At 73.2% G+C, this 56,363-nt stretch carries 49 protein-coding genes and 2 tRNA genes (2 of these 51 cut by a window edge); 15 read left to right on the forward strand and 36 right to left on the reverse strand.

The genetic code is table 11. From position 1 onward, the window contains the following. The 7 genes from FZ103_RS17835 to FZ103_RS17865 all read right to left on the reverse strand — a co-directional run. Positions 1-2,303, reverse strand: partial view of a vitamin B12-dependent ribonucleotide reductase gene (locus FZ103_RS17835; RefSeq protein WP_156002633.1) — the 5' portion only. Its footprint begins 535 nt before the window's first position; the window shows 2,303 of its 2,838 coding nt (coding positions 1-2,303); the start codon lies at positions 2,301-2,303; its stop codon lies off the left edge, out of view. Positions 2,304-2,419: 116 nt separating this feature from the next. After that, on the reverse strand, positions 2,420-2,917 hold the full coding sequence (gene nrdR, locus FZ103_RS17840) for a transcriptional regulator NrdR (protein ID WP_186356470.1): 498 nt from the start codon (positions 2,915-2,917) through the stop codon (positions 2,420-2,422). A gap of 851 nt (positions 2,918-3,768) precedes the next feature. Beyond that, the gene (locus FZ103_RS17845) at positions 3,769-4,809 is read right to left on the reverse strand and encodes a zinc-dependent dehydrogenase (protein ID WP_156002639.1); all 1,041 of its coding nucleotides are present in this window, start codon (positions 4,807-4,809) and stop codon (positions 3,769-3,771) included. A gap of 50 nt (positions 4,810-4,859) precedes the next feature. Further along, the gene (locus FZ103_RS17850; protein ID WP_156002642.1) at positions 4,860-5,312 is read right to left on the reverse strand and encodes a PTS sugar transporter subunit IIA; all 453 of its coding nucleotides are present in this window, start codon (positions 5,310-5,312) and stop codon (positions 4,860-4,862) included. Then, on the reverse strand, positions 5,302-5,610 hold the full coding sequence (locus FZ103_RS17855; protein ID WP_186356471.1) for a PTS lactose transporter subunit IIB: 309 nt from the start codon (positions 5,608-5,610) through the stop codon (positions 5,302-5,304). Before FZ103_RS17855 ends, FZ103_RS17850 begins: the two co-directional genes overlap by 11 nt. Beyond that, positions 5,607-6,716: a PTS mannitol transporter subunit IICB gene (gene mtlA, locus FZ103_RS17860; protein WP_156002645.1), complete on the reverse strand. Its 1,110-nt coding sequence runs from the start codon at positions 6,714-6,716 to the stop codon at positions 5,607-5,609. Before mtlA ends, FZ103_RS17855 begins: the two co-directional genes overlap by 4 nt. 245 nt (positions 6,717-6,961) lie before the next feature. Further along, a complete protein-coding gene (locus FZ103_RS17865; protein ID WP_156002648.1) occupies positions 6,962-7,717 on the reverse strand; it encodes a DeoR/GlpR family DNA-binding transcription regulator in 756 nt (251 codons plus the stop codon). 383 nt (positions 7,718-8,100) lie between these two features. Between FZ103_RS17865 and pfkB the strand changes: the two genes are divergently transcribed. Beyond that, positions 8,101-9,042 (forward strand): 1-phosphofructokinase, encoded by a 942-nt coding sequence (gene pfkB, locus FZ103_RS17870; protein ID WP_156002651.1) that lies wholly within the window; start codon positions 8,101-8,103, stop codon positions 9,040-9,042. Between the two features lie 124 nt (positions 9,043-9,166). On the opposite strand, the gene FZ103_RS25190 is transcribed toward pfkB, so the two are convergent. Continuing rightward, on the reverse strand, positions 9,167-9,892 hold the full coding sequence (locus FZ103_RS25190) for a LysM peptidoglycan-binding domain-containing protein (RefSeq protein ID WP_156002654.1): 726 nt from the start codon (positions 9,890-9,892) through the stop codon (positions 9,167-9,169). A gap of 441 nt (positions 9,893-10,333) precedes the next feature. Between FZ103_RS25190 and lexA the strand changes: the two genes are divergently transcribed. Then, positions 10,334-10,951: a transcriptional repressor LexA gene (gene lexA, locus FZ103_RS17880; protein ID WP_394350115.1), complete on the forward strand. Its 618-nt coding sequence runs from the start codon at positions 10,334-10,336 to the stop codon at positions 10,949-10,951. Between the two features lie 274 nt (positions 10,952-11,225). After that, positions 11,226-12,302: an alpha/beta hydrolase gene (locus FZ103_RS17885; RefSeq protein WP_156002657.1), complete on the forward strand. Its 1,077-nt coding sequence runs from the start codon at positions 11,226-11,228 to the stop codon at positions 12,300-12,302. 38 nt (positions 12,303-12,340) lie between these two features. Here FZ103_RS17885 and FZ103_RS17890 read toward each other — a convergent pair whose 3' ends face one another. The 4 genes from FZ103_RS17890 to FZ103_RS17905 all read right to left on the reverse strand — a co-directional run bounded on the left by FZ103_RS17890 (position 12,341) and on the right by FZ103_RS17905 (position 17,452). After that, complete coding sequence (locus FZ103_RS17890; protein ID WP_156002660.1) at positions 12,341-13,393, reverse strand: hypothetical protein; 1,053 nt, start codon at positions 13,391-13,393, stop codon at positions 12,341-12,343. A 93-nt stretch (positions 13,394-13,486) separates the two neighbouring features. Further along, positions 13,487-14,143 (reverse strand): hypothetical protein, encoded by a 657-nt coding sequence (locus FZ103_RS17895; RefSeq protein ID WP_156002663.1) that lies wholly within the window; start codon positions 14,141-14,143, stop codon positions 13,487-13,489. A 3-nt stretch (positions 14,144-14,146) separates the two neighbouring features. Next, positions 14,147-16,642: a leucine--tRNA ligase gene (gene leuS, locus FZ103_RS17900; RefSeq protein WP_156002666.1), complete on the reverse strand. Its 2,496-nt coding sequence runs from the start codon at positions 16,640-16,642 to the stop codon at positions 14,147-14,149. Positions 16,643-16,873: 231 nt separating this feature from the next. Next, on the reverse strand, positions 16,874-17,452 hold the full coding sequence (locus tag FZ103_RS17905) for a hypothetical protein (protein ID WP_156002669.1): 579 nt from the start codon (positions 17,450-17,452) through the stop codon (positions 16,874-16,876). Positions 17,453-17,727: 275 nt separating this feature from the next. On the opposite strand from FZ103_RS17905, the gene FZ103_RS17910 reads away from it, so the two are divergent. Both FZ103_RS17910 and FZ103_RS17915 read left to right on the forward strand, forming a co-directional pair. Next, positions 17,728-18,150, forward strand: coding sequence for a DUF6406 domain-containing protein (locus tag FZ103_RS17910; protein WP_156002672.1), 423 nt, complete (start codon positions 17,728-17,730; stop codon positions 18,148-18,150). A 93-nt stretch (positions 18,151-18,243) separates the two neighbouring features. After that, a complete protein-coding gene (locus tag FZ103_RS17915) occupies positions 18,244-19,785 on the forward strand; it encodes a long-chain fatty acid--CoA ligase (RefSeq protein ID WP_156002675.1) in 1,542 nt (513 codons plus the stop codon). Between the two features lie 105 nt (positions 19,786-19,890). Here FZ103_RS17915 and FZ103_RS17920 read toward each other — a convergent pair whose 3' ends face one another. The 9 genes from FZ103_RS17920 to FZ103_RS26225 form a co-directional block, all read right to left on the reverse strand. Beyond that, on the reverse strand, positions 19,891-20,115 hold the full coding sequence (locus FZ103_RS17920; RefSeq protein WP_156002678.1) for a hypothetical protein: 225 nt from the start codon (positions 20,113-20,115) through the stop codon (positions 19,891-19,893). A gap of 66 nt (positions 20,116-20,181) precedes the next feature. Further along, on the reverse strand, positions 20,182-21,246 hold the full coding sequence (locus FZ103_RS17925; protein ID WP_156002681.1) for a glycoside hydrolase family 3 N-terminal domain-containing protein: 1,065 nt from the start codon (positions 21,244-21,246) through the stop codon (positions 20,182-20,184). After that, positions 21,243-21,983, reverse strand: coding sequence for a carbohydrate ABC transporter permease (locus FZ103_RS17930; RefSeq protein ID WP_156002971.1), 741 nt, complete (start codon positions 21,981-21,983; stop codon positions 21,243-21,245). The genes FZ103_RS17925 and FZ103_RS17930 overlap by 4 nt, the downstream gene beginning before the upstream one ends. 95 nt (positions 21,984-22,078) lie before the next feature. Continuing rightward, complete coding sequence (locus FZ103_RS17935) at positions 22,079-22,993, reverse strand: carbohydrate ABC transporter permease (protein ID WP_255430128.1); 915 nt, start codon at positions 22,991-22,993, stop codon at positions 22,079-22,081. A gap of 117 nt (positions 22,994-23,110) precedes the next feature. Continuing rightward, a complete protein-coding gene (locus tag FZ103_RS17940) occupies positions 23,111-24,403 on the reverse strand; it encodes a sugar ABC transporter substrate-binding protein (protein ID WP_156002684.1) in 1,293 nt (430 codons plus the stop codon). A 210-nt stretch (positions 24,404-24,613) separates the two neighbouring features. Next, entirely contained in the window at positions 24,614-25,882 is a 1,269-nt protein-coding gene (locus FZ103_RS17945) for a cytochrome P450 (protein ID WP_156002687.1), read from the reverse strand. A 236-nt stretch (positions 25,883-26,118) separates the two neighbouring features. Further along, positions 26,119-29,742 (reverse strand): hypothetical protein, encoded by a 3,624-nt coding sequence (locus FZ103_RS17950; RefSeq protein ID WP_156002690.1) that lies wholly within the window; start codon positions 29,740-29,742, stop codon positions 26,119-26,121. Next, positions 29,732-30,631 (reverse strand): DUF4132 domain-containing protein, encoded by a 900-nt coding sequence (locus FZ103_RS17955; RefSeq protein ID WP_156002693.1) that lies wholly within the window; start codon positions 30,629-30,631, stop codon positions 29,732-29,734. Before FZ103_RS17955 ends, FZ103_RS17950 begins: the two co-directional genes overlap by 11 nt. A gap of 184 nt (positions 30,632-30,815) precedes the next feature. After that, complete coding sequence (locus tag FZ103_RS26225; protein ID WP_394350116.1) at positions 30,816-31,052, reverse strand: Scr1 family TA system antitoxin-like transcriptional regulator; 237 nt, start codon at positions 31,050-31,052, stop codon at positions 30,816-30,818. Between the two features lie 161 nt (positions 31,053-31,213). Between FZ103_RS26225 and FZ103_RS17960 the strand changes: the two genes are divergently transcribed. Continuing rightward, positions 31,214-31,492, forward strand: coding sequence for a hypothetical protein (locus tag FZ103_RS17960; protein WP_156002696.1), 279 nt, complete (start codon positions 31,214-31,216; stop codon positions 31,490-31,492). A 210-nt stretch (positions 31,493-31,702) separates the two neighbouring features. Here FZ103_RS17960 and FZ103_RS17965 read toward each other — a convergent pair whose 3' ends face one another. From FZ103_RS17965 to FZ103_RS17975, 3 genes are all read right to left on the reverse strand, one after another. Beyond that, on the reverse strand, positions 31,703-32,152 hold the full coding sequence (locus FZ103_RS17965; RefSeq protein WP_156002699.1) for a hypothetical protein: 450 nt from the start codon (positions 32,150-32,152) through the stop codon (positions 31,703-31,705). Positions 32,153-32,282: 130 nt separating this feature from the next. Next, entirely contained in the window at positions 32,283-33,542 is a 1,260-nt protein-coding gene (locus FZ103_RS17970) for a cyclopropane-fatty-acyl-phospholipid synthase family protein (protein WP_156002701.1), read from the reverse strand. Between the two features lie 52 nt (positions 33,543-33,594). Next, the gene (locus FZ103_RS17975) at positions 33,595-35,019 is read right to left on the reverse strand and encodes an FAD-binding oxidoreductase (protein WP_343233584.1); all 1,425 of its coding nucleotides are present in this window, start codon (positions 35,017-35,019) and stop codon (positions 33,595-33,597) included. A 330-nt stretch (positions 35,020-35,349) separates the two neighbouring features. On the opposite strand from FZ103_RS17975, the gene FZ103_RS17980 reads away from it, so the two are divergent. After that, positions 35,350-36,147, forward strand: coding sequence for an aspartate/glutamate racemase family protein (locus tag FZ103_RS17980; RefSeq protein ID WP_343233585.1), 798 nt, complete (start codon positions 35,350-35,352; stop codon positions 36,145-36,147). 117 nt (positions 36,148-36,264) lie between these two features. Here FZ103_RS17980 and FZ103_RS17985 read toward each other — a convergent pair whose 3' ends face one another. Continuing rightward, positions 36,265-37,797 (reverse strand): hypothetical protein, encoded by a 1,533-nt coding sequence (locus FZ103_RS17985; RefSeq protein WP_186356473.1) that lies wholly within the window; start codon positions 37,795-37,797, stop codon positions 36,265-36,267. A gap of 233 nt (positions 37,798-38,030) precedes the next feature. Between FZ103_RS17985 and FZ103_RS17990 the strand changes: the two genes are divergently transcribed. The 3 genes from FZ103_RS17990 to FZ103_RS18000 all read left to right on the forward strand — a co-directional run bounded on the left by FZ103_RS17990 (position 38,031) and on the right by FZ103_RS18000 (position 40,485). Further along, positions 38,031-38,378, forward strand: a complete 348-nt coding sequence (locus tag FZ103_RS17990; protein WP_156002707.1) for a hypothetical protein — start codon at positions 38,031-38,033, stop codon at positions 38,376-38,378. Positions 38,379-38,489: 111 nt separating this feature from the next. Next, on the forward strand, positions 38,490-39,812 hold the full coding sequence (locus FZ103_RS17995; RefSeq protein ID WP_255430094.1) for an AI-2E family transporter: 1,323 nt from the start codon (positions 38,490-38,492) through the stop codon (positions 39,810-39,812). Between the two features lie 148 nt (positions 39,813-39,960). Next, complete coding sequence (locus FZ103_RS18000; protein ID WP_156002710.1) at positions 39,961-40,485, forward strand: DUF6315 family protein; 525 nt, start codon at positions 39,961-39,963, stop codon at positions 40,483-40,485. A 34-nt stretch (positions 40,486-40,519) separates the two neighbouring features. On the opposite strand, the gene FZ103_RS18005 is transcribed toward FZ103_RS18000, so the two are convergent. The 3 genes from FZ103_RS18005 to FZ103_RS18015 all read right to left on the reverse strand — a co-directional run bounded on the left by FZ103_RS18005 (position 40,520) and on the right by FZ103_RS18015 (position 45,490). Further along, entirely contained in the window at positions 40,520-42,598 is a 2,079-nt protein-coding gene (locus FZ103_RS18005; protein WP_343233586.1) for an ATP-dependent DNA helicase, read from the reverse strand. 63 nt (positions 42,599-42,661) lie between these two features. Further along, on the reverse strand, positions 42,662-43,453 hold the full coding sequence (locus FZ103_RS18010; protein ID WP_156002713.1) for a DUF427 domain-containing protein: 792 nt from the start codon (positions 43,451-43,453) through the stop codon (positions 42,662-42,664). 618 nt (positions 43,454-44,071) lie between these two features. Then, positions 44,072-45,490: a hypothetical protein gene (locus FZ103_RS18015; RefSeq protein ID WP_156002716.1), complete on the reverse strand. Its 1,419-nt coding sequence runs from the start codon at positions 45,488-45,490 to the stop codon at positions 44,072-44,074. Positions 45,491-45,899: 409 nt separating this feature from the next. On the opposite strand from FZ103_RS18015, the gene FZ103_RS18020 reads away from it, so the two are divergent. After that, positions 45,900-46,508 (forward strand): RNA polymerase sigma factor, encoded by a 609-nt coding sequence (locus tag FZ103_RS18020; RefSeq protein ID WP_156002719.1) that lies wholly within the window; start codon positions 45,900-45,902, stop codon positions 46,506-46,508. After that, the gene (locus FZ103_RS18025) at positions 46,505-47,431 is read left to right on the forward strand and encodes a hypothetical protein (RefSeq protein ID WP_156002722.1); all 927 of its coding nucleotides are present in this window, start codon (positions 46,505-46,507) and stop codon (positions 47,429-47,431) included. The genes FZ103_RS18020 and FZ103_RS18025 overlap by 4 nt, the downstream gene beginning before the upstream one ends. 100 nt (positions 47,432-47,531) lie before the next feature. On the opposite strand, the gene FZ103_RS18030 is transcribed toward FZ103_RS18025, so the two are convergent. The 4 genes from FZ103_RS18030 to FZ103_RS18045 all read right to left on the reverse strand — a co-directional run bounded on the left by FZ103_RS18030 (position 47,532) and on the right by FZ103_RS18045 (position 51,388). Next, complete coding sequence (locus tag FZ103_RS18030) at positions 47,532-48,143, reverse strand: DUF998 domain-containing protein (RefSeq protein WP_156002724.1); 612 nt, start codon at positions 48,141-48,143, stop codon at positions 47,532-47,534. A gap of 406 nt (positions 48,144-48,549) precedes the next feature. Beyond that, positions 48,550-48,622 (reverse strand) — tRNA-Ala (locus tag FZ103_RS18035). Between the two features lie 152 nt (positions 48,623-48,774). Beyond that, on the reverse strand, positions 48,775-50,316 hold the full coding sequence (locus FZ103_RS18040) for a family 43 glycosylhydrolase (RefSeq protein WP_156002727.1): 1,542 nt from the start codon (positions 50,314-50,316) through the stop codon (positions 48,775-48,777). A 226-nt stretch (positions 50,317-50,542) separates the two neighbouring features. Further along, positions 50,543-51,388: a Sir2 family NAD-dependent protein deacetylase gene (locus tag FZ103_RS18045; RefSeq protein ID WP_394350117.1), complete on the reverse strand. Its 846-nt coding sequence runs from the start codon at positions 51,386-51,388 to the stop codon at positions 50,543-50,545. Positions 51,389-51,950: 562 nt separating this feature from the next. On the opposite strand from FZ103_RS18045, the gene FZ103_RS18050 reads away from it, so the two are divergent. Next, positions 51,951-53,489: an MDR family MFS transporter gene (locus tag FZ103_RS18050; protein WP_156002730.1), complete on the forward strand. Its 1,539-nt coding sequence runs from the start codon at positions 51,951-51,953 to the stop codon at positions 53,487-53,489. A gap of 39 nt (positions 53,490-53,528) precedes the next feature. On the opposite strand, the gene FZ103_RS18055 is transcribed toward FZ103_RS18050, so the two are convergent. Next, positions 53,529-54,380 carry a LysR family transcriptional regulator gene (locus FZ103_RS18055; RefSeq protein ID WP_156002733.1) on the reverse strand — a complete coding sequence of 284 codons (852 nt, stop codon included), beginning with the start codon at positions 54,378-54,380 and terminating at the stop codon, positions 53,529-53,531. 69 nt (positions 54,381-54,449) lie between these two features. Between FZ103_RS18055 and FZ103_RS18060 the strand changes: the two genes are divergently transcribed. Continuing rightward, positions 54,450-55,346, forward strand: coding sequence for a DMT family transporter (locus tag FZ103_RS18060; protein ID WP_255430095.1), 897 nt, complete (start codon positions 54,450-54,452; stop codon positions 55,344-55,346). Here the strand turns inward: FZ103_RS18060 and FZ103_RS26230 are convergent. Continuing rightward, positions 55,315-55,710 carry a hypothetical protein gene (locus FZ103_RS26230; RefSeq protein ID WP_394350118.1) on the reverse strand — a complete coding sequence of 132 codons (396 nt, stop codon included), beginning with the start codon at positions 55,708-55,710 and terminating at the stop codon, positions 55,315-55,317. The two genes, FZ103_RS18060 and FZ103_RS26230, sit on opposite strands and share 32 nt — an antisense overlap. A gap of 48 nt (positions 55,711-55,758) precedes the next feature. Beyond that, positions 55,759-55,831, reverse strand: a tRNA-Ala gene (locus tag FZ103_RS18065). A 127-nt stretch (positions 55,832-55,958) separates the two neighbouring features. Here FZ103_RS18065 and FZ103_RS18070 point away from each other — a divergent pair. Beyond that, a complete protein-coding gene (locus FZ103_RS18070; protein ID WP_156002975.1) occupies positions 55,959-56,252 on the forward strand; it encodes a co-chaperone GroES in 294 nt (97 codons plus the stop codon). Positions 56,253-56,362: 110 nt separating this feature from the next. Here FZ103_RS18070 and FZ103_RS18075 read toward each other — a convergent pair whose 3' ends face one another. Then, on the reverse strand, position 56,363 holds a 1-nt sliver of the coding sequence (locus FZ103_RS18075) for a putative quinol monooxygenase (protein ID WP_156002739.1). The gene runs 332 nt beyond the window's last position; only 1 of the gene's 333 nt is visible here; its start codon lies off the right edge, out of view; its stop codon straddles the right edge of the window (only 1 of its three bases is visible, at position 56,363).

Consider the following 56,363-nt stretch of genomic DNA (forward strand, 5'->3'; position numbering starts at 1 on the left):
CCCTGCTTGCCGAGCTTCATGAAGACCTCGCCGAGGCCGTCGTCGGGGTAGGACCCCGCCGTGATGTAGCCCTCGGCGCCGCCGACCGAGAACGACACCGTCTGGCTCGGCCGCTTCTTGGGCAGCCGCCGCCGCACCGGGCGGTTGACCTCGATGACCTCGGGCTCGGGCTTGTCCTGCTCCTTGCTCTCGGTGGAGGCCGTGGACAGCGGCTGGCCGACCTTGCAGTTGTCGCGGTAGACCGCCAGCGCCTTGAGCCCCAGCTTCCAGCCCTGGAAGTAGATGTGCTCGAAGTCCTCGACGGTGGCCTCCTCGGGCACATTCACCGTCTTGGAGATCGCGCCGGAGAGGAACGGCTGCACCGCCGCCATCATCTCCACATGGCCCATGGGCTTGATGTAGCGCTTGCCCATGGCGCAGTCGAAGACCTCGTAGTGCTCGGGACGCAGCCCGGGGGCGTCGACGACGTGGCCGTGGTCGGCGATGTACTCCACGATCGCCTCGACCTGCTCCTCCTGGTAGCCCAGGTTGCGCAGCGCCCGCGGAATCGCCTGGTTGACGATCTGCATCGACCCGCCGCCGACGAGCTTCTTGTACTTCACCAGGGAGAAGTCGGGTTCAATGCCCGTTGTGTCGCAATCAAGCATAAATCCGATGGTTCCAGTGGGCGCGAGCAGGCTCGCCTGGGCGTTGCGCCAGCCGTTCTTCTCGCCGACCTTGAGGCACTGCTGCCAGGCCGCGGTGGCCGCGGTGGAGATGACGCGGTCCATCTCGCCGACGGTGCGCAGGTCGTCGTTGGCGGCGGCGTGCTTGCGCATGACCCGCTTGTGGCCCTCGGCGTTCTTGGCGTAGCCGTCGTAGGGGCCCACGACGCCGGCCAGTTCGGCGCTGCGCTTGTAGGCGGTACCGGTCATCAACGAGGTGATGGCGGCGGCCACGGCGCGCCCGCCGTCGGAGTCGTAGGCGTGGCCGGTGGCCATCAGCAGCGCGCCGAGGTTGGCGTAGCCGATGCCCAGCTGCCGGAAGGCCCGCGTGGTCTCGCCGATCTTCTCGGTCGGGAAGTCGGCGAAGGTGATGGAGATGTCCATCGCCGTGATGACCAACTCGGTCAGCTTGACGAAGTTGTCGATGTCGAAGGTGTCGTCGTCGCGCAGGAACTTCAGCAGGTTGATCGAGGCGAGGTTGCAGGACGAGTTGTCCAGGTGGACATATTCGGAACAAGGGTTACTTGCACTAATACGTCCGCTTTCGGGTGTCGTGTGCCAGTCGTTGATCGTGTCGTCGTACTGCAGCCCGGGGTCGGCGCACTCCCAGGCCGCGCGGGCCATCTTGGCGAACAGCTCCTTGGCGTCGACGGTGGCCACGACCTCGCCGGTGGTGCGCGAGGTCAGGCCGAAGTCGGAGCCGGACTCCACGGCGCGCATGAAGGCGTCGGAGACCCGCACGGAGTTGTTGGCGTTCTGGTACTGGACGCTGAACATGTCGGCGCCGCCCAGGTCGACGTCGAACCCGGCGTCGCGCAGGGCGCGGATCTTGTGCTCCTCGCGCGCCTTGGTCTCGACGAACTCCTCGATGTCGGGGTGGGCGACGTCGAGCACCACCATCTTGGCGGCGCGGCGGGTGGCGCCGCCGGACTTGATGGTCCCGGCCGAGGCGTCGGCGCCGCGCATGAACGACACCGGCCCGGAGGCGGTGCCGCCGGAGGAGAGCAGCTCCTTGCTGGAGCGGATCCGCGAGAGGTTCACCCCCGCGCCGGAGCCGCCCTTGAAGATGATCCCCTCCTCCTTGTACCAGTCGAGGATCGACTCCATGGTGTCGTCCACAGAAAGGATGAAACACGCGGAAACCTGCTGAGACGAGGCGGTTCCGACGTTGAACCAGACCGGGGAGTTGAAGCTGAAGTACTGGTTGATCAGGGCGTGCTTGAGTTCGTGGTCGAAGACCTCGGCGTCGTCGTCGGTGGCGAAGTAGCCGTGGGCCTTGCCGGTCTCGGTGTAGGTGCCGGCGACCCGGTCGACGAGCTGCTTGAGGCTCCACTCGCGCTCGGGGGTGCCCAGCGCGCCGCGGAAGTACTTGCTCGCGACGATCTGGGTGGCGTTCATCGACCAGGACGCGGGGAACTCCACGCCGCGCTGCTCGAAGTTGACCGAGCCGTCGCGCCAGTTGGTCATCACGACGTCGCGCCGCTCCCACTCGACCGCGTCGTAGGGGTGCACGCCGGGCGTGGTGAAGATGCGCTCGATCTTCATGCCCTTGCGGCGGTCCTTCCCCTTGCGTGCCGCCCCGCTAGCGGTCTCAGTCATCTCGCTCCCCCTGCTCCTCGTCGCGTACCCGGATCGGGCACCGCATCCACCCGGCTGGTGCGGTGCGTGGTGCTCGCCCGGCCGCCGCTGCGGCCGGCCGCCTGGTCGGTGTGTACTCAGTCGTCGCCGTCGTCCCCGGCCGACCGCGCCGGCTGCGGCTCCTCGTGCTCGTGCCCCGCGCGCAGCAGGGCGATCTCCTTCTCGAAGTCCGCCAGCGACTCGAAGCCGCGGTAGACCGAGGCGAAGTGCAGGTAGGCCACCTCGTCGAGCTCGCGCAGCGGTCCGAGGATCGCCAATCCGATCTCGTGGGCGGGGACCTCGGCCATGCCGCGCGACCGGATCTCCTCCTCGACGCGCTGGCCCAGCTGGGCGAGCGCGTCCTCGGTGACCGGCCGCCCCTGGCAGGCCCGCCGCACGCCCGCGACGATCTTGGTCCGCGAGAACGGCTCGGTCACGCCCGAGCGCTTGGCCACCATCAGCAGGACCGTCTCCTGCGTGGTGAAGCGGCGCTCGCACTGCGGGCAGGAGCGGCGCCGCCGGATGGCCGCGCCCTCCTCGGCGGAGCGGCTGTCGATCACCCGGGTGTCCGGATGACGGCAGAACGGACAGTGCACGCCGATCCGCCTCCCCCCGTTTGTCGGCATTGCTCGCGCCTGTCGCCGGGATCGCCCGCACGGCAGGCGATCCGCGAAGATCAGGTACCTACTAAAGCACAATTTCTAGGCTGCGTGTTCCACGGCGAGCACTAGATGTTGTGGTCAACTTATGACTGCGGCAGCCGCTACGCAAGTCCTTTGGACAGGTGCCGCACGAGCCTCGCAGGTCACCGCGCCGAAACCACTCGAGGTGGCCGGGCGTGCCCTCAACGTGCCCGCATACGCGGCCTGTCTGCGTGTGCCCATGGCCACAGCCGCGATGCCGGGGCGCGCCGGACGCGGCAGGGCCGCCGGAAGGCCGAACGGCGGTGTCGGGGCACAGGCGGCTGCTGCGGGCGCTCCGCACGGAGGCACGGACGCACCGGGGGCCTGGCCGCGGGGCGCCGCGGTCAGCCGCCGAGGACGGCGGCGGGACGGTGGTTCCGCCGTCCGGCGCGGCGGCGGCCGGGGACACCTTACTCGCCTCGCGGCGCCCGTTTGCCACCCACACGCCGCAGGCGCGACTCGGTGCGTCCCGCGGGCGCGGCGGGCGGTTTGCCCCGCGCGGCGACCGCGGCGGGGCACCGGGTCCCGAGTGGGAAATCTCCGTGCGGAGGGGCCGGGGTGCGCTCGATCCGGTCGGGTCGGACCTGTTCGGGTGCGCGGGTTCCGGTCGGGTGTTGCGGACCGCCTTTTCGCCGTCGCCGGGCGAGCCGCGGCGGTTCGGCCACCCCCTGGGGCGGTCTCGGGCGGGCGCGCTCCGCGGCCTCCCTCGCCCTGCCGTGCGGCGGGAGCCGCCCGGCGGGCGAAGGAGGCGGCGGGGCCGGGTATCAGGGCTCGATGGTGACCTTGATGGCACTGCCGGCGGCCACAGTCTCGATCGCCTTGGGCACTTCGGCCAGCGGCAGGCGCTCGGTGATGAGGTCGGCGACCGGCACCGCCCCCGAGGCGATCAGCTCCAGGGCGCGCCGGTTGTGGTCGGGGCTGGACCCGTTGGCGCCCACGATGGTGAGTTCGCGGTAGTGGACCTCGTTGGAGTCCAGCGCGATGACCGGGTCCGCCTTGGGCAGCCCGCCGAAGAAGCTGATGCGCCCGCCGCGGCCGACCATGCGTACCGCGTCCTGCTGCGCCCGGTTCGAGGCGGCGGCGGTGACGACCACGTCGGCGCCGCGCCCTCCGGTCAGGCGCAGCACCTCCTGGACCGCGTCGGTCTCGCCGGCCGCGATCGCCGCGTCGGGTCCGACCACCCGGGCGGACATGTCCAGCCGGCCGCGGTTCAGCTCCACAAGGAAGACGCGCTCCGCGCCGCGGGCGCGCGCCATGCGCACGTGCATGCACCCGATCGGGCCGGCCCCCACGATCACCGCGGTGTCGCCCGGCCCGACACCGGCGAGCTCCTGGCCGTTGAGCACGCAGGCCAGCGGCTCGGCGACCGAGGCCTCGGCGAACCCGACCCCGTCGGGGACGCGGTTCACCCCGCCGACCGCCGACACCTTCGCGGGGACGACGAGGTACTCGGCGAACCCGCCGTCGTAGTGGTAGCCCATCGACTCCTGGTGGGGGCAGACGGTCTGCCTGCCGCGCAGGCACAGCTCGCACCGACCGCAGGGGATGGCGGCGATGACCTGCACCCGTTCGCCCTCGGCCCGGCCCGCTGCGCCCGGTCCGCTCTCCACCACCTCGCCGGCGATCTCGTGGCCGATGACGCGCGGGGGCGCGATGTGGTGGTGGCCGTGGCGGTGGATCTTGACGTCGGTGCCGCAGGCGGAGCAGTTGCGGACCCGGATCTTCAGCTCCCCCGGTCCCGGCCGGGGCTCGGGCGCCTCTTCCAGGCGGATGTCGCCGGGCGCGTAGAAGCGGGCGACCAACATGTGCTGCCTTCTCTCTGCTCGTGAATCGCTCGGGGGGCGTGTGCGGGCGCTCAGGTGGCCTGTTCGGCCGCGCTGGAGCCGAGCAGCGCCACGACGGTGGCGGCGTCCGATGCGCCGCGCAGCCGCGCAGCCGCCCGTCCGTCGGACAGCACGCGCGCCAAGGCGGCCAGCACCCCGGTGTGCTCGGTGCCGCGGGCGGCGATGCCGATGGCCAGAACGGCCTCGCGGCCGCCCCAGTCGACACCGTCGGGGAACTGCACGAACGCCAGCGCCGTGCGTTTGACCAGCGCCCGCGCCGCGTCGGTGCCGTGCGGGATCGCCACGCCTTCACCGATGTAGGTGGACATGGAGCGCTCGCGCTCGTGCATGGCCGGCAGGTAGGCGGGCTCGACCGCGTCCAATTCCAGCAGCAGCCGCCCGCACTGGTCGACGGCATCGGCCCGGTCCGCGGCCGTGCGGCCCAGCCGCACCGCCTCCGGCCCGATGCGCAGCTCAGTCGCCAATGGCCTCGCCGTTCTTGACCGCCTGCTCGACCCGCGCGAACGCCGGGTCTCCGAGGAACATCTCGAACTCGACCACGACCGTGCCGGGCCGGGCGGCGCGGGCGCGGGAGGCCAGGACGGAGTGGCACAGCACCAGGTCGGCGTCTGCGGGGATGCGTCCCACGGCCGCGTGCACCACGGTCACTCCGTAGGGCTGGAGGGTGTTGGCCAGTTGGGAGGTCAGCAGGACGCTGCTGCCCATGCCCGCGTCGCAGGCGACGACGACCTTCTTGATGTTCGATCCGTTGATGCTGCTCACGACTGCGCCTCCGGGTTCTGGTACTGGGTCTTCTCCCTGGCCCGCTCGCCGCGGCCGAAGCCGAGCAGCAGGGAAGCCGTGATGAACGAGACGGCGGTGGCGGCGAGGACGCCGGCGAGCACCGACAGGTGCCCGCCGCGCGGTGTGACCGCCATCAGCGCGATGATGCTCCCCGGCGACGGCGTGGAGACCAGCCCCGCCCCGAGGACCATGAAGGTGGTGACGCCCGTGACGCCGCCGGCGATCGCGGCGATGATCAGCTTGGGTTGGGCGAGGATGTAGGGGAAGTAGATCTCGTGGATGCCGCCGAGGAACTGGATGACGATTGCGCCGGGAGCGGTGGCGCGGCTGACCTTGGGGCCGAAGAGCATGACGGCGAGCAGGACGCCGAGTCCGGGCCCGGGGTTGGTCTCGATGAGGAATTCGATGGCCTGGCCGGTCTCGGAGACGCGGGCCGCGCCCAGTGGGCCGAACACCCCGTGGTTGATGGCGTTGTTCAGGAAGAGCACTTTGGCGGGTTCCACGATGAGCGACACGAGCGGCAGCAGCGACCAGTCGATCAGCGTCTGCACACCGGCCCCCAGCACCCGGGTCAGCCCTTGCACGAGCGGCCCGACGGCGTAGAGGCCGAAGCCGGCCATGGTGCCGCCGAGGATGCCCGCGCTGAAGTTGTTGTAGAGCATCTCGAAGCCGGTCCGCACGCGGGGCAGCAGCGCTTGGTCGACCAGCTTCATCAGGTAGGCCGCGAGCGGACCGATGATCATGGCGCCGAGGAACATCGGGACCTCGGAGCCGACCACGACGCCCGTCGTGGCGATGGCGCCCACCACGGCGCCGCGCTGGTCGTAGACCAGCCGGCCGCCGGTGTAGCCGATCAGCAGCGGCAGCAGGGTGCCGAGCATGGGTTCGACGAGCCGGTGCATCGTCTCGTTGGGGAACCAGCCGTCGGGGATGAACAGGGCGGTGATGAGCCCCCAGGCGATGAACGCGCCGATGTTGGGCATCACCATGCCGGACAGGTGGCCGCCGAAGCGCTGGACCGCGGCCCGGCTCCGTTGGAGCCTCGTGGGATTCGCGGAGGTCGGCGGCGGGGTGGGTGTGGTCATGGGGGGTCACCTGCGTCTGCTGCGTCGCGGCCCCGTCTGCGAAGTGGGTCCGGGGCCGTTCGGGGCGGGGATCGGGACGGGGAACGGGCAGGTCGGAAGGCCGGGCTCGGAGGGCCCCGCGGAGCCGGCGGCCGGGCGCCGCGGCCGGGGCCGGTGTGCGGCGGCCGGAGCGGGGACGGGACCGCTTCGGCCGCCGCGTCGGGCGGGACCGGCGGCCGTTTGCGCCCGCCGGTCCCGCCGGCCCCTCACACCACGACGACCCGGGGGCCGAACGCGGCGAGCTCGCCGGCCAGGCCGTCGGCCAGGCCGCTGTCGGTGATGATGCAGTCCACCTCGTCCAGCGTGGAGAACCGGGCGAAGTGGTCGTTGCCGACCTTGGTGTGGTCGGCCAGCAGGACGACGCGCCGAGCGGAGCGGATCATCGCCCGCTTGACCATCGCCTCCGCGGTGTCGGGGGTGGTGAGTCCGTGTTCGGCGGAGACGCCGTTGGTGGCCATGAACGCGACGTCGACGAAGGTCTCCTCCAGGGCCTGCAGCGCCCAGCTTTCGACCGTGGCCTGCGTACGGGGGCGCAGGCGACCGCCCAGCAGCATCAGGTTGGTGTTGGCCCGCGGGGTGAGGGTCAGGGCGATGGAGACCGAGTTGGTGACCACGGTGAGACCGGAGGGAAGCTGCTCGGCGAGCCGGCCGGTGGTGGAGCCCGCGTCGAGGAGGATCGCCCCTTCGGCGGGCACCTCCTCCAGCGCGGCCTTGGCGATGCGCTCCTTCTCCGGGGTCATGACGAAGTCGCGCTGGGTCAGTGTCGGTTCGAATCCCAACCGCTCGACGGGGATCGCGCCCCCGTGGACGCGCCGAAGCACGCCGTGGCGCTCCAGTGCGGTGAGGTCGCGCCGCACCGTCTCGTAGGTGACGTCGAACTCGGATGCGAGGCGCGCGACATCGACCCGGCCGTCCCTGCGGGCGCGTTCCACGATGCTGCGTTGCCGCTCTTCCGCGTACATGTGAGATCACCTGCGTTTCGATGTGGCTTTAAGTGATGTTAGTGAGATGGCGTTAGGCATTCAAGGCTCGGCGCACATTGCGGGAGAACGCCCCGAATTGCGAACTTCCCGGTTGGCGGCGGTTCGGAGGGGCGGCGGTTGACGGCACCCGGCAAGCGGACATAATCAAAGAAAGAAACAACCAAACGGACCGTTGAACACCGGTCGGGCACACATGGCCGGGGTTCACGGGCCCGGTGGCGCGGCGACCGCACCGAAGCCGGTCCGGCCGCGCCCCGTGGGGTCGCCGCGGAGGACCGTCCGCACGCGGCCTCGCAAGCCCCGCCGCCAGCGGGCCCTCCTCCGCAACGGCCGCGACCGCCGCACCACGAAAGCCCGCCCGCATGATCCTCACCTGCACTCCCAACCCCAGCGTCGACCACACGCTGGAGGTCCCGGAGCTCCTCCGCGGCGACGTCGTGCGCATCCGCTCCGCCTCCACCGAGGCCGGCGGCAAGGGGGTCAACGTCTCCCGGGCGCTGCGCCGCAACGGCCGCCGCACCACGGCCGTGCTGCCCGTCGGCGGTGCGCCGGGGGCCGAACTGGCGGCCCTGCTGGGCGATCTTCCCCGCGTCCAGGTGCCCGTCGCCGCGCCGACCCGCTCCAACGTCACGCTGGCCGAGGCCGACGGCACCACGACGAAGCTGAACAGCCCCGGTCCGCGGCTGAGCCCGGCGGAGGTGGACGGACTGCTGGAGGCGGTGGAGGCCGAGCTGGCCCGCGCACCCGCCTGGCTGGTGGCGAGCGGCAGCCTGCCCAGCGGGGCGCCGACCGACCTCTACGCCCGCATCGCCAAGCTCGCGGCCGACCGCGGCGTTCCGGTCGCGCTGGACACATCGGGCGAACCGCTGGCCGCCGCGGCGCGGTCGGGGGCCTTCGCGCTGCTCAAACCCAACCGCGCGGAGCTGAGCGCGCTGCTGGGCCGCGAGCTCGCCACCGTGGGCGAGGTGGCCGGCGCCGCTCGCGAGGCGGCGGGCTGGGGCAACGGGGCCGTGCTGGTCACGCTGGGTTCACACGGCGCGCTGCTGGCCTGCGGCGGGCATACGTGGCTGGGCCAGGGGCCGCCGGTGGTCCCCCGCAGCACCGTGGGCGCCGGCGACTGCGCGCTGGCGGGCTACCTCGCGGCCGGCGGGCCGCCCGAGGCGCGCCTGCGCCGCGCGGTGGCCTGGGGTGCGGCGGCGGTCGCCCTGCCCGGCACCACGGTGCCGGGCCCCGAGGACGTGCGCCCCGCCGACGTCACCGTGATCGCCGACCCGCCGGAGTCCTGGGCCGTCGGGGGCGGCTGAGCCCGCCCGTCGCCCATCCGTCGGCGCCCCCGTTCAGGGGCGGCGGGCGCTCCGCGCGGCCGCCCCGGCGGAAGGGGCGCGGCGGGTGCCGGCGCCGGTCCGCGCCGAATGTCGTCGCGGTGATCTAGAAATCAGGCATGACGAGTTCTTGGCCGGGTTCCAGTTCGGACTCGCTCAGGCCGTTCACCCGCACGATCTCGTGCACCGTGCTGCGCGGGTCGTCGCCGGGGCGCACGCGCTGGGCGATGTCCCACAGGGTGTCGCCGTCCTGGACGACGACGGTGGCGGGGGCCTGCCCGCTCAGCGCGGTCTCGGTGGGCGCGCCCGAGGCCGAGGCGCCCGCTGTGGCCGCACCCGTGAAGAGCACCGCCAGCGCGGCGGTCGCCAGCACCGTGGCGGCCGAGACCACGACGATGCGCCCGCGGCGGGTGAGCCGGTGCTGCCACAGCTCCAGGGCGGGGTTGGCGCCGGGCGACGGAGCAGCGGGCCGGGGATCCGGGGCCGCCCGCTGGGGGCGCCGCGGCGCCGCAGGAGCGGCCGCGGCGGGTCGCCGGGCGGCGCGGGGCGCCGGGACCGGGGGCGTCTCGGCCGCCGGGGGCGCGCCGGCTTCGCCGCCCCATTCGGGGAGCTGCCGGGCCCAGTCGAACAGGGCGCCGTTGTGCGCACCCGGAACGGCGGAGGCCGCGGGGGCGTCGTCCCCGGGATCCTGCGCCGGAGCGTCCGGCCGGCCGGGGACGACCGACAGCCGGGCGCGCCGGGACTGCCGGTCGAGGGGGCCCTGGCCCGGTGTGTCGGGCCAGGGAAGGGGGGATTCGAATGCAGAGGCGGATTCAGACGCAGACAGAGTCATGGCCACACAGCCCTCACCTTCGTACGCCAGTTCGTTAGAACTAACGTTCGATTCCTACCGCATCCGCGCGTATTTTTCAGCACCATCTCGAACGTTTGTTTGATATTGCCGTGTGCACGCAGTAACGTTGGACATGTTTCGCTGCGGTATCGGCGGCGCCACTGTTGGTGGCCGCACGCGCGCTACCGCTGACGTGATCGATCGACTGGCCGGTCCCGCAATCCGGGGGATCCGCCTGACGCCCGCACCGATAGCCGCACCCAGAACTACCGACCGCCGAGGAGGCCGGCCGTGCCGGAGGAGAACCACGGAACCCAGGAACCTCACGCGGGCGGGGGGTCCGTCACCGCGCTCCGGTCCACTGCCGCCGCACCCGCCGCTGCTCAGGATTCCGCCGAGGGTGCCGAGGGTGCACCACAGCTCACTGCACGCCAGCAGAGCGTGCTGAACTGCATCCACCGCTACGTACGGCAGCGCGGATATCCACCGTCCATCCGGGAGATCGGCGACGCGGTGGGGCTGTCGAGCCCGTCCAGTGTGGCGCACCAGTTGAAGGTGTTGCAACGCAAGGGCTACCTCTACCGCGATCAGAACCGCCCACGCGCGGTCGAAATTCGCATTCCGGGCCAGCCGCCGGTGCGTTCGTGGGACCAGCTGGAGGAGACCCCCGAGCCCGACGAGTCCCGCGCGACCGCCGTTCCGGTGGTCGGCCGCATCGCGGCGGGCGGCCCGATCCTGGCCGAGGAGTCCATCGAGGACGTGCTCACCCTGCCCAAGCAACTCGTGGGCGAGGGGCGGCTGTTCATGCTCAACGTCGTCGGCGACTCCATGGTCGACGCCGCCATCACCGACGGTGACCTGGTCGTCGTCCGCCAGCAGCCCGAGGCCAACAACGGCGACATCGTCGCGGCGCTGATCGACGACGAGGCCACGGTCAAGACGTTCCGGCGCGACGCCGACCACGTGTGGCTGCTGCCGCGCAACGACGACTACGAGCCCATCCTCGGCGACGAGGCCACCATCCTGGGCAAGGTCGTCGCCGTGCTGCGGCGCGTCTGAGGGGCGCCCGCCGGATGTATAACGGCTTCGAATCGCTTTAGTACGGGCCCGTGATCTTCGCTGTAGATCACGGGCCCGCCGCTGTTTCGGAATCCAACGGTTATCTCTCCCTGGGGCGGCACCGCGCCACCGGCTGCGCGCAGGCGCAGGTCCGCTATCCGACAGCGGGTGCAGGCACCAGGGACCAAAGCCCTTGGCGGCCGCGGCGGCGCGGCCCCGCACCGCCGGCTCTCGTCCTTCCCGCCGCGCCCCGCGGGCGCACTACGGTAAGGGCATGCCCGTCCGTTCCGCTCTGCGCGCCGCCGCGCTGTGCACCCTCCTGGTCCCCCTCCTCGCCACCGGCTGCGCCGCCGAGGACCGCACCGCGACGCCCGAGCCTCCCGGCGCCGCTCCCCAGGAGCGCGACGTGACCTTCCGCAGCGGCCCCGACACCCTGCACGGCACGTTCGCGCTGCCGCCCGGCGGCGGCGACGGCCTGCCCGCCGCGCTGATCGTCTCCGGGAGCGGGCCCACCGACCGGGACGGAAACGCCCCGGGGCGGCCCGACGCCGATACCAACGCCAACTTCGCCCGGGTGCTGGCCGAGGCCGGAGTCGCCTCCCTGCGTTACGACAAGCTCGGCAGCGGCGAGACGGAGATGGCCTCGCGCGACCCCGACTCCCCTGTGGGCTACGACGTGTTCGCCCAGGAGGTCGCCGACGCCTACGCCTTCCTGGCCTCCCGGCCCCGGGTCGACCCTTCGCGGCTGATCGTGCTCGGCCACAGCGAAGGCGCGCTGTTCGCGCTGCGCGCCCACGAGATCGTCGCCGACCACGAGCCCCGGGCGCTGATCCTCGCCGCACCTCCCGGCCGGCGCTACCTCGACGTCCTCGACCGGCAGCTGACCGAGCAGGTCCGCAGGGCCGAGGCCGCCGGCGCGATGGGGTTCGCGCAGGCGGCGGAGACGCTCTCGGACGCCCGCTATGCCATCTCCCGGATCCGCGACGGCGGCGGGGTGGCCGACTTGGACCTGTCCCACGGCCTCAGCGGCGTGTTCGATCCGCGGTTCGTGCCGTTCCTGCGCAGGATCGACGCCATGGACCCCCTCGACCTGGCCCGGGAGGTCCCCGCCGGCACCAGCACCCTGGTGCTGTGGGGCACCGCGGATACCCAGGTTTCCCGCAGCGGCGTGGACCGCCTGATGAGGGGCCTGCCCGATGCCGAGCGCGCCGACATCGAGGACGCCGACCACGTGTTCCGGGTGTACGGCGACGCGCCCGGGGATGCGGTGCTCGATTCCCAGCGCCGCTTCTCCCCCGCCGTCACCCCCGCCGTCCACGGCTTCCTGGAGTCGGCCGTCGGGGTGTCCTAGCCGGCGTAAGAGGCGGGAGTGCGGCCGCCCAGGGACTCTCAGTAGTCGCCCTTCTCGATCTCGGCGGTGACGGCGCGGGCCAGGGATTCGGCGTTGGCCAGCGCGAGGTCGCCGGAGATGGAGTGGGTGGCCTGGTAGTCGACCGCCGCCGTGTGGCAGGCCATCGTGTACAGATTCGACATCCGCACGGCCACGCAGCCCCATTCGAAGCTCTGCACCGGCTCGGTCCAGGCTTTGGCCTCGTCTCCGAGGCCGGAGACGCTGTGGGCCGAGGCGTCCCGCGCCGCCGCCTCCAGTGCGGTGGAGGCGGCCTCGGCACCGGGCCTGCCCGTGTGGTCGGCGTAGCGCACGAGGACCAGGCGGGCGGCGGCGGGCACGGCGGGCGCGGTCTCGGGGGTGGCCCACCGGCACTCGTAGCCCTCGCGGCGCTCCGGGTCGAAGTCCTCGATGCGCCTGTTCAGCTCGGTCTGGCGGGCGGGGACCAACCCGTCGAGGACGTCGCCCGGCGCGACCGAGCAGTCGGGCGCGGACTCGTAGGCACCGCCCGCGGCGGTGCTGAGCGCGACGATGGCCCACACGCCCGCCCCTGCCAGCAGCAGCACGACGACGGCCAGGGCGGCGACCGCGGCGGTCGCGCAGCCGCGGCTCTGCGCCGGGGCGGCGGAGATCGGCTCGGGTTCGGGGGGCGGCGCGCCGGGAGATCCGGGCGGCGGCCCAGGAGGCGGGACGGGCGGAGGCGGAGCCTGGGGCGGGTGCGGCGGCCGACCGCCGGGTGGTTCAGGGCCGGCGCCGGGTGCCGCCCAGCCGGCGGCGCTCGGCGGCGCGGCGTGCCGCGTCCGGGCGTCGGCCGCATGCTGCGGCGGGTGCGGCCCGCCGGCGGGGCCGGTGCCCGGGCCGGCACTCGGCTGCGCGGGGTCGGCGGGCGGCTGGGGCGGCCGTGCCGCGTGTGCGGGCTCCCGGCCGCTCTGCGGCGCTTCGGCACCGGAGCCGTCGGCTCCCGGCCGGTGCCGGGGCTCGTGGCGCTCCGGCTCGCCGGGCGGGCCGCCGCCGGGCCCCTGCGGCCCGGAACCGTCGGGCGGTGGCTGGGACATGGTGCCTCCCTGTCCTGCTGCTCAGCGCGCGGGCCGCGCGTCGGTGCCGCCCCGGCGTGCGGGCGCCCGGTCTGCGCGCCGGGTGGCGCGTCGCTACAGCGCCGCCGCCACCTGTTCGGCGACGGCGACGGCGCCGTCGCGGGCGGCCTGGTAGTCCAGGTCGCCGCCCTGGTCGGAGTCGCCGCCGTAGAAGACCTGGATGAGCATGTTGTCGCGGCGGAAGACGACCTCGGCGGAGCTTCCGTCGGCGGTGCCCGGCCAGACCAGTGCACCCTCGCCCAGTTCGGGGACCGGGTCGGCCCCTTCGAGGTTGCCGATGGGGGCCAGCTGCTCCAGGCGGCGGGCGGCGGCGCGGGCTCCGCTGACTTCGCCGGACTTGTCGGTGAAGTGGGCGGTGAAGTCCACGTGCAGGGAGCGGGGCGGCCCTTCGGGCGAGCCGACCGAGGTCCACACGCAGGTGGCGGTGTCGGCGTTGGCCATGGGGCCCTGTTCGCTGGTCTCCAGTCGGGCTCCGGGCAGCAGTGCGCGGACGTCCTGGCGGGGTACCTCGGTACAGCCGGGTGCGGAGGCGTAGGTGTCGGCCTCGTCGGCGCCCACGGCGGGGGCGCCGCGCCCCAGCAGCAGGCCGGTGGTGACCGCGGCGGCCACCACCGCCGCCGTGCCCGCGGCCGCGGCGAGCCACAGGCGCGGCGAGGGGCCGTCCTGGTCGCCGCCGGGCGGGATGCCCAGGGCGCGCCCGATCCGGTCCATGGGTCAGGCCACCACGATGTTGACCAGCTTGGGCGCCCGGACCACGACCCTGCGGACCTCCTTGCCGCCGATGAAGTTCTGCACCTTCTCCGAGGCCAGGGCGAGCCGTTCCAGTTCGTCTGCCTCGATGTCGGGTGCCACCTCCAGCTTGTCACGGACCTTGCTGGAGACCTGGACGACACACGTGACCGACTCCTGGGTCAGCAGCTCCGGGAGGGGCGTGCGCCAGTTGCCGACGGCGACCGAACCGGTGTGGCCCAGGCGCTCCCAGCCCTCCTCGGCGGCGTAGGGGGCGAACAGCGACAGCGCGATCGCGATGACTTCGGCCGCTTCGCGCACGGCGGGGTCGTGTGCGCCGGGGCCGGAGTCGATGGCCTTGCGGGCGGCGGTGACCAGTTCCATCAGGCGCGCGACGGCGACGTTGAACCGGTGGGCGTCGACCGCGCCGGTGATCTTGTCCAGCGCCTGGTGGGTGGCCTTGCGCAGGGCGGTGTCGCCGCTGCTGGGGTCGGTTCCGGGCGCGGTGGCGGCGCCGGCCTCGGCCATGACCTTGAAGGCGCGGTTGAGGAACTTCAGCGACGCCGCCGGGGAGACGTCGGCCCAGTCGATGTCGTCTTCGGGCGGGCCGGAGAAGATGACGGTCAGCCGGACGGCGTCGACGCCGTACTTCTCGATCTCCTCGCCGAGGTCGACGCCGTTGCCCAGGGACTTGGACATGGCCTTGCCCTGGTTGATGACCTGGCCCTGGTTGAGCAGTCGGCGGAAGGGCTCGGTGAAGGAGACCAGGCCCATGTCGTAGAGGACCTTGGTGAAGAAGCGGCTGTAGAGCAGGTGGAGGATGGCGTGCTCGACACCGCCGACGTACTGGTCGATGGGGCCCCACTGGGCGACCTTGTCGACGTCGAAGGGGGTGTCGCCGGCGTGGGGGGAGCAGTAGCGCAGGTAATACCACGAGGAGTCGACGAAGGTGTCCATCGTGTCGGTGTCGCGCTGGGCCGGGCCGCCGCAGGCGGGGCAGTCGACGTTGACCCAGTCGGTGGCGGCGGCCAGCGGCGAGACGCCCTTGGGCGCCAGGTCGGCGCCCTTGAGGTTGTCGGGCAGCCGCACGGGCAGCTCGTCGTCGGGGACGGGGACCTCGCCGCAGTCGGGGCAGTGGACGATGGGGATGGGGGTGCCCCAGAAGCGCTGGCGGGACAGCAGCCAGTCGCGCAGCCGGTAGTTGACGGCCGCGGTGCCGGTGCCGCGTTCGGCGAGGATCTCGATGATGCGCTCGATGGCCTCGCTCTTGGACAGCCCGTCCAGCGGCCCGGAGTTGATCAGGCGGCCCTCTCCGGGGGTGGCGACTCCGGTCTGGGCGGGGTCGCCTTCGCCGGTCTCGACGACCTCGCGCACCGGCAGGTCGAACTTGCGGGCGAAGTCCAGGTCGCGCTGGTCGTGGGCGGGCACGGCCATGATGGCGCCGTGCCCGTAGTCGGCCAGGACGTAGTCGGCCGCCCAGACGGGGATGCGCTCGCCGTTGACGGGGTTGACCGCGTAGCGGCCCAGGAAGACGCCGGTCTTCTCGCGCTCGGTGGACTGGCGCTCGATGTCGGTGAGGCGCGAGACCTGCTCGCGGTAGGCGTCGAACTCGGCGCGGTGCTCGGGGGCGCAGAGTTCGTCGGCCAGCTCGGCGTCGGCGGCCACGACGAAGAAGGTGGCGCCGTAGAGGGTGTCGGGCCGGGTGGTGAAGACGGTGACGGGCTCGTCGCGGCCTTCGACGGTGAAGTCGACGTCGGCGCCGGTGGAGCGGCCGATCCAGTTGCGCTGCATCAGCAGGACGCGCTCGGGCCAGTTGCCTTCGAGCTGCTCCATGTCGTCGAGCAGGCGGTCGGCGTACTCGGTGATGCGGAAGTACCACTGGTTGAGGCTGCGGCGCACGACCTCGGTGCCGCAGCGTTCGCACCGGCCCTGCACGACCTGCTCGTTGGCCAGCACGGTCTGGTCCTTGGGGCACCAGTTGACCAGGCCCTCGTTGCGGTAGGCCAGGCCGCGCTCGAAGAAGCGCAGGAACAGCCACTGGTTCCAGCGGTAGTACTCGGGGTCGCTGGTGTGCAGGCGGCGGGTCCAGTCCAGGGAGACGCCGTAGCGCTTGAAGGACTCGGCCTGGGTCTCGATGTTGGCGTAGGTCCACTCGGCGGGGTGGGTGCCGTTCTTGATGGCGGCGTTCTCGGCGGGCAGGCCGAAGGAGTCCCAGCCGATGGGGTGCAGCACGTTCTCGCCGAGCTGGAAGCGGTAGCGCGCGACGACGTCGCCGATGGCGAAGGCTTCGGCGTGGCCCATGTGCAGGTCGCCGGAGGGGTAGGGGAACATGTCGAGGACGTAGGTGCGCGGACGGTCGTCGGCCGGGTCCTCGCTGGCCGTGAACGGGTTCTCCTTGGCCCATCGCGCCTGCCACTTGTCCTGGAGCGCGCGAGCGTCGTAGGCGTCGCTGGCCACCTGGTGTCCGTCTACCGCTGTCATCGCTGGATCGTCCTCTAACCGGTCGCACTTGAGGGCACGTGGCGGCTGGGAGGTCGCGGCCCCTTCGCCGCGCGCCCTCGGGGGTCGGCTCCACCGCGGCGGGCTGCCAGCCGGGTCTTTGCACCAAGGTTAGCGCGGTTCGGGGCGGTGGCTGGACGCGCGGCGGCGGGCCGCGGGGCCGTCGGGGGCCCTGCGGCCGGCGGCGCGGCGCGCGATCGGCGGCGGGGGCGGTCAGCCGCGGCGGCCCCTTCGCCGGTCGCGGCGGGGGCTGCGGAGGCCGCGACGGGTCGTCGTGCCCTCGGCGGGTTCGTCGGCGGGGGAGTCGCCGCGCTCGCGGGCGCTGGCGGCCTTGCGGTACTCCGCGGCGGCGCGCTCGTGCTCCTCGGCGGCGAGGCGGCGCTGGCGGACGGGATCGGGCTCGAGTTCGGCCTCTTCCTCGGGGACGGGGCGGTGGATCTCGGCCTCGCGCTCCATGACCGGGCGGCCGGTCATCTCCTCGTCGAGGAAGCGGCGGGTCTCGCGGTCGATGCTGGTGGTGATGGGGGTGGTCTCGTGCCGTTCGCCTTCGATGATGGTGGCGGCCTCGTGGTCGAGGCCGGTGTCCATTGCCCTGCGGTCGGCGGTCTCCTCGACCACGGTCTGCGGGGCGAACCGGCCGCGCTGCCACCAGGGGAAGCGGCGGCGCTGGGGGTCGGCGAGACCGGCGCGGAAGTAGGTGCGCGGTTGCTTGGTCCACTGGACCAGCCACCAGCTCACGAACACCGCGCAGGCCAGCACCAGGATCCCCAGACTCCAAATCCAGCCGGGCATTGCGGACTCCTCGGGGGTGTCTTTCGTGCGGCTCCTGTCCCTCTGCCCACTAACCGGGAACGCCGCCTTCGAACTGAGTCAGGCCCGCGAAGCGCCCCGCAGGCCCGCGGAATGCTCGCGGCCGCGGCGATGGGAGAATGGGACGAAGACGGCTTCTTCCCACCCCGCCTTTCCAGGCTGCGCTCGCGTCCGTGTCCGGCCGGCGGGGCGCCGTCTGCGGCGCCGGCGCGCCCTGTCCCCCGCTTCACCCCCCAGTCTGTGGAGATTCACCCGAGATGACCGTGTTCGACGCCGCCGGCCGTACCCGCCGGATCGTGATCGCCGCCGCGGTGGCGGCCGTCCTGCTGACCGGCGCCGCGGCCTGCAGCCAAAGCCGGCCCGCACCCGCTGCGAGCAGTTCGGCGCCGGTGCTGGGCGTGGACACCGACCGCGTCCAGCTGCTGGAGGGCACCCCGGCCTCGGTTGCGGGCGAGGACGCCGCGTCGCCGGTGGAGCTCCAGCTCACCGGGTATGAGGACGGCGCGGAGCCCGCGGTGGTCATCGCGGTGCGCCCGCGCGGCGGCCAGGCCGCGGAGTACACCCTCGCCCTCGGCGAGCACCTGGAGGCCGCCGGCTCGTCCTGGCGGGTGTCGGAGATCGGGATCAGCGGCTCGGAGTCCCAGCCGGCCAGCGTGACGCTGACCCGGGAATCGGAGTGAGGCGTAAGCCCACGTCAGCTACCTACCGGAGGGCCAACCAAGTTACTCTTCGGTAGAAGGTGACCGAAACCACGCCGCACAGCTGGAGACGCGATGCTCAACCTCGCCGCACTACTCGAAGACGGCGCCCGCACCACCCCCGAACGCGACTGCCTGGTGTTCGGCGACCTGCGGATCGACTACGCCACGGCGAACACGATCGCCAACCAGGTGGCCGAGATGCTGACCGCCCGCGGCATCAGGCGCGGCGACCGAGTGGCCCTGGCCAGTCCCAACACGCCCTACTTCCCATTCGTCTACTTCGGCGCGCTCAAGGCCGGCGCGGTCGTGGTCCCGCTCAACGTGCTGCTGACCTCCCGCGAGATCGCCTTCCATCTGGAGGACTCGGGCGCCAAGGCGCTGTTCGCCTTCACCGGCACCCCCGACCTCCCGCTGGGCGAGCGCGCCTTCGCCGCCTTCAAGGACACCGACTCCTGCGAGCTCTACATCGACCTGCCGGCCACCCCCGGCGCCGTGGAGTCCCAGATCGAGGGCGCGGAGACGCTGTGGGGCGCGCTGGCGGGCACCACCGGGAGCTTCTCCACGGTGCAGACCGACGCCGACGACACCGCGGTGCTCATCTACACCAGCGGCACCACCGGCTCGCCCAAGGGCGCCGAGCTGACGCACATGAATCTGCTGTTCAACGCCGTCGCCTCCGACGCGCTGTTCGACCGCTCCGAGCACGACGTCTACCTGACCGTGCTGCCGCTGTTCCACATCTTCGGCCAGACCACCATGATGAACTGCGGCCTCTACCGGCACGCCACGCTGGTGCTGCAGGCCCGCTTCGAGCCCGACGAGGCCCTGTCGCTGATGGAGAAGGAGCGCGTGACCGTCTTCGCGGGCGTGCCCACCATGTACTGGGGCCTGCTCGGCGCCAAGGGCGAGCACGACATGGCCGCCATCGCCGGCAACCTCACCACCGCCGTCTCCGGCGGCAGCGCGCTGCCGGGCGAGGTGGCCCGCAACATGAAGGACCGGTTCGGCGTGGAGATCCTCGAGGGCTACGGCCTCTCGGAGACCTCGCCGGTGGTGTCGTTCAACAACCCCAAGGTCAAGGCCAAGACCGGCTCGATCGGGCGGCCGATCTGGGGCGTGGAGATGAAGCTGGTCGACAGCGAGTTCGCCGACGTCGAGGGCGAGGGCCCCGGCGAGATCGCGGTGCGCGGCCACTGCGTGATGAAGGGCTACCACAACCGGCCCGACGCCAACGCCCAGGTGTTCAAGGACGGCTGGTTCCGCACCGGCGACATCGCCCGCCGCGACGACGAGGGGTTCTACTTCATCGTCGACCGCTCCAAGGACATGATCATCCGCGGCGGCTACAACGTCTACCCGCGGGAGCTGGAGGAGGTGCTGATGACCCACCCCGAGGTCAGCCTGGCCGCGGTCGTGGGTGTCGAGCACGAGACGCACGGCGAGGAGATCAAGGCGTTCATCATCCGCGAGGAGGGCTCGGCGCTGACCGGGGAGCAGCTGGTGGAGTGGTCCAAGGAGCGGTTGGCCGGCTACAAGTACCCGCGGCTGGTCGAGTTCCGCGACTCCCTGCCGATGACGGCGACCGGCAAGATCCTCAAGCGCGAGCTGCGCTGAGCGGTGCCCGGCGCGGCCCCGGCGCCGCGCCGGGCCGGCAGCGCTGCGCGGGGCAGCGGCCCGCCACCGCCGCCGGCGGGTGCGCGGCCGTGCCGCGCGGGCGGCTTACAGCGGCCGCCACTGCGCGCCGCAGACCACGCAGCGGAACTCGATCGGCTTTCCGCAGGTCTTGCAGTGCGGCCCCGGGCTGTACTCGCCGAGGTGGTCGGCGTGGCGATCGGCGAAGTAGCGCAGCTGCATGCAGGCGTTGCAGCGGATCTGCACGGTGGTGGGACTCCTGGGCCAGGGGGCCTCGGGTTCGATCGGATGCTCCGTCGACTCGGCGTCCATCTCGCCCCTTCGCGCTGTGTGGTGTGTGTCTCATCGCCGCCACCCTTGCGAAAGCGGGGGCGGCGGTCAAGGCGCGGGGGTGCGGGCGGCGAGCATGCGCTCGACCCGCTCGGCCGCCTGGGCCAGCCGGTCCGGCGGCACCCGCCCCTCGTCGACGGCGGCCAGGACCGCGTCGCGGGCGGCGCGGAACAGCGCCTCGTCGGCACCGCCCTCCGGCCGGGCCGGGGCGCCGATTCCGGCCGCGCCGGCCGGGTTGCCCAGGCACAGCAGGTCGGCCCCCGCGGCCAGGGCGGCCGCGGCGCCCCGAGCGACCCCCCGGGTCCGGTCGGCGGCGCCGGTGTAGGCGGCGAGGCCGCGCATGTCCAGCGCGTCGGTCACCGCCGCACCGGTGAACCTCAGCTCCGAGCGCAGCAGTTCATAGCAGCGGGCCGAGACGCTGGCCGGTGCCGTGTCCAGGGCGGGGACCGCGAGGTGCCCGGTCATCACCATGTCGGTGCCGGCCTGCACCGCCGCGGCGAAGGGCACCAGCTCGCGGCGGTGCAGGGTGGCGGTGTCGGCGCCGAGCACGGGCAGGTCCACGTGGGAGTCGGTGCGGGTGTCGCCGTGGCCGGGGAAGTGCTTGGCCGCGGAGGCCGTCCCCGCGGCGTGCAGGCCCTCGACGAAGGCCGCGGTGTGCGCGGCGACGACGGCGGGATCGGCTCCGAAGGAGCGGTCGCCGATCACCGGGTTGGCGGGGTCGGTGCCGATGTCGGCGACGGGGGCCAGGGCGGCCGTGATCCCGGCGGCCGCCAGCTCGCGCCCCATCGCCGCGGCGGTCTCGCGCGTGCGGTCGGCGCCGCCGCGCCCCAGCTCGCCGTGTCCCGGGAACGGGGATCCCCCGGCGGCGTGCAGCCGGGTGACGCGCCCGCCCTCCTCATCGGATGCCGTCAGCAGGTCGGGGCGCAGGGCGCGCAGCTCGGCGGAGAGCCGGGCGGGGTCATCGGCCAGGTTGTGCGCGAAGTAGGCGACGGCGCCCAGCCCCTCCTCGATCGCGCGGGCCAGCCACGCCGGTACCGAGGTGCCCGCGAAACCCGGCAGGAGCACGGTGTGGGCCATCCGGCGCAGGGCGGGGTCGGCGGCGGCGCCGCTCATTGCTTGACCGCTCCCTGGACGAGGCCGGAGACCAGGCCGCGCTGCACGAGCAGGAAGAACGCCATGACCGGGAGGGTGATCACGGTGGAGGCGGCCATGACCGAGCCCCAGTCGGTGGTGTACTGGCCGAAGAACTGCCGCAGCCCCACTGCCACCGTGTAGTTCTCCGACTGGTTCATGAAGGTCAGCGCCAGGATGAACTCGTTCCAGGCGGTGATGAAGGAGAACACCCCCGTGGCCACCAGGCCGGGCGCCACCAGGGGGAACAGCACCGACCAGAACATCCGGCCCCACGAGCAGCCGTCGATGTAGGCGGCCTCCTCCACCTCGGCGGGCACCGCCGCGGCGAATCCGCGCAGCATCCACACGGCGAAGGGCAGGGCCAGGGCGATGTAGACGACGGCCAGCCCGATCAGCGAGTTGAGCATATGCAGGTCGCGGACCTGCAAGAACAGCGGGATGACCAGCGCTTCCAGAGGCACCATCTGCACGATGAGCACCAGCACCAGCACGGTGGTGCGCAGCCGGAAGCGGAAGCGGGCCACCGCCACCGCCGCCAGGAGCGCCAGGACGCTGCTGGCGACCACCGTCAGCGCGGCGACGGCCAGGGAGTTGCCCAGGTAGCGCAGGAACCCCGCCTCGGCCAGCACGAAGCGGAAGTTCTCCAGCGTGACCGAGGCGGGCAGCAGCGCCTCGGTACCCGAGACCGAGCGCGCCGACAGTGCGGTGACGACCATGAAGTAGGCGGGGAACAGCGTGAACGCCAGCACCCCGGCCACCGCGAGCGGGCGGCCCAGGGCGCGGACGGCGGGCCGCCGCCGCGGTCGGGGGCTCACCGCAGCTCCTCGTCGCGGAAGAGGGTGCGCAGGTAGACGACGGTGATCGCCAGCAGCATCAGGGTGAGCAGCACGGCGATGGCCGAGCCCAGCCCGTAGTCCTGGTTGCTGAACGAGCGCACGTAGGACCACACGCCCAGGTTGAGTACGTCGCGGTTGCCGCCCGATCCGCCGGGCATCAGGTAGACCTGCGCGAACACCTTGAAGTCCCAGATGGTGGAGAGGATGGTGACCACGGCGAAGACCGGCCGGATGGTGGGCACGGTGACGTTGCAAAACCGCTGCCAGGCCCCGGCGCCGTCCAGCAGCGCGGCCTCGTGCAGCTCGCGCGGGATGGTGAGCAGCCCGGCCAGCACGGTCACCGCGACGAACGGGAACCCGTGGTGGATGACGTTGAGCGCGGCGATGGCGTAGAACGCCGTCCGCTCGGCGAACCAGTTGAACCCCTCGGGCCCCAGCAGCCCCGCCGACTGCAGCAGCCGGCGGACCAGCCCGTTGTCGACGTCGAAGATCCAGATCCACACGTAGGTGCCCGAGACCGCGGGCATGGCCCAGGCGACCATGATGCAGCCGAGCACCGCGGTGCGGGCGAGCCGGCCCAGGGGGTTCAGCAGCAGCGCCACCAGGGTGCCGAAGACGACTGTGCCGGCGACCGCGACGAGGGCGAAGACCGCGGTGTTGGGCAGCGCGACCGTCCACAGGTAGCGGTCGCCGAGCACGCGGGCGTAGTTGTCCAGCCCGACGAATTCGGTGCGCCCCGAGACGACGTTGTCCAGGCCGTAGTCCTGCACCGACAGCCACACCACCCGCCCCAGCGGGAACAGCAGCAGGGCGGCGATGACCGCCAGGGCGGGCGCGAGCAGCGTCCAGGGCAGCAGGCGGCGCCGGGTGTGCGCGCGCAGCCGGGGCAGGGCGCGGCGCCGCCCCGGGGCCGGGGTGTGCGTCCCTCTCGGCGCGGGCGCGCCGGCCCGGTCCTCGGCGGCGCCGGGCGCGCCGGCGGAGGTGGTCGAGAGGGAGTCGGCCACGGTTCAGGAGTCCTCGTTCAGGATCTTCTCGATCTCCCCGGCGGCGCGGCCGGTGGCCTCCTCCACGGTGGCCTCCTCGTTGAGGATGTCCTGGAGCATGGCCGCCAGGACCATGTCGCCCTGCACCTTGCCGAAGTTCTGCGTGGCGGGCAGGCCGCGCCCGGCCTCGCTCATCTGCTCGGCGAAGGGCTGCACGAGCGGGTCCTCGGATGAGGTGTAGGGCTCCAGCTGCTCCTTCTTGCCGGGGAAGTAGGTGGTGGCCTCCGACCAGCGGCGGGCGTTCTCGTCGTTGGTCAGCGTCTCGACGAAGGACCAGGCCAGGTCGGGGTTCTCGGCGGCGTTGAAGACCGCCAGGTGCGAGCCGCCGAGGAAGGAGGGGCTGTGGCCGCCGTCGGGTCCGGGGATGGGGAAGGCGCCGATCTTGCCCTCCAGGTCCGGGTTGGCCTCGATCATCGCGGCGGGCGTCCAGCTGCCGGCGATCATCATGGCGACGTCGCCGGAGGTGAAGTTGTCCTGCAGGTCGGTCTCCTTCCAGGTGGCGGCGCCGGTGCTGGAGAGGCCGTCCTCCAGGGCGAGGCCGGTGTAGAAGGAGAGCCCCTCGCGGGCCTCGGCCGAGTCGAGCCCCGAGGTCCACCGGCCGCCGGAGGAGGAGGCGATGTCGCCGCCGTTGCCCCAGACGAAGGGCAGCATCTGGTAGACCGAGCCGCCCGGCACCGGGAACGCGGTCATGTCCGGGCGCTCCCGGGAGACGGTGAGGGCGGTCTGGCGCAGCTCCTCCCAGGTGGTGGGCTCTTTCAGGCCGAGGTCGGCGAACACGTCGGTGCGGTAGACGACGGAGCGCACCCCGGCGTACCAGGGAACGCCGTAGAGCCCGCCGTCGAGGGTGGCGGCCTCGGTCAGGCCCGGGACGTAGGCGTCGGTGGAGCCGACGCGGTCGGAGACGTCCATCAGCGCGCCCGCGCCGGCGAACTCCAGGGTCCAGGTGGTGCCGACCTCGGCGACGTCGGGCATGGTGTCGCCGGCGATGGCGGTGACGAACTTGTCGTGGGCATCGGCCCAGGGCACGAACTCGACGTTGACGCCGGCGCCGGTCACCTTGCGGAACCGCTTGCCGATGTCGTCGAAGTAGGCGGTGGCGTCGGGGTGGGTGCCCTCCATGACCCACACGTCGATAGTCTCGCCCTCGCCGTGGCCCCGGCCGTCGGAGCCGGCGGCACCGCAGGCGGTGGCGAGGAGGGTCAGGGCGGCGGCCGCAGCTGCGGCGGCCTGCGGTCGTCGGGCGCGGGTGCGTGCCATCGGAGATCTCCCGTCCACTCGCGTCCCCCGGGGTGGTAAGGAACTTACGCAAAAACGCGGCCGGTGTGAAGTAATCGACGCAACCGGGACCGGCATCGCGTTTCCGCGCGCCCCGGCCGCCCCCGGGCGGACGACCGACACGCTACCGCTTCATCCGGCCACGGTGCGTGTGCACACGCGCGCCGGATTCGAACTCCACTCCTCCGCGCGTCAGAACGCGCACGGCAGGGACTTGATCCCGTTGACGAAGTTGGAGGCCAGCCGGTGCGGCGGCGCGGTGGCGCGGATGCCGGGCACGCGCTTGTGCAGTTCGCGGAACATCACCGTGACCTCGCGCCGGGCCAGGTGGGCGCCCAGGCAGAAGTGCGGCCCGGGGCCGCCGAAGCCCAGGTGCGGGTTGGGGCGGCGGGTGATGTCGAAGGTGTCGGGGTCGGTGAAGACGTCGGCGTCTCGGTTGGCCGAGGTGTAATAGAGCACCACCTTGTCGCCTTCGCGGAAGGCGTGCCCGTTCATCTCGTAGTCGCGGGTGAGGGTGCGCCGCATCCACACCACCGGCGAGGCGTAGCGGATGATCTCCTCGACCGCGCCGGGCGCGTGCGCCTCGAAGTCCGACCACCACAGCTCGCGCTGCTCGGGGTACTCGGTGAGCAGGCGCAGGCCGTGGCTGATGGCGTTGCGGGTGGTCTCGTTGCCGGCCACGGCGAGCAGGATGAAGAACGAGCCGAGTTCCTGGTCGGTCAGCGCCTCACCGTCGACGTTGGCGTTGACCAGCGCCGAGGTGAGGTCGGAGGTCGGTTCGGCGCGCCGCTGGGCGGCCAGCTCGGCCAGCAGCCGCGACAGGTTCTCCCCCGCCTCCAGCAGCCGGGCGACGGCGGTGTCGGCGTCGGTGCCGAGGTAGTCGGGGTCCTGGCCGGCGAGCACGACGTTGGAGTTCTCCAGCACCATCCGGTGGCGGTCCTCGGGGATGCCCATCATCTCGCAGATGACCACCAGCGGCAGGCGGGCGGCGACCTCGGTGACGAAGTCGCAGGGGCCGGTGGCGACGAGGTCGTCGACGATGCGGGCGGCGTGGCGCTCCACGTCCTCCTGCAGGCGGGCGAGCATGCGCGGGGTGAACCCGCGCGAGACGATGCGGCGCAGCCGGGCGTGCCGCGGATCGTCGAGGTTGATCATCGACCCGAAGTACTCGGAGAAGTCCGCCGGCATGTCGGGGATGGAGATGGCGCTGGGCTGGGAGGCGAAGACGCCGGGTTCGCGGCTGGCCTGAGCGACGTCGGCGTGGGTGACCAGCGCGTAGTAGCCGGGGCCCACCGGCACCGGGCCCATCTCCGGCTCGGCGAAGAACTGGGGAGGGTGGCGGCGCAGGCGGGCGAAGGCGGCGTGGCGCTCCTCCGGCGCCTGCTTCCAGAACTCGTTGTCCGACAGGTCGATGCCGGAGATGTCGGGGATCCGATCGGTGCCGGGGGGCGACTGGGCCATGGAGGGTGCAACTCCTTGCGGGTATGCCGGAAACGTCCCCCTCACCCTTTACACGACTGAACTCTGTGTCAAGTTTCCTTCGGGGGTCACCGAAGGCGTCGGGCCCCGAGGGGCACACGAGGGATGCCCGCGAAGACCGGCGACGCGGGCGCGCAGGTGCGCGGCCGCCCGTGCGGAGCCCGCCCCGGCAGCGGGTCGGCGGTGCGTATCCCTCACCGCCGACCTGCGCGTTCGGGTCACATCCGAATCCCTCTCTCCCGGCATGCCTGTGCCAGGTGCCCGGCCATGGCCTGCCGGTCCCACAGCTCGTTCGGACTCTCCGGCATCGCCGCGTCGTACAGCTCCAGGCGGGCCGCGCAGGACCTCTCCCGCCAGAATCCGAGCGCCTTTGCCACCTCCGCCGCCGTGATCCCCAAGGCGTCGCGGACCTGCGCGGAGGGTTCCCCGACACCCCACCCGGGGTCCGGCACGCCCGGCAGGCCGGCCAGCAGCAGGGCGGCGGCCGCATAGTCGAGACCGGCGTCTCGGGCGAGCCGCGTCGCGGCCTCCCGGTCGAAGGGCACCGGTTCGCGCCGCTCCAGGTTGTGGGCCAGCAAGCGCAACCGGTCGGCCGAGCCCCACCCCCGCGGCACCGGACGCGCGTCCACGAAACCGACCGGACGCGGCACGTCGCCGCGCTGCAGGAACGCCTTGGTCGTGTGGTTGTCCTCGTCGTGCGAGCGCGCCCAGTCGCCGAAGTGCACGGGGATGTCCAGGGGCAGCAGCGCGCCCTCGCCGGTGGACACCGCCTGCGGCGACTCCTCGTCCAGCAGGCCCCGCTGCAGCGCGGGGTCGTTGAGCGGGGATGAGGCCCAGAACCTGAGCAGCGCGGCCAGGGCCGCGCGCTGGGCATCGGGGGTGAGGGCGCCGGCCGCGCGGACGGCCAGGCCGCCGATGCGGCCCGCGAGCTCGGTCCAGTCGTAGTCGCTCGCGTGGTTGCCCCAGTGCGCCGCCGCGGTCTCGGCGTCGACCGAGCCGCCGAAGAACCCTGCGGCCAGCTCGATCTGGCGCACCAGCCCGCCGTCGCCTTCGGGGTAGTGGCTGACCAGCCCGGACAGTGCCGCCTCCAGGTCCGCCTCGGCGACCTCCAGGCGCTTGTGCGGCACACCGCCGAGCACGCGGATGAGCCTGTCGCGGTCGCGGAGGCGCGCGGCGGCCTCCGTGACCACGCCGACGACGCCCTCCACAAGCCGCGGGTGCGTGATCTCGGGCAGCAGCTTCGCGACGGCTGTGCGCAGCGCGGCCGCCGACCGCGGGGCCGCCACGGCCAGCAGCGATCGCACCGTGTCTTCGGAGATCCGCCGCAGCGCGCGCGAGCCGGGCAGGTCGCGCGGTGTGAGGAAATGCCAGAAAGCCTTGGGCGGCATGCGCGGGGTGCCCGCGGCCATCGCGGACGGCTCGTTGACGATCCACTCCCGGTCCATCATGTAGACGGTCCAGTGTTTGTCGCCGGTATCGGGGTCGCGGGCGGTGACGAAGTAGTCGCCTTCCAGCAGGAGCCGCCCCTGCGCCGCGGGAACGTCCAGGAGTCCCCAGGCCTCGCCTTCTTCGCCGGGCGGGACGGTGCCGTGCACGCCGTCGATCCGGTGGTAGCGGACCTTCCCGGTCCGCCGGTCGCGGGCGGCCCGGAAACCGAGGTGGGCGCCGTCGCTCCCCAGCGGGGAGGATTCCGTACCCGGTACGGCCGGGGCCAGCGACGAGGACTCGATCAGCCAGTGCTCGTCACCGCCCAGCAGGGACGGGTCCAGGAACCACGGGAGTTCGGCCCCGCCGGGCTCCCCTGCCTTCGGGTCGTAGCGGCGCACCCTCCCGTCGTCGGTGCGGACCCAGAAGGCCGCGCCGTCGTGGAACATGTGGCCGTCGCCGCTCAACCGCCATTCGCCCGCCGCCAGCGGCCGGCCGCCCGTGAACCGCCGCTCCTGCGGGTCCAGGAAGGTGTAGCCGGTGGTCGATCCCCGCGCGATCGCGTGGCGTTCCCGCCAGCCGTCGCCGTCCTTTGTGGTCTTTTCGCCGGGGTCGCCCGACCAGTATTGGGTCAGGGTCCCGTTGACCTCGTGGCCGACCTGGAACTCCCCTGCCGAATAGAACGCCCAGACGCCGTAGTTGAATCGGTCGGCTCCCTTGGGCACATGCAGCCGGTGCTCCAGGATGCGGTCCGAGTGCCCGATCGCGACGGCCTTGGCGCGGTCGTGGACGGTCAGGACGGGCCAGCTCGCCCGGCACCAGTTGTCGTCGCCCAACTCGGGGGCCACCTCGTCGAGGGCGTTCCAGCCCAGCTCGTCGAAGATGCCCGCCCGCAGCGTCCGGGTCAGCGGCGCCACCAGGTCGATGCCGGCCAGCCGGGGGACCAGGTCGGGCACGTGCTCGACCGCCCGGCGGCTCAGTGTCGTGTGGAGCCAGTGGAGGCAGTTCAGCGCCGATTTCAGGCTGAATTCTCCGGCTCCGCGAAGCCAGGCGTCGGTCAGGTACCGCAGAGAGGGCTGCAGCGGCTCGACCGTCCACTCCTGGTTCCACCGGCCATTGATGTCCTCCATGATCGAGGCGGTCAGTCGGTCGGCGAACCGGTCGTCGGCTGTCAGCGCGTCCAGGTCGACGCGGCCGTGCTGGCGCCAGTGCCCCATCAGCAGGTGCGGATCCGGATCCGCGACCGGGATGCCCGCGGCCAGGCACGCGCCGACGACCGCGGCGTCGATACGGTGCCAGCGACCGGTCCCGGAGCCCAACCGCAGCGGGCCCTCGTCAGTGCGGATCCGCGGGGCCAAGCGCGGCACGAGGTCCAACAGGTACTGCGGCGCTTCGGGCGGGCGGCGGTCGCCCCCACTGTAGCGGCGCAGCATCGCGACCAGCCACGCGCCGGTGCGCTCGCCGAGTTCGTCGACGGCGCCCGTCTCGTCGAGCAAGGAGGTCAACCAGCCGTCCATGTCCGATACGGGCAGCTCGACCAGTTGCCACACGAGGCGGCGGCGCGCCGCGGCCGAACGGGAGAGGGCGGCGAGCAGCTCCTTGCGCTGCGAGGTCCAGAAGCCGTCGGCGGCGCGCCACAGGGCCGGCGCCTCCAGCAGCTCCTCCAGCACCGACGCCTGCTCGTCCGCCACGTCCAGGCCCGCGGCCTTGGCGAGCTTGGCCAGCTGCTTGAGCATGTCCTTCCAGGGCGGCAGACCGCCCAGCGTGCGGCGCACCGCCAGCTCGCGCAGCTCGCGGTAGGCGGCGACGGGGTCGGGCTCTTTGCCAAGCTCAGCCACGTAGTTCTTGATGTCCTTCGCCGACAGCGCCCCGGCCAGCGCGAACTCCAGGAACACCGCACGGCGCCGCACAGGGTCGGTGCCGGCGGCGTGTTTCTCGGCCGCCCGCGCCCGCCCGAACATCAGGGAGCCCTGCTTGGTGCGTCCCGCGGCGATGAACGCGCGCCCGGCCTGCTCCCAGAACGCGGGCAGGTGGTTGTCGGGAAGCGTATCGGCGACCTCTTGGCAGATGTCGAGCGCGGGCCCCGGTTTGGGCGCGGCCAGGCGTGCGGCGCGCTCCATTTCGGGTGCCGCGGCCAACGCGGCCTTCGTGTTGGCCGGGTCGTTGACCAGTGCCCACTCCGGGTAGCCGGGCTCCGTGCGGTACCGGGCCGCCACCGGGTCGCCGGCATCGGGGGCGGAGAACCCGTCCACGGCCATGATCCGGTCGTCGGCGGGCGCGGCGGCCTGCCCGCTCAGCCGGACCACGGGCCGGGATCCCAGCAGCGGGTGGTGGTAGCGGCGCGCGGTGACCGCTTCGCCGCCCGGGGTTGCGGCGGGCGCCAGTCCCGCGCTCAGCGCCGTCTCGTCACTGGCCATCGTTCGTACCTCCTGCGCTGATCAGCTCGGCCATGCGGACACCCTCGGACCAGGCGACCGGGCCGACTTCGCCCAGCGGGAGAGGGCGCTGGGCGTCGTCCACCCACAGCAGCCGCCCGGTCCATGCGGGCAGTCCGGGATCGTCGGCGCCCAGCCAGTAGCGGGCCTCGACGGGGGTGCCGTCCCCGGTCACCCGCAGCGCGGCGTAGCCGCCGCGCATGACGAAGCCGTGCCGCGCGGCGCGGGCCGTGGCGTGGCGCAACTCCCGAAACTCGGTGCCCGCGTAGTCGTCGATGCCCGTGGCTCCGGGATCAGGGTCGGCATCGATGGCGGGGTCGGGGACGCCGGAGCCGGAGGCGGGGTACGCCGGCCGGCGGTAGGTATCGCGGGCGAGCTGCGCAACGCCCTGCTCGGTGCCGCGGTTCGCCAGTGCCTCGCGCCATTGCGCGGCGTCAGGCAGCAGAACCGGGTGCGGAATCGCCACCGGCCCCCTGGGCGGGGTGCGGGCGGCGCCGTCCAGGCCGGTCAGGGTGGTCTGCCCGGTTTCGCTTACCTCGGTCAGCAGCCCGGTGTGGCCGTCGACGTCGACCACCAGGTTCTCCAGCAGGCACCGCCACGCAGGGTCGGCCCAGACGCGCCCGAGCAGGGCGGCCGGCACCGGTATCCCGCCCATCAGCCACGACTCCACCGTCGAACGGCACTCCTCCTCGTGCCGCAGCAGCCGCTCGCGCAGCGCGGCCAGCTTCTCGCCCACTTTGGTGTCCCCCACGCCCCGGGGGACGGACGGGACGACCTTGCCGGACTTTCGGAAACGGCATCTCAGCGTGGTGCCGTCCAGGGCCAGTTCGTAATCGTTCGTGGCAGGGGTCCACGTAAGGGGGGTAGACATGCGCGGCAGTGTGCCAGCGCCGGATGACAAACGGTGAGCCCCCGCCGTGACCGGCGAAGGCTCGTGGGAGCCGATGCCCATAGGAACGTCCCCTCAGGAACCAGGTGCACGGACAGCCGCCCGGATTCGCACATTTCTACCAGTTGCCCGGCCTGTTCTTTTCGGACGCCCGAGGGAAAAGCAGTCAATGCCGTATAGGGAATACCGCTGAGACGCGGGGGTTGTTGTGCTGCCGCAGTTCTATGTAGCGCCTACACCGAAGCCGGACAAGGCGGTCGACCGTGTCCTGGTCGGTTATCGGCTGCGCACCGCTGATAACGATCGCCGAATAGGACGGCGACTGCAGCAGACCGGGTACGAGCACACGAGACACATACTCGATCGAGGTCGCCTCCTGCTCCAACCGCACGGTGTCACGCATCCACGGCGGGAGCTGTGACCCGGACGTCTCCCTCTCCCACTCGCGCAGAAGCCGCCTTACGCGAACGCCCACCTGCCCCTGGCCCGATCCGGGGCCGCCGCAGCGGTCGGCGGCCCCGGCTCCGGCGCGTTCGGGCTCGGGCCGGCACGGAGGGCGGCGGCATGATCCTCGCCCGGTACAGCTCCGCCGGCGCCAAGACGTCGATCAGCCTCTACGACGCGCTCACCGTCGAACGGGACCCCGGCGGCGACTGCCGCGAGGAGTTCACCGTGCGGCGCCTCCACGCCCGCTCGGGCGACTCGGGGCAGCCGCCCCGGTTCGCGGCCGACTACACGACGGTCCGCGCATGGCTGGTCCTGGAAGGCGTTCCCGAAAAGTGGGCCGACCGCGCGCTGCGCAGCCTGCGCTCCGGCCACCTTCCCTTCGAGGAGGAATGGTGATCCGTCCTCGTCCCTCGCAGGGGGTTCCGTGGCGGTGGCGTCCGGATCGGGTCCGCCCCTACGCTCGGCAGCTCCTCCCCGCCGCCCCGGACCGGTCCGAAACCCCCGAATCCGCGCACACGCCCCCGTGCCACCGGCCTTGTCCCTGGTGTGCGGATCGGCGCCGGACATGACAGCGGCGACGGGGCGGGGCGGCGGGCGCGGCCCGGGCTACTCCGAGGTGCCCGTGGCGATGCGCAGTGTCGAGATCAGCTCGGCCGGCTTGTAGACGGCCTGGCCGATGGCCGCCGAGAACGCGGCGAGCATGTGCAGGTAGATGGCGGGGTCGCCGTTGGTGAAGCGCTCGGCCGCCTCCTCCTCGCCCAGCGAGTAGGCCTCCCACGCCGTGATGACGGCGAACTCGACCTCGGGAGCGAGCATGTCGGCGACCGTGGAGGCGACGGCCTCGCGGGAATCGGCCGGCTTCCAGACCACCCCGGTCTCCTGCACCCGCCGGGAGAGGAAGGAGCCGAACACCTTCAGCTCGGAGACGGCGGCTTCGGAGTCCGCGCCGATCTCGGCCACGGTCCGGTCCAGCAGGTCGCTGTCCTTGCGGACATAGGCGTCGATCAGCGTGATGGCGAGCTGCTTCGTGCGGTCCGTATCGTCTGTGCCAGGCATACTTCCATGATGCCCGCAGCAGCGCCGTTGATGGGTCCGACCCGGGCCCGCGCGCCGGGCGCGGCGGCCGGACCCCGCCCGGCGGCGGCACAGGTGCCGCAGGCGCGGGAGGGAGCCCGGCCGCGGCCGGTCACTCGAAGCGCGGGCGCAGCGGCATGTGCGAGTCGGTGCCGTCGAGCTTGACGCCCAGGATCTGGTGCAGCTGGACCACGTCGCGCTCGAAGCCGAGGATGCAGCCGTTCATGTACAGCCGCCAGACCCGGGCCGTGCCCTCCCCCGCCTCGCGGACCGCCGCCTCCCAGTTGCGGTCCAGGTTGCGGGCCCAGTGCCGCAGGGTCAGCGCGTAGTGCTCGCGCAGGTTCTCCTGATGGCGGATCTCGAAGCCGGCGTTGTTCATCCGCATCTGGATCTCGGCGGGCCCCTCCAGCTCGCCGTCGGGGAACACGTACCGGTTGATCACGCCGCCCGGCTTCATCGCCGGCAGGTCGTTGCGCGGGCGGGTGATGCAGTGGTTCAGCAGCCGCCCGCCCGGCTTGAGCTTCGCGTACAGGCCCGCGAAGTAGCTCGGCAGGTTCTTCTTGCCGATGTGCTCGGTCAGGCCGATGGAGCTGATCCGGTCGTAGATGCCGTCGGGCACGTCGCGGTAGTCCATGTGCCGGACCTCGGCCAGGTCCGACAGCCCTTCCTGGGCGATGCGCTTGCTCGCCCACTCGGCCTGCTCCTTGGACAGCGTCACACCCAGCGCCTTGACCCCGTACTCGCGGGCCGCGTGCATGACCATGCCGCCCCAGCCGCAGCCGACGTCGAGCAGCCGCATGCCCTCCTCAAGCCCCAGCTTGCGGGCCACCAGCTCGTGCTTGTCGCGCTGGGCCTGCTCCAGCGAGTTGTCCTCGCCGGTGAAAAGGGCGCACGTGTAGGTCATCGACGGACCCAGCACCAACTCGTAGAAGGCGTTGGAGACGTCGTAGTGGTGGTGGATCACCTCGGCGTCGCGGTCCTTGGCGTGCCGGGTGCCCAGCCACGACAGGCGGCCGCGGCGCACCTCCTGGGGCGGCGGTGCCAGCCGGTTGACGAACTTGACCCAGCCGATGCTGCGCACCATCCGCGCGAGCTCCACCGGGGACAGCCGCAGCCCGTCGCCCAGCGCAAGGTCCGACATCCGCTTCAGGGCGGTGTACATGTCGCCCTCGACGTCGATGTGGCCCGCCACGTAGGCGCGCGTCAGCCCCATCGCGCCCGGCGACTGGGCCAGGTAGTTCAGCGCCGCCGGAGTGCGCACGACCAGTGCCGTGTCGCTGTCGGGGTCCCCGGCCGTACTGCCGTCGTAGGCGCGGAAGTGAACGGGTGCGTCCGTACCGACGACACGCTCGAAGATCTCCGCCAACCGCATGCTTGTTCCCTTCTCGCCCGCGCCCGCCCACATCCCGCGGTGGGCCGGCGTCTCACCTGTTGCCGACGCACTTGTCGTAGAGGTCGAGGAGCCGGCCGCCGGGGTCGTAGGCGTGCTTGAGGCTCCGGTAGCCCTCGCCGTTGTACAACCGCCAGAACTCGTCCTCGGAGTAGAAGGCGTCGGAGTAGAGCGACTTGTGCCCGCCCAGCCGGGAGACCTCCTCCTCGACGGCCCGGTTGTGGTGGGCGCGCCGCTGCCCGGGACGCATGGGGACCATGCCCCAGAACCCGAAGTTGACATAGAGCCGCTCCCGCTCCAGCGGGTACAGCGGCCACACGTGGGAGCGCCCCGCGGCCGGCGGCGCGGTCTCGCGCAGGCGCAGAGGGCACATCCAGATCGGCGACATGCCGATCTCGGCGTGGAAGAAGTCGAGGAACTCGGCGCCGCGCTCGACGCCCACCTCGATGTCCTGGATCACCGGCTCCTGCTGCGGGCGGCCGCGGTAGCGGTTCAGCAGCCGGCTGAAGTCGGTCCGCCGGTCCAGGGCCACCAGCCGGCGGTAGACGTCGGAGCGCTTCAGCGGGCGCGGCCACAGCCGGCGCACCATCGGGTTGCCCAGCCCGAAGGCGCCGGAGCACCAGAACCAGTCGGTGTCCCACCGCCACAGGTAGTCGTGGACGGTGAGGTAGTCGCCGGGTCCGGGGCCCGCGTAGCGCGGGATGGACCGGTAGTAGATGTCGGTGCCGGTGTAGTCGCTGGTCCAGGGGGCGTGGTCGACGAAGGAGGCCAGGGTGAGGTACAGCTCGCCGGGGCCGAAGGCGACGCCGTCGACGAAGTCGACCCGCTCCCCCTTGTACTCGGCGTCGCCGCAGATCCGCTCGAAGGCCTCCATCGCCTCCTTGGCGTCGCCGAAGGGCAGGTGGCGCAGGTGCACATAGGGCTTGACCGGCTCCAGCTCGATGCGCAGCCGCAGGCTGTAGCCCAGCGTGCCGTAGGAGTTGGGGAACCCGTAGAACAGCTCGCTGTGCTCGTTGTCGCGGCGGGCCGCCACGACGTCCCCCGATCCGGTGAGGATCTCGATCTCCTCGACCGACTCGTGCGGCAGGCCGTTGCGGAACGACGACGACTCGATGCCCAGGCCGGTGACCGCGCCGCCGATGGTGATGGTGCGCAGCTGCGGCACGACCAGCGGCATCAGGCCGTGCGGCAGGGTGGCGGCCACCAGGTCCTCGTAGGTGGTCATGCCGCCGACCTCGGCGACCCGCTCGACGGGGTCGACCGCCAGCACCGAGGTGAACGCCGACACGTCCAGGCGGGGGGCGTCGGAGGAGTCGCGGAACCGGAACAGGTTCGAGGTGGGCTTGGCCAACCGGACCGGGGCGCCGGCGGGCAGCCGCGCGTAGTCGCGCTGGAGCCGCTGCACCGCCTCGACGTGGTCGGCGAAATCCCGCTGCGAAGACTGACGAATCGCTCTCACCCGTTTCCCAACCCGCTCGGCGCCGTGCGCCGCTGCCGTCGTGCGTGCCGCGCCGCTGCGGCGCGGCCAGCCCTGGAACACCATATTCCCCGGTACCGACGCCGATCGCCTTCGGGCGGTGTGACCAGCGCGACCCCGCCGTCGTGGCGTTCGCCAGCGCGTACCCGACGGCGCCCGGCCGACCCCCCGAACCGCCCGGGGCGACGCCGCTCCCTGGCTTCTTCCCCGCGAGGGCCGCCCCGATACCTGGCTGGGCGCCGGCGGCCGGAGGCGGCCCCGGGCGCGGCACCGCGCGGCGCGGGCACCGGGCGCGGCGTAAGATCGGCGAACGTGCGCATCGCCTTCGTCGACTCCGGGATCGGGATGCTCTCGACCGCGGCCGCCGTTCGCGCGGCGCGGCCCGACGCCGATCTCGTGCTCTCCATGGACCCCGACCACATGCCGTGGGGCCGGCGCGCCCCCGAGGAGATCGTGGGCCGGGTGCTGGCCGGCGCCCGCGCCGCGCTGGACGCCGAGCCCGCGCCCGGCGCCGGGCGCGGCGCCCCCGACGCGATCGTGGTGCCCTGCAACACGGCCTCGGTGCACGGCCTGACGACCCTGCGGGCGGCGTTCGAACCGGAGATCCCCGTCATCGGCACCGTCCCGCCGATCAAGCCCGCCGCCGCGCGCGGGGGGCCGGTGGCCGTGTGGGCGACCGTGGCGACCACGCGCAGCCGCTACCAGCAGGGGCTCATCGAGGAGTTCGGCCAGGGGGTGGAGGTCACCCCGGTGCCCTGCGCCGGGCTGGCCGAGGCGGTGGAGTCGGCCGAGCCCGCGGCGATCGACGCCGCGATCGCCCATGCCGCCGGGCTCACCCCGCCCCGGACGAGGGCGGTGGTGCTGGGCTGCACCCACTACGACCTGGTCGAGGAGCAGATCTCGGCCGCGCTGGGCGGCCGCGCGGAGCTGTTCACCGCCGCGGGCGCCGTCGCCGCCCAGACGCTGCGCCGACTCGGCGTCCCCGCGGCGCCCGACCTCCCGCTGACCGGCGCCGCAGCCGTCCTGGCCGGCGGACGCCCGGCGGAGCTTCCCCCGGCGGCCCTGGCCTATGCCCCCGGACGGGCCCTGGCCCGCGTGCCGCAGCCCTGAATCCGGCCGGGGGCCGCACGGAGCCCTGCGCCGGCCGCGTGAGCAGGCCCGCCCGGTCGCCGCTTTCGGCCTCCTGGGTACCTGCGGCACGGGCGGCCCGCCTCTGCGCGCACCCCCTCAGCCGGCGGGGGCCGTCGCGGCGATTCCGGGGGACTCCGCATCCGCGGTCCCGTGCCGGGGCGCGGGGTCGTCGTCGGGGGTCAGGGCGGCGTCGGTGAGGTGGCGCACGAGGGCCCGCAGGCCGGCGGTGTCCTTGTCGGCGAGCAGGGTCTCCAGGAGGGACAGGGCGGCCTTCTGGTCGCCGGGCGCCGACCTGACGCGGGGCCAGTGCCGTTCGGCGGCGGCGTCGGTCAGCCCCAGGGTGCGGCCCACCTGGCCCAGCGCGTTCAGCAGCGCCGCGTCGCCGGGGCGCTCCTCCAGCGCCGCCAGGACCAGGTCGGCCTGGTACTCCGGGTCGACCTCGTCGGGGGACTGCCGACGCAGCAGCGGCAGCACCTCCGATGCGGCCACGGGCAGTCCGCGGGGGGCGCGGCGGGCGGCCTCGGCGCGGATCTCGGCGAGGTCGCCGGCCTCCTCGGCGCCGCGCCGCACCCGCTCCAGGGCCCGCTCGGCGCGCCGCAGCGCGCAGTCGGCCGTCCAGCGGGCTCCCCGGGCGGCGGCCAGCCGGGCGGCGATCAGGCTCACGCGCAGGCACAGCCGGTGGGAACCCACGCGTTCGAAGTAGCGCGACCACGTGGTCAGCGCCGTGCCCAGGCGCCAGTCGTTGTCCAGCGCCCCGACCGCCACCAGGTGCTCGGCCGCCTCGGCCCAGGCGGGCCGCATCCGCGGGTGGGCGTCGGCCTCGCGCAGCTGCGGCAGTGCGGCCCGGGCCTCCTGGGGGGACCGCCGGCCGGCGCGGGCCAGCCACGCCAGCATGCGGGCGCGCTCGGTGTCCGTGTGCCGGCGCGCCGCCGCCCGGGCCGCCCCGCCGGGCCAGGCGGCGGTCATCCCGGCCTCCACGCGCTCCAGAGCCGACAGCGCCTCGTCGTAGCGGTCCAGGTGGCGCAGCGCGCGCACGTAGCCGAAGGCGTAGCCCAGGCTCACCCCGGCCCCGCCCGCGCGCGCAGCGGCGGCGCGCGTGTCGAGTTCGCGGATCGCCTCGTCGGGGCGCTCGTCGTCGATGAGCATGTCGGCCTGGGCCAGCACCAGCGCCTCCCAGGCGGGCTCGCCCGGCAGGGTGTGGCGCAGACTCTCGGCCAGCAGGGTGGCGCGGTCGACGACGTGGCCGGGGCCGTCGATGTTGGTGTAGCAGGTGAGCACGGGTTCGGCGGCGCAGACCGCGGGGCCGCACCCGGACCCCGGCTCGGGCGTGCCGCCTCCGGCGAGGTGGCAGGCGCGCAGCCGCGCCAGGGCCGCGGGCAGCACCGACTCCCCTTCGGCCTGGTCGCCCGCGCGCGCGGCCACCGGCCAATGCCCCGCGAACGCGGCGGCCCACTCGGGCGCGGACCCGCTGCGGGCCGTGCGCTCGACCGCCGGCGCCGCCTCGGCGGCGGCGTCGGCCTGGCCGTCGGCGGCCATCTGCGCCAGCCGCACCAAGCCCTCGGCCAGCTCCGCCTGCCCGTCCACCCGCAGCTCCCGCGCGGTCTTGCCCAGCCATCTCCACAGCGCCATCGGTGCAGACTCCCCCTGGTTCCTCCGTGCCGGTCCGGATCCCCGGCGGCGCCCGCGACCGGTCCGCGCCGCCCGCGGTGCGACCGAAAGTAGCAGTGTGGTCACTGCGAGGTGGCGGAAACGCGGGAATCGGCCCAGGTATTCGCCGGATAGACTCGGTGGCACGGGCCGGGGGGCGATGTTGCACGATGGCCGCGACCGCGCGGCGGCAGTGACGGGAGCACAACACGACCATGGGATGGCGAGACCGGTTCGGGCTCCGCCGGGCCAATCGGCGGGGAAAGGCCCGTTTCGACCGCGCGGCCGAGGACTCCGACATCCGGGCGCTGATCGACTTCCACAACAGCAGGCCCGGCGTGGAGTTCTACGTCGAGCCCGAGACGTTCGCCACCGGCACCACAGCGGTGGCCGTGGCCGGCGACGGCGAGTGGACCCGCCGGCGTGTGGGCTCCCCCGACGTCATCCGCAAGGTCGCCCGCAACCTCAAGGCGCCCGTCTACGATGTGCAGATCGTCGGGTACCCGCAGCGCATGCGCGACTGGACGGAGCGCAACAAGCGCGGCCTGTCGATGGACGACTAGCCGGCCGGGCACCCGGCCCGTACCGCCCCGGCCCCGGGGCGCCGGCGGCCCCGTGCCCGCACCGCGACGTTCCGAGTCCCGCGCTTCGGAGCAGGAAGGCGACCCGCGCCCATGACCGCCCCGGCACCACCGAACAAGAACGGCCTGCCGCCGTGGCTGCCGCGGGCGCTGATGCTGATCGCCTGGACGGTCATCGCCTTCGCGGTCGCGGGCTGGCTGTTCCTGCAGCTGCGCGGCCTGCTGGTGCTGCTGCTGGTCTCGCTGTTCCTCGCGCTGGCGCTGGAGCCGGCCGTGAACTGGCTGCACAAGCACCGCTGGCCGCGCGGCCCCGCCACCGGCGCGGTGATGCTGGGTGTGGCCACGCTGGTGGCGGCGTTCTTCTCGGTGCTGGGGTCGATGCTGGTCGGCCAGGTCCTGGAGTTCATCGACCAGGTGCCCGCGATGAGCCGCGGGCTGCTGAACTGGGTCAACGTCACCTTCAACACCCGCTTCTCGCCCAACACGCTGCTCAGCGAGATCACCGACGCGACGGGGCTGGTGGACCAGTACGCCTCCAGCCTCGCCGAGAACGCCTGGGGCGCGGGCACGACACTGCTGTCGCTGCTGTTCAACGGGCTGACGATCGCGCTGTTCACCTTCTACTTGACCGCCGACGGCCCCCGGTTCCGCCGCACCATCTGCTCGGTGCTGCCGCCGCGCACCCAGCGCGAGGTGCTGCGCGCATGGGAGATCGCCATCAGCAAGACCGGCGGCTACATCTACTCCCGCGCGCTGCTGGCGCTGATCGCGACGGTGGCCCACTACCTGGCCCTGGTCGTTCTGGACGTCCATTACGCGTTCGCGCTGGCGCTGTGGGTGGGCGTGCTCTCCCAGTTCATCCCCACGGTGGGCACCTACATCGGCGGGGCGGTGCCGGTGCTGGTCGCGCTGATGCAGGGCACCTGGCCCGCGCTGTGGATGCTCGTCTTCGTCGTCGTCTACCAGCAGTTCGAGAACTACCTGCTGCAGCCGCGCATCACCGCGCGGACCCTGGACATGCACCCGGCCGTGGCTTTCGGCGCGGTCCTGGCCGGGGCGGCGATCCTGGGGGCGCCCGGCGCGCTGCTCGCGCTGCCGGCGGGGGCCAGCCTGCAGGCGTTCCTGAGCATCTACATCCGCCGCTACCGAGTGGCCGAGCATCCCCTGCTGGGGCCGGCCGGACCGGGCGAGGCGACCGCCGAGGAGAGCGAGGAGTTCGACGACGGGTTCGCGGTGCCGTCCGAGGACGAGGGCGCCGGCTCCTCCGCGCCGGAGCGCCGGCGCAACGGGGCCGGCGGGGCCCGGCTGCTCACGCGCTGGCTGGGCGCCGGCCCCTTCGGCCGCGGATCCGCCGCGCCGGTGCCCGGCCGGGGCCGCGGCGGCAGCGGCGGGGAGGAAGGCCCGGATCCGCGCTGATCCGCGCCGGTTCCGCGCGCACCCGCGGGGCGGTCGGTGCACCGGGTTTTGGTCGCTGATGACGACACCTTGCCGGAACTCCTTGAGCCCGCGGGTTCCCTTATCAGGGTTTCCCATCGCATACTCGCCCTGGGAGGGGGTCTGAAGGATGAAGCAGGATCTCACCGCCTTGTGCTGCGAATGCGGCACGAGCCGGATGGTCAGCGCCTACCGGGCGATCGGCGAGGCGCAGTCGGCCTACGGGGTCGCCCGCTGCGTCGTCTGGCGGCTGTGCCGCGCCTGCGGGCACCGCACGTACCACGCCTACCTGCGTGACGACGACGACCGGGACGAACTGGAGGACGCCCTCAAACTCGACGACGCGCTCGCCAACGAGGCTCTGGACGAGGAGGTCGAGCAGCTGCGGCTGTGCGGGATCGACATCGGCCACGCCCCGGTGCCCGCGATCTGGGACGGCCAGCCGGTGGGCATGGTCACCCAGCGGCTCTCCGACCTCTCGTATGCGATCGTGCTCGACCCCAGCTCCTCGGTCGTGGCCAGGCTCAAGCTCATCGACCTGATGTGGAACGAGCTCTCGATCGGCGACAACGACGACCGGTGGTACATCCAGCCCGCCGACGACGACACGCCGGGCTACGCCGTCCGGCTGTTCGGCTACCGCGTGCGGCGCTGAGCCCGCCGCCGTGCGCAGCGCCCCCGGCCCGGGTTCAGCCCGCGACGGGGGCCGCGGCGAGCCGGCGCAGCGCGGCCCTGGCGACCTCGGGGTCGGTGGTGCCCCAGTAAGGCGGCAGCGACGAGCGCAGGAAGGCCCCGTAGCGCGCCGTGGCCAGGCGCGGGTCGAGCACCGCCACCACGCCCCGGTCCTCGGCCGAGCGCAGCAGTCGCCCGGTGCCCTGGGCCAGCAGCAGCGCCGCGTGGGTGGCCGCCACCGCCATGAACCCGTTGCCGCCGGCGGCTCCCACCGCCCGCTGGCGGGCCGAGGCCAGGGGGTCGTCGGGGCGGGGGAAGGGGATGCGGTCGACGATGACCAACTGCAAGGAGCGGCCGGGCACGTCGACGCCCTGCCACAGCGACAGGGTGCCGAACAGGCAGGAGCTCTCCTCGTCGGCGAACTCCTCGACGAGGCGGCCGGTGGAGTCGTCGCCCTGGCACAGGATCCGCAGGTCCACGCGCTCGCGCAGCTCCTCGGCGGCCTGCGCGGCGGCGCGCATGGACGAGAACAGCCCCAGCGCGCGGCCGCCTGCGGCCTCGACCAGGCCGGCGATCTCGTCGATGTAGCGGGGGTCGAGGCCGTCGCGGCCGGGCGGGGGCAGGTGCCGGGCGACGTAGAGGATGCCGCTGCGCGCGTGGTCGAAGGGTGAACCGACGTCCAGGCCCCGCCAGCGGGGCTCACCCGCGGCCTTCGCCGGGTCGTCGGCCTCGTCTGCGGGGGCGGCGGCCCCGGAACCGGCGTCGCCGGGCACGGCGGCCGCCGCGGCGGCGGGCTCCTGGCCGGAGGTCTCCCGGCCCAGGCCCCACTGGGCGGCCAGCGGCGCGAACGTGCCGCCGAGGGCCAGGGTCGCCGAGGTGAGCACGGTGGTGCGGTCGCCGAAGAGCTTCTCGCGCAGCAGTCCCCCGACGGCCAGCGGCGCCACCTGCAGAGTGGGCGCCTGCTTGGGGCCCTTGGCCAGCCACACGACGTCGCGGCGCTCGCGCAGCGGCGGCTCGAACGCCTCCAGGATGCGCACCGCGGTATCGTGCAGCTCCTCCAGCGCCGCCAGCGCCTGCTTGCGCTGGGTGGCGTAGTCGGGGTCCTGTTCGGATCCGCCGCTGCGGATGGCGCTCAGGCAGGCGTGCGCGGCGTCGCGGACGGCGGCGACCGCCCCGGCCAAGGACTCGGGCAGGTGGTCGAGGCGGCCGGCCTCGGACTCGCCGAACAGCAGCGCCAGGCCGTCTCCGGATTCGCTGAGCCGATCGCCGAGGCCCGCCTCGACCAGCCGGCCGGCGCGCTTGGCGGCGGTGTTGACGGCCCGCTCCCCCAGCTCGCCGGTGGCCACCGAGGTGACCCGGTCGACGAGCTCGTGCGCCTCATCGATCACCAGCACCCGGTGCTCGGGCAGCAGCTGGTAGCCCTGCATGGCGGAGATGGCCAGCATGGCGTGGTTGGTGACGACGACGTCGGCGCCGCCGGCGTCGGCGCGGGCCTGCTCGGAGAAGCACTCCTGGCCGAACGGGCAGGCCGCGGCGCCGACGCACTCGTTGGCCGATACCGACACCTGCCGCCAGGCGAGGTCGCTGACGCCGGGCGCGAGCTCGTCGCGGTCGCCGGTCGCGGTTTCCTCGGCCCACTCGTGCAGGCGTTTGACCTGGCGGCCCAGTGAGGAGAGCTGCCGGGGGTCGAACAGCTCGGTGTCCTCGGGGTCGGCGGACTCGGCGGTCTGCAGGCGGTGGCGGCACAGGTAGTTTCGGCGGCCCTTGAGGATGGCGAAGTTGGGCTCGCGGTGGAGCAGCGGTGCCAGGGCCTGGCCCAGCCGCGGCAGGTCGCGGTCGATCAGCTGGCGCTGGAGCGCCAGGGTGGCGGTGGATACCACGACCGTGGTGTCCTCGGCCATGGCGTAGCGGACGGCCGGCACCAGGTAGGCCAGGGACTTCCCGGTGCCCGTGCCCGCCTGCACCACGAGGTGCTCGCCGGTGTCGATGGCCGTGGAGACCGCCTCGGCCATGGTGGCCTGGCCGTCGCGCCGGGTGCCGCCCAGGGCTTGCACGGCGGCGTTGAGCAGGGTGTCGACGTCGGGAAGTTCAGCCACGCTGCGACAGTACCGCCTCGCGGTGACCGCGGGGCGGGTTCGTCCACAGGCCCGGCCGGGCGCTCAGGCGCGTTCGGCGGTGACGGTGAGCTCGTCGTGCAGGAAGCACAGGTGGTCGCGCACGTCCAGGCCGTCCTTGAGCGGGTTGGCATAGCACCAGGCCACGTCGGGGATCTCGCGGTCCTCCAGCCGCAGGTTCCAGTAGGTGGCCGCGCCCTTGTAGGGGCAGTGCGTGCGGGTACCGCTGGGCACCAGGAGTTCGCGGCGGACGTCGCTGGGCGGCAGGTAGTAGCGGTTGGGCAGCCCGGTCTCGGAGAGCACCTTGGGCCGGGCCGAGCGGGCGAGCACGAGTTCGCCGAGGGCCACGCGCACCAGCACCGTGGCGGGGCGGGTGTCGACCCGGTGGTAGGGGTCGCGCAGGTGGCCGCGGACGGGCTCGTCCTCGTCGAACCAGGTGTCGGCGGCGTCCCAGTACATCGCCGAGTACCCGCGCAGCCAGGCCGCGTCGGGCGTGGGATCGGGATAGGCCCACACGGCGTTCTCGGCCACCCGCTCGCCCACCCGCAGGTGCCAGTAGGAGGCGTCGCCCTTGTAGGGGCAGTGGGTGGTGCGGTCGCTGGGTGCCAGCAGCTTCGCGTCGATGTCCTCGGCGGGCACGTACAGCTGCGGCAGCAGCGAGGTCTCGTGGAGCAGCATCCCGCGCTCGGAGTCCAGTACCGCTCGGCCGCCCAGCTCGGCGCGCACCCGCCGGGGGAAGGGGTGCATGTACAGCGCGTGGTGCGGAGATCGGAGCTCGTAGTTCACCGTGGCGGGCGCATCGTGCGCGAACGGGCCGCCGCCCAAGGTCAGCGACATCCCCGGCCTCCTTCGCCGTCGACGTGGCGGGCGCAGCGGGTCATACCCGCCCCGCGGCGCGCTCACCCGCTTGCGGGAGGCTCCGGCGGCGGCCGGGTCGGCGGTGCGGACGGTCCCCGCCGCCCGCGCCCGGCCCGCGCGTGACCGCCCGGGACGCGGCGGCGGCCCAGGCCGTGTTCGGTGGATCACTGTCCTACTGCGCGGCCGCCGGGGTGGTGGCGGGTGAGGGGTGGGCTTCGCGCTCTCGCTGCGTTCTCTGGGCCCCTGACAGGCATCATGGCGAAGCCGCCTGTCAGGGGCAGTCGACAGGGGACTGGCCCCGGGCCCCCGCTGCGCGATGATGCGGAGCCCGCGGAGCCCGCGCAGGAGGGGAACTCCTTCCTCGGCCTTGCGAGAGCGGCACCGGGCCCCCGCTCGGCGATCATGGCCAAGCCCGCCAGGGCCCCCGCTCGGCGATCATGGCCAAGCCCGCCGAGTAGGGGCGTAGGGGCGTAGGGGCGTAGGGGCGCAGGGGAGGCCCTATCGCGGCGCCCCGCACCGGGGCGGCGCTTCGCGCCATCGGGCGCGGGGCGCACACGAGTGCGCCGCTCGCTACGGACGGACCCGCCAAACACAGCCCTAGGACCAGTCGCGGTGCGCGCTGCCGCGGCTGCGGTGGGGGCCGACGTCGTCGCCGTCGAATCCGGACTTGCGGCCGCGGCCGAGGTAGATGGCCGTTCCGCCGCCGCCCAGGGCGGCCAGGCCGGTCGCGACAAGGCCGATCAGCGCGCTGCCGGCCACCGGAAGCCGGCCGCCGGCGGGCTCGCCCGACGCCGGGTCCGCGTCCTCGCCGGGTTCGACCGAGGGGGCGTGCTCGGGGTCGGTCGGCGCCGCGACGGTGGGGCCGGGGGCGGGCTCCTGCTGTGTCGGCGCCTCGCCGGCGTCGGCCGAGGCGCCTCCCCCATCCCCGGGCGGGCGGGCCGTCTCCGCGGTGGAATCGCCGGCCGGGTCGCCGGGCGGCGCCGTGGCCGCGGGCGACCCTCCGCCGGCGGGACCGTCGGAGGGTGGGGCGCCGACGGAGCCTCCGGCGGAGCCGGCCGCCGCCCCGGGATCGCCGACGGTGCCGGGGCCGGGATCCGCGGTCGCGCCGGGGCCGGGGGACTCGTGTGTCGCCCGCGGGTCGGGGGCGGCTGTGGCGCCGCCGGACGGCGCGTCGTTCGCGGGCACGCCGCCGGCAGGCACGTGGACGGCTGCGCCGGCGAACTCCACCGCATAGTCGAAGGCGCCGATCTGCTCGCCGTCGGCGTCGAGGCGCACCACCTCGAAGCGGACGGACAGCCACGCGGCCGCGCGCAGGGGCTTGGCGGTCCGGTAGGGCGCGTCCGCGCTCTGGGCGGGGCGGGCGACGCCGCGTTCGGCCCGGACGGTGACCGAGACGGTGCCGTCGGCGGACGCGGCGGTGAAGGTGCCGGTGTAGGCGCCGTCGGAGACGTCGGCGGGGCGGCCCAGGACCGTGAGGCCCTTGACGGTGATCTGCGCGCTGGGCCCCGATGCGGCACTCCACCATGCGGTGGAGGCGGCGGAGTCGAGCGCGAGCAGGTGGTCGCGGCCGAACGCCTCGGCGACCGGTACGGGGAGCGAGACGCCGGGGGCGGTGCGGCAGTCGGGGCTGAAGCGCACGCCGGCGATGCCGGCGGCGGCCGTGAGCCGGCCGCTCTCGTGGACCACGGAGCTGTAGGCGTCGGCCGGCTCCTCGGGGAAGTGGCGGCCGGTGGAGACGTGGCGGGGGTCGGCGCTCCAGTCGGCGCCGCTGCTCGTCTGGGCGTTCCCGGCGGCGCCGGCCGCGCCGATCGCCCCCCGGCCGCACCAGTCGACGAACGCGATGCGGGCGGCGGCCTCGGGTTCGCCCGAGGCGCCGGTCGCCAGCGGCGGCACGGGGTCGGCGGAGGCGGGAAGCACGGCCGAGAGCGCCAGCGCCGCGGCCGCGGCCGCGGCGCCTCCGGCGCTGAGGAGCCTCCCCGCCACTGTGCGGCGGGCGGTGGGGGGATTCGATGTCACGGTCGTCCTCTGCGGGGGTCAACGGCCGCGGATACCGGGGCGTGCTTCCGGGGGGCGGGCCGGAGGTGTCTCGAGGCCGTTCAAAGGGGCTCCTTATGAACTTACATTCCACTGCCCGGTATCCATAGCTTTACCCGCCGCCCTGGGGCGGCGGGCGCCGTGGGGTCAGGCACACCGGACCGGGGAGCCGGCCGCGGACCCTCCAGGCGCCCTTCGGCGGTCGTGACTGCACGCTGTGAGGACGACCCGGCGGGCCGCGGGGTTCCCCCCGGCCGGATGCGGCCACCGCGGGGCCCGCGGGGACGGGTTTCGCCTCGGCCTCCGGCGCATCCGCCGCAGACCGTAACGCCGCGCGGGAGCCGGACATGTACCGCTGCGAGGACGCATTCACCCGGCGAAAGGGAGCACGTTGCCCTATGACGGCCCTGACGGCCCATCGGAGACGCCCGCCGGCGCCGAAGCCCGGTTCGAGTCGCTCTACACCGAGTGCTACGCCGACGTGCTCGGCTACCTGCTCCGGCGGGTCGACGACCCCGAGTCCGCCGCCGACCTGGTCGCTGAGGTGTTCGTGACGGTGTGGAACCGCCTGGACGCCGTGCCGGCCCGCGGCGGTGCGCGGCCGTGGATCTTCGGGGTGGCGCGCAAGGTCGTGGGCAACCACCGGCGCGGCGAGCGGCGCCGCTCGGCGCTGGCCGACCGGCTGCGCTCGGAGCTGAGCAGAGTGCAGGTGATCCGGCCGGAAGCCGCGGATCCCGGACTCGGCGAGGTCGGCGCCGTCTTCCGGTCGCTGTCGGAGGCGGATCGGGAGATCCTCTCCCTCTCCGGCTGGGAGGGGCTCGACCCCGGAGAGATCGCGATCGCCCTGGGCTGCACCCGCGGCACCGCCCGGGTCCGGCTGCACCGGGCGCGCGGACGCTTCGCCCGAGCACTGCGCAATGCGGGCGTCGACGTAGCCGGAGCGGTACCCGACCGGTCGCGGCCGCTGGGGTCGTCGGTCACGGAAGGAGCGAAGCCATGAGACACCGCGACGCCGTCGACCCGCTGGTCGCCCGGCTCCGTCCGCAGGTGAGCGCGTCCGAGGAGCTCGATCCGGCGCGGCCCGCCGCGCGCGAGCTCCGAGCCGCCATCACCGAGAAGAACGAGGAGCCCGCTGTGGCACCGAAACGCACCGTCCGCCGCCTGCTGATCGCCGTTCCCGTCGCGGCCGTGCTCGCCGCCGGAGGCGTCGCGGCGACGGCCCTGATGCCCGCATCCGCCCCCGGCCCCGTCGCCCCGCAGGAGGCGGCGGCCCTGGAGATCGACGTCGCCGACGGCGTCGTGGTCGCGGAGGTCAAGGACCCCACCGCCGATCCGCAGCGCTACGCCGAGGAGTTCGCCGAGCACGGCCTGAAGGTGGACCTGTCGCTGGTGCCCGCGTCCCCGTCGATGGTGGGCAAGCTCGTGTACCTGGACAGCGACATGAAGTCGCAGAACCGCGACGACCGCGACGTGGAGGTCATCGAGTCGCCCGAGCAGTGCACCCCCGACGGCGGGTGCCCGGTGGGCGTGCGCATCCCCGAGGGCTACCGGAACCACGTCCAGCTCGTTTTCGGCCGCGCACCCGGGGACGGCGAAAAGTACGAGGCCACCGGGGCGGAGGACACCAAGGGCCAGGATCTCGTCGGCATGACCGTCGCCGAAGCCGAGCTGGTCCTGCGCAACCGCGGGTTGGCGGTCGCCGAGTACCGCGTCGAGAAGCCCGCGCCCGCAGGCGGTGCACCCGCTCCCTCGCCGTCCGCGGCCGGCGCCTCCGACGGCCCGCCCCCGCAGCAGCCGGAGGACGCCGGGCAGCAGTCGGTTGTCGAGAAGGCCCAGGAGGTGCCGGACGACTACGTCGTCCGCGACGTCCAGCCGTGGGGCCCCGGGGAGGTGCTGCTGTTCACCGGCGAGTCCGGGGATTAGCCGACCGGTCCGACCGCGGCACGGGCCGCGGCGGAAGCGGCCCCGTCCGCAGGCGCGACCTGCCGGCGGGGCCGCCTTCGCGGTCCGGGCCCATACCGCCTCAGCCCGTCCCGGCGGCCAGCGCCGCGAAGAGCAGGCCGAGCCACGCCCAGCCCGTGATGATCATCAACCGCTGGATCAGGCCCGTCTGCGGCCGGTCGTGCTCCCAGGCGTGGCCGAACAGCGCGAAGAGGCCGAGCACCGCCGCGCCCGTCAGCGCGGAGTACCAGGTCCATACCGCGCCGCCGAGGACGAAGGCGGCGGTGATCGCCGCCGCCGGCAGTGCGAGGAAGACCACCGCGCCGGCGGCGTCGTGCACCCGGTGGCGGAGGCTGAAGCTCTGCGGCGTCCCCGCGGGTGCGCCCGGCGGGTAGCCGCGCATCGGATCCATCGGGAATGCGCCCGAGACCACCAGCGCCAGCCCGAACACGGCGATCGCGACAGCGAGCAGGACACTGTGCGCCGCCGGCGCGACGGCGGCGGCCGCGGCGGTGACCGCCAGGCCGCAGACGAGGAAGTTCGCGGTCTGCACCCAGCCGCGCCGTCCCAGCGCCAGGGCGCTGACCGGGTGGCGCTTCGGCCGGTAGCCGCCGCCCCGAGTCCAGCCGTCGACCAGGAAGACCGCGACGAACAGCACCGCCGCCCCCGCACCCGCCCAAAGCACCGCCGCCATGCAGGCACGCTAGCAACAAACGCGGGATCCGAGGCCGCGGAGCGGAAGGCGAGCCGAGGCCACCGATATCCCGTGAACACTGCGGCTTCCGAGGAGGCGGACGGGAGGCCGCCGACCGGCGCGGGCCGGCCCCATCGGGGGGTCCGGGGGTCGCCCCCCGGGAAAACACAGCGGCCCGCGGGGAAGGCGGCTCGAAGGCCGCCGACCGGCGCGGGCCGGCCCCATCGGGGGGTCCGGGGGTCGCCCCCCGGCAAAAACACAGCGGCCCGCGGGGAAGGCGGCTCGAAGGCCGCCGACCAGCGCGGGCCGGCCCCATCGGGGGGTCCGGGGGGTCGCCCCCCCGGGAAAACACAGCGGCCCGCGGGGAAGGCGGCTCGAAGGCCGCCGACCAGCGCGGGCCGGCTCGTGGAGCTATGGGGATTCGAACCCCAGACCTCCTCCATGCCATGGAGGCGCGCTACCGACTGCGCCATAGCCCCTTGTTGCCTCCAGTCTAGCGGATCTTTGGAGTGCCTTGGTCCGCGCCTCCGCGTGCCCGCACCGGATGGAGTGGCCGCGGCCGCCGCCGGCCGGGTGGAGGGGGAGCCGGCGGCGGCCGCGTATCCGGGGGTGGTCCTGGCGCCCCTGCCGGTCAGGAGGCGACCGGTGCCAGGCGCCACTGCTGGCAGTGGTTGTCCAGCCAGCTCCACTGCCGCACGTTGACGCCTTCGGCCGTGCCGCAGTTCGCGACGTCGAGCACCTTGCCGCTGTTCACGTTGACGACACTCACCCAGCCACCGGCGTCCTGCAGCACCAGGCGGAACCGCTGGCAGGTGTTGTCCAGCCAGCTCCACTGCCGCACGTCCGCGCCGTCGGCGGTGCTGCAGTCAGCGACGTCGAGGGTGCCGCCGCCGGCCCGGTTGACCAGCCGCGACGTGCCGTCTGCCAGGCCCTCGACGCGCCAGTCCGTGCCTTGCCCTCCCTCGCAGCGGGTCTGCACGGCGGTGGCGCCGTCGGCGCCGGAGCCGCCCTCGATCGCCAGGCACAGCCCGCTGTTGCGGTTGACCAGGCGGTATGCGGTGGGCGTGGGCCCGGTTTCGCCGGAGGGGCCGGTCAGTGTGACGCCGGTGGGCTCGGGGGTGCCGAAGTTCGGGGTGCCGTCGGCGTTCCACTCGAACTTCTGCGCCCGCGTGGTGCGGTCGGGCGTGCAGCCGCCGTCAGCGGTGTCGTTGGCGTGGTAGACGATCCAGTCCTCGGTGCCGTCCGGTGACTTGAAGAACCCGTTGTGCCCCGGCCCGTAGACGCCGTCGGCGTCGTCGCGCTGGAAGACGGGCTCAGGCGACTTCCGCCAGGACCCCGCATCCATCGGGTCGCCACCGGTGTAGGTGAGCATGCCGAGCTTGTAGTCGGGGGTGTCGCAGAAGCTGGTGGAGTAGACGATGAACGTGTCGTCGCCGTGGTACAGCGGCTCCGGCGCCTCCTGCACGGGTGCCCCCTGTCTCTCCCAGTCGTAGGTCGGCCGGGAGAGCCGCCGGCGCGGACCGGTGACCGTCGTCGGGTCGCTGAGCGCTTGGATGAACAGGTTCTGGGTCGAGCCGTCGTGGTAGGTGCCCAGCAGGTAGAGGTCGTCGCCCATCTCCAGCACGCTGGCGTCGAGCTGCCACTCGTCCAGGCCGACCGATCCCTGGTAGGTGTAGGGGCCCATCGGGTCGAGGCCCTCGCTGCGCAGCACCTGGAGACGCTGGGTGGGGTTGTAGTCGGCGACGTCGCGGCTGGCGTTGTAGTAGATGTACCAGCGCTTGCCCTCGGGGCCGTCCAGCAGGTGCATCTCCGGCGCCCAGATGTTGCAGCACTGCTCAGTGCCCGCCGCGGAGTAGACCTGCACGCTCGGTGCGGTGGCGATGCCGGCGAGGGTGGGCGACTTGCGGATCGTCAGTTCGGAGGTCCAGCTGGTGGTGATCAGGTAGTAGTTGCCGTCGTAGTACTCCATCCAGGGGTCGGCGCCCCGGACCGGTTTGATCGGGTTCTCGTACGGCAGCCCTGGCGCGGCAGCGGGGGAGGCCGCGGCCGGCCGCGATTCGGCGCCGCGGGCGGCCGAGGAGTCGGCGGTGGGATCGGCGGACACCGACGCGGCCGGCGCCACCAGCAGGAGGAGGCAGAGCGGAAGCAGGAGGGTGACTCGGGGCCGGATCATGGGGGCTCCTTCGCGGCCGAGTGGGGGATTCCTGTCGGGGAGTGGCCGCTCCAGCAGATGTGAGCGCTCACATCCGGCGCTGCCGCGTTCACTCCGGAGGGGCGGGGGGAACGGATGCGCGGCACGCGGGGACGACCCGCAGGCCGCGGCGCGTACCGGTTAGTGTGAGCGCTCACACATCAGTCCGTCAAGGGGTGGAAACTCCCCGTGTCCGGCCGGGGCGCCATCACCGGCGGTATGCCGCCGCCAGGGCGCTCAGCATCGCCGAGCAGCCCGCGTCGACGGTGAGCGCGGCGGCCCCGTCCGATCGTGTCGGTCCGCGGTTGACGATCGCCACCGGCTTGCCCTGGTCGACCGCGCGCTTGACGAAACGGCGGCCCGACAGCACGGTCAGCGACGAACCCGCCACCAGCAGGGCCTCGGCCTCGTCGACGAGCCGGTAGCCCTCCAGCACCCGCTCCGCCGGCACGTTCTCGCCGAAGTAGACGATGTCGGGCTTGAGGATCCCGCCGCAGTCCGCGCAGTCGGCCACGGTGAAGTCGCGGGTCGAGGCCAGGACAGCGTCGGCGTCGGGCGCGATCTCCACGTCCTCCACTCCCCCGGTGAACCCGGGGTTGAGCGCGGTGAGGCGCTCGGCCAGCCGCGCGCGGGGCTCCACCCGCGCACACGCCAGGCACATCACCCGGTCGTAGCGTCCGTGCAGGTCGATGACGCTCCTGCTGCCCGCCGCCTCGTGCAGGGTGTCCACATTCTGCGTGATCACTCCGGACACCACTCCGGCCTCCTCCAGCTCGGCCAGCGCCCGGTGGCCGTCGTTGGGCCGCGTGGTGTGCATGTGGCGCCAGCCCACGTGGTTGCGCGCCCAGTAGTGGCGGCGGAAGGCGGCGTCGCCGACGAACTGCTGATAGGTCATCGGCTTGCGGGGCGGCGAGTCCGGGCCCCGGTAGTCGGGAATGCCCGAGTCCGTCGAGATTCCCGCCCCGGTCAGCGCGACCACCGGCCCCCGCCCCAAGAGCGCGCGCATCCGCGCGAGCGCGGTGGTGAGCTCCTCGGCGTCGAGCGTGTCGGTCACGCTTCGAGGGTATGCACGCGGGGCCGGATCCGGCCCCGCCCCCTCCCCCGGCGGGGCCCACCCGCGCGTTTCCCGGCCGCGGGGCCCGCGGTCGCGCTCTGTGTGCCAATTCTCAGGCGGCTGTCTCAGTCAGGCGACTTACGCGAGTGCTAGCGTTAAGCGGGCGCCCTGTCTGACTTGTACGAGCATGCGTAGAAGCGCGCCGATCGCCGAGGGTGCGCCCCGGCGACCGCAGACGGAGCGCCGTACCGCAGGCGGGGAAGCGGGTGACGATCGTGATGGACGGGGACGGTGCTGCGGCCCCGAGCCGCTCTCCCCTGGGCTCTTCCGGCGGCTGCACAGCAGGGCCCAGCCTGCGCTGGAGGAGCACCGATCCGCCTGCGCGCCTACCCGCCGCGGTGGACGGCCACCGCGTCATTCTCCTCCGGCCCGCGGCCGCGGATCGCCTCCGGCCCAGCGCGCCCGCGCACCGCGCCGCCTGAGGCCCGGCGGCCGGACGCACCGGCGACCGGCTCCTCCACCCCCGCCCGAACCGCCCCACTGCAGCTGACGAGGTACGCCCATGACCGATACCGCGACGACCGCGACAGGAGCCTCCGATTCGCCCGATGACCGGGCTGCTCCGGCACCGCGGTCCGGCCTGCTCATCGGCGTGCTGGTCGTCTCGGCGTTCGTGATGATCCTCAACGAGACGATCCTGAGCGTCGCACTGCGGGACCTGACCGTCGCCCTGGACGTCTCCACCACCACGGTGCAGTGGCTGACCAGCGGCTTCCTGCTCACCATGGCGGTGGTCATCCCCACGACCGGCTTCCTGCTGGAGCGGTTCACGCCGCGCCAGGTCTTCCTGGCCTCGCTGACCATGTTCACCCTGGGCACGCTGCTCAGCGGGCTCGCCCCGGGCTTCGCGACCCTGCTGGTCGGGCGCGTCGTGCAGGCGTGCGGCACCGCGGTCATGGTGCCGCTGCTGATGACCTCGGTGATGCGGCTGGTTCCGCCCAACCGGCGCGGCGCGACGATGGGCACGATCACCATCGTCATCGCCGTCGCGCCGGCGATCGGGCCGACCATCGGCGGGGCGGTGCTGGCCTCGCTGGGGTGGCGCTGGATGTTCTGGCTCGTCCTCCCGCTGGCGGTGGCCGCGCTGGTCATCGGGGCGGTCTGGCTGCGCCTGGACAGCCGCACCCGGGCGGTGCCGCTGGACGTGCTCTCGGTGCTGCTGTCGGCGGTCGGGTTCGGCGGTCTGCTCTACGGCCTGTCCTCCGTCGGCGAGTCCGGCGGCGGGGAGCACCCGGTGCCGCCCTGGCTCGCGGTCGGGGCCGGGATCGCCGCGCTGGCGGTCTTCGTCGTGCGCCAGCTCCGCCTCCAGCGCCGCGATCGCGCGCTGCTGGACCTGCGGCCGTTCACCCACCGCAGCTTCGTGGTCGCCCTGATCCTGGCCGGACTGCTGTTCATGTGCCTGCTGGGCGTCGCGTCGATCATGCTGCCCCTGTACCTGCAGACCGTCATGGATACCGGAACGTTCGTGAGCGGTCTGGCCGTGCTGCCCGGCGGACTGGTGCTGGGAGCGCTGGGCCGACCGGTCGGAGCGCTCTTCGACCGCTTCGGCGCCCGCCCTCTGGTGATCCCCGGGGCTCTGGCCATGGCGACGTCGCTGTGGCTGTTCACCGCGCTGGGCCCCGATTCGCCGCTGGCCGCGGTGATCGCGATCCACATCGTGCTCATGACCGGGCTGGGGCTGATGATGACGCCGCTGATGACCGAGTCGCTGGGCGCTCTGCCCGACCACCTCTACTCCCACGGAAGCGCCATCCTGGCCACCCTGCAGCAGGTCGCGGGAGCGTTCGGCACGGCCGTCTTCGTGACCGTCGCCGCGCTCGGCAGCGCCACGGCCGCGGGCACGCCCGACGCCTCCGGCCTGCGGACCGCGTTCTTCGTCGCCGGATGCATCGGCGTGCTCGCGGTGGTCACGGCGCTGTTCGTCCGCCGCCCCGCGGAGTCCCAACCGGTCGGCGACGACCGCGAGGCGCCGGCCGAGGCGGGGTCGGACGGCGAGCCCCGCGGGGGCGCGCCGCAGCCGGTTCGCGACGAACAGGGCTGAGCCCACGAGGCGCGGCGACCGCCGCAGCGCGAAAAGCATTCACGACTGGTAGAGCTCAGTGAGCAGGGAGACGGCGGATCGCGTCGCCGGGTGCGGATCGTCGCGCCACCAGATCAGGCGTACCGCGATGGGCGCGGCGTCGCGCAGCGGGCGGAAGGCCACACCAGGCCGCGGGTACTGGGCGACGGTACTCTCGGTGGTAACGCCGACGCAGCGGCCCGTGGCGATGACGGCGAGCCAGTCGTCGACGTCCTGGACGTGTTCGACGCTCGGACGGCTCTCCGGCGGCCACATTTCGATAGTCGTGGTACCGCTGCGCCGGTCGATGACAAGTCTGCGCTCGCTGATCTCGGCAAGCCGGAGGGAGCGGCGGCGGGCCCACGGGTCGTCGGAGGCCAGGGCGCAGAACCGCCGCTCCAGCCCGACGATGACCCCGTCGAAGCGCCGCCGGTCGGGCTCGGTGCGCACCACGGCGAGGTCGCAGGCGCCCTCGGCGAGCCCGCCGGTAGCGGAGTTGGTGCGCACCAGCTGCAGTTCGACGTCCGGACGCAGCGCGGGCCAGCGACGTTGGAAATCCACGGTATGCCGGCCCATGGCCGACCAGGCGTAGCCGACGCGCAGGCGGGTGTGACCAGAGGTCGCTTCACGCACCAAGTCGTCGGCCTCGGCCAGCAGCCGCCGGGCACGAGCGATGACCTGCGCGCCGACAGCAGTGGGCACCACCTCCCGGCTCGTCCGGCGCAGCAGTCGGACACCAAGGGCCGATTCCAAAGCGGCCAGCGTGCGGGAGACAGCCGCCTGCGAGATGCCCAACTCGATGGCGGCGTCGGTGAAAGTGCCCGTATCGACGATGGCGACCAAGCACCGCAGCTGCCGCAGCTCCACATTCATAACCGAAGCGTATAGCTGCCGCGCCGGATGCATTTTGCGGAATCGTCGCCGCAACGCACGCTCGGATCCATGCATACGACGGCGCACACGCAGCGGACCCCGGAGAGTCCCGGCTCCGCTCCTAATAAGACCGGCCGCTCCGCAGGAATCGCGATGATGGCGGGCAGCGGCCTGTCGAATCAGGTCGGTGCAGCGATCGGTTCGTTCGCGTTCCCGGTGATCGGGCCGGTCGGCGTGGTCGCCGTACGGCAGTGGATCGCCGCAGCCGCACTGCTGGCGGTCGGTCGGCCTCGGCTGCGGTCGTTCACCCGGCACCAGTGGTGGCCGGTCCTGCTGCTGGCGGCGGTGTTCGCGGCGATGAACCTTTCGCTCTATAGCGCGATCGACCGCATCGGGCTCGGCCTGGCGGTCACGCTGGAATTCCTCGGCCCGCTCACGGTCGCACTGTCCGCCTCCCGCCGTACGAGCGATCTCGGCTGCGCGGTCATCGCCGCCATCGGCGTAGTCGCCTTGACCAGGCCGCAACCGTCGACGGATTTCCTCGGCATCGGCCTCGGTCTACTGGCCGCAGCGTGCTGGGCCTCCTATATCCTGCTCAACCGCTCCGTCGGCCGCCGATTCCCCGGCGCCGAGGGGACAGCCGCAGCCGCCGGCCTGTCGGGCTTGCTCTTCGTGCCCATCGGCATCGTCGTGCTGGTCCAACACCCGCCGACCCCGGCCGCTCTGGCCTGTGCCGCAGCGGCGGGCATCCTGTCCTCGACGGTCCCGTTCCTCACCGACATGCTGGCGCTGCGCCGCGTTCCGGCCCACTTCTTCGGCATCTTCATGAGCATCAACCCGGTCCTGGCCGCCACCGTGGGTCTGGTCCTCCTCGGCCAGCACCTGCACATCGGCCAATGGCTCGGCATCGCGGCCATCGCCACAGCCAACACCGTCAGCGTCGCCTCCGCCAGCCGCCGCCCATGAGACCGAACCCCAAGAATTCCAGCTCTTCCGGCAGTTCACCCGCATGCCGGGCACGACTCCGCGCAGCCCGCCGGTTCGAACCGCCGACCGGAGTACCAGGCGTGGCCCGCCGCCATTCGCGCGTTTCGTTTCCCGACCGCGTGGATGGCCGGGTATGGACGTCGCCGCTGCCGGCGCCCTGGTAGGAGGCGGCCATCGAGCCGAGGATCCGTAGCGCTTCCACGGATTTCGATCCCGGCTCGGCCAAGTAGGTGACCAGCATCTGATGCGGTGCACCCGGTGTCGTCCAGGCGACATAGGAGAGGTCGATGTCACCGACGTCGGCCCCGACCCCGCGGCAACAAAGCGGCCGCTTCCGCCTCACCGGCGGAAACGGCCTCGAAAGGAGCGATTCGTACTATGACTGATCCGGTGGAGCTATGGGGATTCGAACCCCAGACCTCCTCCATGCCATGGAGGCGCGCTACCGACTGCGCCATAGCCCCGTGTGCTCACCTTTATACCACCCGCTCGGGGGTGCATCGCCCGGCGCCGGGCGCCGGGGCCGTCGGATCGAAGCCGGTCGAAGCGCAATAAGCTGGAACGGTGGCCGAGACGAAGCTTGAGATCCAGATGCTGCACGATCGCCTGCTCGTACGCCAGATCCCCGAGCAGGGCGAGCGGCGCAGCAGCGGCGGGCTGGTCATCCCCGAGACCGTGAAGATGGCCACCCGCCTGGTATGGGGCGAGGTCTGCGGCGCCGGCACCGGTGCCCGCCATGTGAAGACCGGCGACCGGGTGCTGTTCAACCCCGAGGACCAGAACGAGGTCGAACTGCACGCCGAGCGCTACCTGGTGCTGCGCGAGCGCGACGTGCACGCCGTCGCCAACGAGCATCCCGAGCAGGGCACCGGCCTCTACCTCTGATCCCGCCGGCGCCGCGCCGCCGGGCGAGCTGCGGCGCGGCCGCCGGGTAATCCTGCCGCGCCGCAGCGGCCCGAGCCCGCGGAGTCCCGCGCGGCGGCGTGCGGCGGGGCT

This window comes from Streptomonospora sp. PA3 (assembly GCF_009728995.1).
Taxonomy (GTDB): Bacteria; Actinomycetota; Actinomycetes; order Streptosporangiales; family Streptosporangiaceae; genus Streptomonospora.

Excerpts from the sequence above, each read along its gene's own strand:
- FZ103_RS17985 (WP_186356473.1), bottom strand. The coding sequence starts at position 37,797 with ATGGCGCTGTGGAGATGGCTGGGCAAGACCGCGCGGGAGCTGCGGGTG.
- FZ103_RS17925 (WP_156002681.1), bottom strand. The coding sequence starts at position 21,246 with ATGAGCGGCGCCGCCGCCGACCCCGCCCTGCGCCGGATGGCCCACACC.
- FZ103_RS17970 (WP_156002701.1), bottom strand. The coding sequence starts at position 33,542 with ATGCGGTTGGCGGAGATCTTCGAGCGTGTCGTCGGTACGGACGCACCC.
- FZ103_RS17885 (WP_156002657.1), top strand. The coding sequence starts at position 11,226 with ATGCCCGTCCGTTCCGCTCTGCGCGCCGCCGCGCTGTGCACCCTCCTG.
- FZ103_RS18050 (WP_156002730.1), top strand. The coding sequence starts at position 51,951 with ATGACCGATACCGCGACGACCGCGACAGGAGCCTCCGATTCGCCCGAT.
- FZ103_RS17915 (WP_156002675.1), top strand. The coding sequence starts at position 18,244 with ATGCTCAACCTCGCCGCACTACTCGAAGACGGCGCCCGCACCACCCCC.
- FZ103_RS17995 (WP_255430094.1), top strand. The coding sequence starts at position 38,490 with ATGACCGCCCCGGCACCACCGAACAAGAACGGCCTGCCGCCGTGGCTG.
- FZ103_RS17845 (WP_156002639.1), bottom strand. The coding sequence starts at position 4,809 with ATGTTGGTCGCCCGCTTCTACGCGCCCGGCGACATCCGCCTGGAAGAG.
- FZ103_RS18000 (WP_156002710.1), top strand. The coding sequence starts at position 39,961 with ATGAAGCAGGATCTCACCGCCTTGTGCTGCGAATGCGGCACGAGCCGG.
- FZ103_RS25190 (WP_156002654.1), bottom strand. The coding sequence starts at position 9,892 with ATGACTCTGTCTGCGTCTGAATCCGCCTCTGCATTCGAATCCCCCCTT.
- FZ103_RS18070 (WP_156002975.1), top strand. The coding sequence starts at position 55,959 with ATGCTGCACGATCGCCTGCTCGTACGCCAGATCCCCGAGCAGGGCGAG.
- FZ103_RS17950 (WP_156002690.1), bottom strand. The coding sequence starts at position 29,742 with ATGGCCAGTGACGAGACGGCGCTGAGCGCGGGACTGGCGCCCGCCGCA.
- FZ103_RS17920 (WP_156002678.1), bottom strand. The coding sequence starts at position 20,115 with ATGGACGCCGAGTCGACGGAGCATCCGATCGAACCCGAGGCCCCCTGG.
- pfkB (WP_156002651.1), top strand. The coding sequence starts at position 8,101 with ATGATCCTCACCTGCACTCCCAACCCCAGCGTCGACCACACGCTGGAG.
- FZ103_RS18060 (WP_255430095.1), top strand. The coding sequence starts at position 54,450 with ATGCATACGACGGCGCACACGCAGCGGACCCCGGAGAGTCCCGGCTCC.
- FZ103_RS18010 (WP_156002713.1), bottom strand. The coding sequence starts at position 43,453 with ATGTCGCTGACCTTGGGCGGCGGCCCGTTCGCGCACGATGCGCCCGCC.
- FZ103_RS17865 (WP_156002648.1), bottom strand. The coding sequence starts at position 7,717 with ATGTACGCGGAAGAGCGGCAACGCAGCATCGTGGAACGCGCCCGCAGG.
- FZ103_RS17940 (WP_156002684.1), bottom strand. The coding sequence starts at position 24,403 with ATGGCACGCACCCGCGCCCGACGACCGCAGGCCGCCGCAGCTGCGGCC.
- FZ103_RS18025 (WP_156002722.1), top strand. The coding sequence starts at position 46,505 with ATGAGACACCGCGACGCCGTCGACCCGCTGGTCGCCCGGCTCCGTCCG.
- FZ103_RS17895 (WP_156002663.1), bottom strand. The coding sequence starts at position 14,143 with ATGGACCGGATCGGGCGCGCCCTGGGCATCCCGCCCGGCGGCGACCAG.
- FZ103_RS17960 (WP_156002696.1), top strand. The coding sequence starts at position 31,214 with ATGATCCTCGCCCGGTACAGCTCCGCCGGCGCCAAGACGTCGATCAGC.
- FZ103_RS17965 (WP_156002699.1), bottom strand. The coding sequence starts at position 32,152 with ATGCCTGGCACAGACGATACGGACCGCACGAAGCAGCTCGCCATCACG.
- FZ103_RS18055 (WP_156002733.1), bottom strand. The coding sequence starts at position 54,380 with ATGAATGTGGAGCTGCGGCAGCTGCGGTGCTTGGTCGCCATCGTCGAT.
- leuS (WP_156002666.1), bottom strand. The coding sequence starts at position 16,642 with ATGACAGCGGTAGACGGACACCAGGTGGCCAGCGACGCCTACGACGCT.
- FZ103_RS17945 (WP_156002687.1), bottom strand. The coding sequence starts at position 25,882 with ATGGCCCAGTCGCCCCCCGGCACCGATCGGATCCCCGACATCTCCGGC.
- FZ103_RS17905 (WP_156002669.1), bottom strand. The coding sequence starts at position 17,452 with ATGCCCGGCTGGATTTGGAGTCTGGGGATCCTGGTGCTGGCCTGCGCG.
- mtlA (WP_156002645.1), bottom strand. The coding sequence starts at position 6,716 with ATGACCACACCCACCCCGCCGCCGACCTCCGCGAATCCCACGAGGCTC.
- FZ103_RS17990 (WP_156002707.1), top strand. The coding sequence starts at position 38,031 with ATGGGATGGCGAGACCGGTTCGGGCTCCGCCGGGCCAATCGGCGGGGA.
- FZ103_RS26225 (WP_394350116.1), bottom strand. The coding sequence starts at position 31,052 with ATGCGTGACACCGTGCGGTTGGAGCAGGAGGCGACCTCGATCGAGTAT.
- FZ103_RS18040 (WP_156002727.1), bottom strand. The coding sequence starts at position 50,316 with ATGATCCGGCCCCGAGTCACCCTCCTGCTTCCGCTCTGCCTCCTCCTG.
- FZ103_RS17910 (WP_156002672.1), top strand. The coding sequence starts at position 17,728 with ATGACCGTGTTCGACGCCGCCGGCCGTACCCGCCGGATCGTGATCGCC.
- FZ103_RS17955 (WP_156002693.1), bottom strand. The coding sequence starts at position 30,631 with ATGTCTACCCCCCTTACGTGGACCCCTGCCACGAACGATTACGAACTG.
- FZ103_RS17890 (WP_156002660.1), bottom strand. The coding sequence starts at position 13,393 with ATGTCCCAGCCACCGCCCGACGGTTCCGGGCCGCAGGGGCCCGGCGGC.
- FZ103_RS17930 (WP_156002971.1), bottom strand. The coding sequence starts at position 21,983 with ATGGTCGTCACCGCACTGTCGGCGCGCTCGGTCTCGGGTACCGAGGCG.
- FZ103_RS18030 (WP_156002724.1), bottom strand. The coding sequence starts at position 48,143 with ATGGCGGCGGTGCTTTGGGCGGGTGCGGGGGCGGCGGTGCTGTTCGTC.